Annotated in this window: 41 protein-coding genes, 1 tRNA gene and 3 pseudogenes (1 of these 45 running past the window's edge); 31 read left to right on the top strand and 14 right to left on the bottom strand. The window is 37.5% G+C overall.

Annotated elements, in window-relative coordinates; genetic code table 11:
• The coding region (locus BUC21_RS05605; protein WP_073400091.1) for a GH92 family glycosyl hydrolase at positions 1 to 1,842 on the top strand (1,842 nt) is incomplete at its 5' end.
• Between the two features lie 559 nt (positions 1,843 to 2,401).
• Here BUC21_RS05605 and BUC21_RS05600 read toward each other — a convergent pair.
• Entirely contained in the window at positions 2,402 to 5,473 is a 3,072-nt protein-coding gene (locus BUC21_RS05600; RefSeq protein WP_073400089.1) for a DEAD/DEAH box helicase, read from the bottom strand.
• A 143-nt stretch (positions 5,474 to 5,616) separates the two neighbouring features.
• On the opposite strand from BUC21_RS05600, the gene sucC reads away from it, so the two are divergent.
• Positions 5,617 to 6,759 (top strand): ADP-forming succinate--CoA ligase subunit beta, encoded by a 1,143-nt coding sequence (sucC, locus tag BUC21_RS05595; RefSeq protein ID WP_073400042.1) that lies wholly within the window; start codon positions 5,617 to 5,619, stop codon positions 6,757 to 6,759.
• Between the two features lie 31 nt (positions 6,760 to 6,790).
• The gene (gene sucD, locus BUC21_RS05590; protein WP_073400040.1) at positions 6,791 to 7,675 is read left to right on the top strand and encodes a succinate--CoA ligase subunit alpha; all 885 of its coding nucleotides are present in this window, start codon (positions 6,791 to 6,793) and stop codon (positions 7,673 to 7,675) included.
• Positions 7,676 to 7,844: 169 nt separating this feature from the next.
• Here the strand turns inward: sucD and BUC21_RS05585 are convergent, their stop codons facing one another.
• The 4 genes from BUC21_RS05585 to BUC21_RS05570 form a co-directional block, all read right to left on the bottom strand.
• Complete coding sequence (locus tag BUC21_RS05585) at positions 7,845 to 9,080, bottom strand: PLP-dependent transferase (protein WP_073400038.1); 1,236 nt, start codon at positions 9,078 to 9,080, stop codon at positions 7,845 to 7,847.
• Between the two features lie 822 nt (positions 9,081 to 9,902).
• Positions 9,903 to 11,435, bottom strand: coding sequence for a ribonuclease Y (gene rny / locus BUC21_RS05580; protein WP_073400036.1), 1,533 nt, complete (start codon positions 11,433 to 11,435; stop codon positions 9,903 to 9,905).
• Between the two features lie 119 nt (positions 11,436 to 11,554).
• Positions 11,555 to 11,869: a cell division protein ZapA gene (locus tag BUC21_RS05575; RefSeq protein WP_073400034.1), complete on the bottom strand. Its 315-nt coding sequence runs from the start codon at positions 11,867 to 11,869 to the stop codon at positions 11,555 to 11,557.
• Positions 11,870 to 11,891: 22 nt separating this feature from the next.
• Positions 11,892 to 12,185, bottom strand: coding sequence for a hypothetical protein (locus BUC21_RS05570; protein WP_073400032.1), 294 nt, complete (start codon positions 12,183 to 12,185; stop codon positions 11,892 to 11,894).
• A gap of 280 nt (positions 12,186 to 12,465) precedes the next feature.
• On the opposite strand from BUC21_RS05570, the gene BUC21_RS05565 reads away from it, so the two are divergent.
• The 5 genes from BUC21_RS05565 (at position 12,466) to BUC21_RS05545 (ending at position 17,472) form a co-directional block, all read left to right on the top strand.
• Positions 12,466 to 13,029 carry a phosphorylase family protein gene (locus BUC21_RS05565; protein WP_073400030.1) on the top strand — a complete coding sequence of 188 codons (564 nt, stop codon included), beginning with the start codon at positions 12,466 to 12,468 and terminating at the stop codon, positions 13,027 to 13,029.
• 195 nt (positions 13,030 to 13,224) lie between these two features.
• Positions 13,225 to 14,721, top strand: a complete 1,497-nt coding sequence (locus BUC21_RS05560) for an L-lactate permease (RefSeq protein WP_073400028.1) — start codon at positions 13,225 to 13,227, stop codon at positions 14,719 to 14,721.
• A gap of 48 nt (positions 14,722 to 14,769) precedes the next feature.
• Positions 14,770 to 15,510 (top strand): (Fe-S)-binding protein, encoded by a 741-nt coding sequence (locus BUC21_RS05555; protein WP_073400087.1) that lies wholly within the window; start codon positions 14,770 to 14,772, stop codon positions 15,508 to 15,510.
• Complete coding sequence (locus BUC21_RS05550; RefSeq protein WP_073400026.1) at positions 15,507 to 16,874, top strand: lactate utilization protein B; 1,368 nt, start codon at positions 15,507 to 15,509, stop codon at positions 16,872 to 16,874. Before BUC21_RS05555 ends, BUC21_RS05550 begins: the two co-directional genes overlap by 4 nt.
• A 19-nt stretch (positions 16,875 to 16,893) precedes the next feature.
• Positions 16,894 to 17,472 (top strand): LutC/YkgG family protein, encoded by a 579-nt coding sequence (locus BUC21_RS05545; RefSeq protein ID WP_073400024.1) that lies wholly within the window; start codon positions 16,894 to 16,896, stop codon positions 17,470 to 17,472.
• 17 nt (positions 17,473 to 17,489) lie between these two features.
• On the opposite strand, the gene BUC21_RS05540 is transcribed toward BUC21_RS05545, so the two are convergent.
• From BUC21_RS05540 to BUC21_RS05530, 3 genes are all read right to left on the bottom strand, one after another.
• A tRNA-Trp gene (locus tag BUC21_RS05540) sits at positions 17,490 to 17,562 on the bottom strand.
• Between the two features lie 53 nt (positions 17,563 to 17,615).
• Positions 17,616 to 17,816 carry a hypothetical protein gene (locus BUC21_RS05535; RefSeq protein WP_073400022.1) on the bottom strand — a complete coding sequence of 67 codons (201 nt, stop codon included), beginning with the start codon at positions 17,814 to 17,816 and terminating at the stop codon, positions 17,616 to 17,618.
• Positions 17,817 to 17,900: 84 nt separating this feature from the next.
• On the bottom strand, positions 17,901 to 19,106 hold the full coding sequence (locus tag BUC21_RS05530; protein WP_073400021.1) for a uracil-xanthine permease family protein: 1,206 nt from the start codon (positions 19,104 to 19,106) through the stop codon (positions 17,901 to 17,903).
• Between the two features lie 686 nt (positions 19,107 to 19,792).
• On the opposite strand from BUC21_RS05530, the gene BUC21_RS05525 reads away from it, so the two are divergent.
• The 4 genes from BUC21_RS05525 (at position 19,793) to BUC21_RS05510 (ending at position 23,320) form a co-directional block, all read left to right on the top strand.
• A complete protein-coding gene (locus BUC21_RS05525; protein ID WP_073400019.1) occupies positions 19,793 to 20,497 on the top strand; it encodes a hypothetical protein in 705 nt (234 codons plus the stop codon).
• Positions 20,498 to 20,519: 22 nt separating this feature from the next.
• Positions 20,520 to 20,873, top strand: a complete 354-nt coding sequence (locus tag BUC21_RS05520; protein ID WP_073400017.1) for a P-II family nitrogen regulator — start codon at positions 20,520 to 20,522, stop codon at positions 20,871 to 20,873.
• A 39-nt stretch (positions 20,874 to 20,912) separates the two neighbouring features.
• A complete protein-coding gene (locus BUC21_RS05515; RefSeq protein ID WP_073400015.1) occupies positions 20,913 to 22,337 on the top strand; it encodes an ammonium transporter in 1,425 nt (474 codons plus the stop codon).
• 227 nt (positions 22,338 to 22,564) lie between these two features.
• On the top strand, positions 22,565 to 23,320 hold the full coding sequence (locus tag BUC21_RS05510) for a DUF169 domain-containing protein (RefSeq protein WP_073400013.1): 756 nt from the start codon (positions 22,565 to 22,567) through the stop codon (positions 23,318 to 23,320).
• 656 nt (positions 23,321 to 23,976) lie between these two features.
• On the opposite strand, the gene BUC21_RS05505 is transcribed toward BUC21_RS05510, so the two are convergent.
• Positions 23,977 to 25,845, bottom strand: coding sequence for an alpha-L-fucosidase (locus tag BUC21_RS05505; protein WP_073400011.1), 1,869 nt, complete (start codon positions 25,843 to 25,845; stop codon positions 23,977 to 23,979).
• 268 nt (positions 25,846 to 26,113) lie between these two features.
• Here BUC21_RS05505 and BUC21_RS16420 point away from each other — a divergent pair.
• Together BUC21_RS16420 and BUC21_RS16415 are read left to right on the top strand one after the other, a co-directional pair.
• A pseudogene (locus BUC21_RS16420) lies at positions 26,114 to 26,635 on the top strand (lipocalin family protein); the annotation flags it as partial.
• A 36-nt stretch (positions 26,636 to 26,671) separates the two neighbouring features.
• Positions 26,672 to 27,013 (top strand): annotated as a pseudogene (locus BUC21_RS16415) (methionine-R-sulfoxide reductase); the annotation flags it as partial.
• A gap of 91 nt (positions 27,014 to 27,104) precedes the next feature.
• On the opposite strand, the gene BUC21_RS05490 reads toward BUC21_RS16415, so the two are convergent.
• Complete coding sequence (locus BUC21_RS05490) at positions 27,105 to 28,733, bottom strand: carbohydrate-binding domain-containing protein (protein ID WP_083547612.1); 1,629 nt, start codon at positions 28,731 to 28,733, stop codon at positions 27,105 to 27,107.
• Positions 28,734 to 28,944: 211 nt separating this feature from the next.
• Here BUC21_RS05490 and BUC21_RS05485 point away from each other — a divergent pair, with 211 nt between their 5' ends.
• The 9 genes from BUC21_RS05485 (at position 28,945) to BUC21_RS05445 (ending at position 38,034) form a co-directional block, all read left to right on the top strand.
• Positions 28,945 to 30,207 carry a putative DNA modification/repair radical SAM protein gene (locus tag BUC21_RS05485; protein ID WP_073400009.1) on the top strand — a complete coding sequence of 421 codons (1,263 nt, stop codon included), beginning with the start codon at positions 28,945 to 28,947 and terminating at the stop codon, positions 30,205 to 30,207.
• A 1-nt stretch (position 30,208) separates the two neighbouring features.
• Positions 30,209 to 30,976: a TIGR03915 family putative DNA repair protein gene (locus BUC21_RS05480; protein WP_073400007.1), complete on the top strand. Its 768-nt coding sequence runs from the start codon at positions 30,209 to 30,211 to the stop codon at positions 30,974 to 30,976.
• A 1,071-nt stretch (positions 30,977 to 32,047) separates the two neighbouring features.
• Positions 32,048 to 32,434 (top strand): hypothetical protein, encoded by a 387-nt coding sequence (locus BUC21_RS05475; protein ID WP_073400005.1) that lies wholly within the window; start codon positions 32,048 to 32,050, stop codon positions 32,432 to 32,434.
• Positions 32,435 to 32,506: 72 nt separating this feature from the next.
• Positions 32,507 to 33,889: a hypothetical protein gene (locus BUC21_RS05470; protein ID WP_073400003.1), complete on the top strand. Its 1,383-nt coding sequence runs from the start codon at positions 32,507 to 32,509 to the stop codon at positions 33,887 to 33,889.
• Positions 33,890 to 34,089: 200 nt separating this feature from the next.
• Complete coding sequence (locus BUC21_RS05465) at positions 34,090 to 34,956, top strand: hypothetical protein (protein ID WP_073400001.1); 867 nt, start codon at positions 34,090 to 34,092, stop codon at positions 34,954 to 34,956.
• A 33-nt stretch (positions 34,957 to 34,989) separates the two neighbouring features.
• Positions 34,990 to 35,478 (top strand): CsgE family curli-type amyloid fiber assembly protein, encoded by a 489-nt coding sequence (locus tag BUC21_RS05460; RefSeq protein ID WP_073399999.1) that lies wholly within the window; start codon positions 34,990 to 34,992, stop codon positions 35,476 to 35,478.
• Between the two features lie 48 nt (positions 35,479 to 35,526).
• Positions 35,527 to 35,949 carry a curli production assembly/transport component CsgF gene (locus tag BUC21_RS05455; protein ID WP_073399997.1) on the top strand — a complete coding sequence of 141 codons (423 nt, stop codon included), beginning with the start codon at positions 35,527 to 35,529 and terminating at the stop codon, positions 35,947 to 35,949.
• Between the two features lie 25 nt (positions 35,950 to 35,974).
• Positions 35,975 to 37,366 carry a CsgG/HfaB family protein gene (locus BUC21_RS05450; protein ID WP_083547609.1) on the top strand — a complete coding sequence of 464 codons (1,392 nt, stop codon included), beginning with the start codon at positions 35,975 to 35,977 and terminating at the stop codon, positions 37,364 to 37,366.
• 17 nt (positions 37,367 to 37,383) lie between these two features.
• Positions 37,384 to 38,034: a peptidase associated/transthyretin-like domain-containing protein gene (locus BUC21_RS05445; protein WP_073399993.1), complete on the top strand. Its 651-nt coding sequence runs from the start codon at positions 37,384 to 37,386 to the stop codon at positions 38,032 to 38,034.
• 138 nt (positions 38,035 to 38,172) lie between these two features.
• On the opposite strand, the gene BUC21_RS16595 is transcribed toward BUC21_RS05445, so the two are convergent.
• Positions 38,173 to 38,361, bottom strand: a complete 189-nt coding sequence (locus tag BUC21_RS16595) for an FKBP-type peptidyl-prolyl cis-trans isomerase (RefSeq protein WP_245797067.1) — start codon at positions 38,359 to 38,361, stop codon at positions 38,173 to 38,175.
• 137 nt (positions 38,362 to 38,498) lie between these two features.
• On the opposite strand from BUC21_RS16595, the pseudogene BUC21_RS05435 reads away from it, so the two are divergent.
• The 7 genes and pseudogenes from BUC21_RS05435 to BUC21_RS05405 all read left to right on the top strand — a co-directional run.
• Positions 38,499 to 38,867: pseudogene (locus BUC21_RS05435) on the top strand (TIGR03915 family putative DNA repair protein); the annotation flags it as partial.
• 152 nt (positions 38,868 to 39,019) lie between these two features.
• On the top strand, positions 39,020 to 40,369 hold the full coding sequence (gene lpdA, locus BUC21_RS05430) for a dihydrolipoyl dehydrogenase (protein ID WP_073400081.1): 1,350 nt from the start codon (positions 39,020 to 39,022) through the stop codon (positions 40,367 to 40,369).
• Between the two features lie 27 nt (positions 40,370 to 40,396).
• Complete coding sequence (locus BUC21_RS05425) at positions 40,397 to 41,140, top strand: lipoate--protein ligase family protein (RefSeq protein ID WP_073399991.1); 744 nt, start codon at positions 40,397 to 40,399, stop codon at positions 41,138 to 41,140.
• Between the two features lie 15 nt (positions 41,141 to 41,155).
• Positions 41,156 to 42,529, top strand: a complete 1,374-nt coding sequence (locus BUC21_RS05420; RefSeq protein ID WP_073399989.1) for a dihydrolipoamide acetyltransferase family protein — start codon at positions 41,156 to 41,158, stop codon at positions 42,527 to 42,529.
• A 25-nt stretch (positions 42,530 to 42,554) separates the two neighbouring features.
• Positions 42,555 to 44,588: an alpha-ketoacid dehydrogenase subunit alpha/beta gene (locus BUC21_RS05415; protein ID WP_073399987.1), complete on the top strand. Its 2,034-nt coding sequence runs from the start codon at positions 42,555 to 42,557 to the stop codon at positions 44,586 to 44,588.
• Positions 44,589 to 44,606: 18 nt separating this feature from the next.
• Positions 44,607 to 45,116 carry a flavodoxin gene (locus tag BUC21_RS05410; RefSeq protein WP_073399985.1) on the top strand — a complete coding sequence of 170 codons (510 nt, stop codon included), beginning with the start codon at positions 44,607 to 44,609 and terminating at the stop codon, positions 45,114 to 45,116.
• A gap of 32 nt (positions 45,117 to 45,148) precedes the next feature.
• Positions 45,149 to 45,616 (top strand): VOC family protein, encoded by a 468-nt coding sequence (locus tag BUC21_RS05405; protein WP_073399983.1) that lies wholly within the window; start codon positions 45,149 to 45,151, stop codon positions 45,614 to 45,616.
• Positions 45,617 to 45,629: 13 nt separating this feature from the next.
• On the opposite strand, the gene BUC21_RS05400 is transcribed toward BUC21_RS05405, so the two are convergent.
• On the bottom strand, positions 45,630 to 46,031 hold the full coding sequence (locus BUC21_RS05400; protein ID WP_073399981.1) for a BamJ family beta-barrel-assembly machinery protein: 402 nt from the start codon (positions 46,029 to 46,031) through the stop codon (positions 45,630 to 45,632).
• A gap of 250 nt (positions 46,032 to 46,281) precedes the next feature.
• On the opposite strand from BUC21_RS05400, the gene BUC21_RS05395 reads away from it, so the two are divergent.
• Entirely contained in the window at positions 46,282 to 47,439 is a 1,158-nt protein-coding gene (locus tag BUC21_RS05395) for a DUF4221 family protein (protein ID WP_083547607.1), read from the top strand.
• 221 nt (positions 47,440 to 47,660) lie between these two features.
• On the opposite strand, the gene BUC21_RS05390 is transcribed toward BUC21_RS05395, so the two are convergent.
• Both BUC21_RS05390 and BUC21_RS05385 read right to left on the bottom strand, forming a co-directional pair.
• Entirely contained in the window at positions 47,661 to 49,754 is a 2,094-nt protein-coding gene (locus BUC21_RS05390; protein WP_073399979.1) for a hypothetical protein, read from the bottom strand.
• A gap of 15 nt (positions 49,755 to 49,769) precedes the next feature.
• Positions 49,770 to 51,563, bottom strand: the 3' portion of a protein-coding gene (locus BUC21_RS05385) for a RagB/SusD family nutrient uptake outer membrane protein (RefSeq protein ID WP_073399977.1). It continues 162 nt past the right edge of the window; the window shows 1,794 of its 1,956 coding nt (coding positions 163–1,956); its start codon lies beyond the right edge, outside the window; its stop codon occupies positions 49,770 to 49,772.

The raw sequence follows: 51,563 nt of genomic DNA, 5'->3' as shown, positions 1-51,563 counted from the left end.
CGTGCAGCAATGTTCCGTTTCACCTTTCCTCAGAACGACAGTTCTTTTGTGGTGATCGATGCTTTCGATAAAGGCTCGTACATCCGGATTATCCCAGGAGAGAATAAGGTTATCGGTTATACCACCAAGAACAGTGGGGGAGTGCCCGATAACTTTAAGAACTACTTTGTTATTACATTCGATAAACCGTTTACTTACAAATACACTTTTGCCGATGGTGCTTTAAAAACAGCCCAGGAGCAAACAGCCGACCATGTAGGAGCTGTTATCGGATTTAAAACAACCAAAGGCGAGATTGTTCACGCCAAAGTAGCCTCTTCCTTTATCAGCTTCGAGCAAGCTTCTCTTAATTTAAAGGAACTGGGCAATGACAGCTTTGATCAGGTTACTGCCAAAGGCAAAGCTGCATGGAATAAAGTGCTGAACAAAATAGAAGTAGAAGGCGGTTCACTCGATCAGTACCGCACGTTCTATTCCTGCATGTACCGCTCTCTGCTTTTCCCTCGTAAGTTTTATGAACTTGATGCAACCGGAAAAATAGTCCATTACAGTCCGTTTAATGGTCAGGTGCTTCCCGGATATCTGTATACCGACTCCGGTTTCTGGGATACTTTCCGTTGCCTGTTCCCATTCCTTAATTTAATGTATCCATCAACAAATAAGGAAATTCAGGAAGGACTTATCAATGTATACAAAGAAAGCGGATTCTTCCCCGAATGGGCTAGTCCCGGACATCGCGGATGCATGGTAGGAAACAACTCCGCTTCCATATTGGTAGACGCTTATATGAAAGGCGTTAAGGTAGCCGACCTCGAAACCCTGTACAAAGGACTTATTCATGGAACAGAAAATGTTCATCCAACAGTATCTTCAACCGGTCGTTTGGGATATGAGTATTACAATAAACTGGGCTATGTACCTTACGATGTAAAGATCAAAGAGAATGCAGCACGTACGCTTGAATATGCTTATGACGACTGGTGCATCTATAAACTGGCCAAAGAGTTGAAACGCCCAAAGAAGGAGATAGACTTATTTGCCAAACGTGCTATGAATTATAAAAATCTGTTCGACAAAGAGAGTAAACTGATGCGTGGAAAGAATGCCGATGGTAAGTTTATGGCTCCTTTCTCTCCGCTGAAATGGGGAGATGCTTTCACCGAAGGAAACAGCTGGCATTACACCTGGTCGGTATTCCATGATCCACAAGGCCTGATAGACCTGATGGGTGGTAAGGATGTATTTGTGAATATGCTCGATTCTGTGTTTGCCGTACCACCAGTGTTCGATGCAAGCTACTACGGAGGTGTTATCCATGAAATCCGTGAAATGCAGATTATGAATATGGGTAATTACGCACACGGCAATCAACCCATTCAGCACATGATCTACATGTACAACTATGCCGGTCAGCCATGGAAAGCACAGTACTGGTTGCGCGAAGTTATGAACCGCATGTACACCTGCAATCCCGATGGTTATTGCGGTGACGAGGATAACGGACAAACCTCTGCCTGGTATGTCTTCTCTTCTTTGGGATTCTATCCTGTATGTCCGGGAACAGACGAATACGTGTTAGGTGCTCCGTTATTCAAGAAAGCAACCGTTCATTTCGAAAACGGAAATAAGCTTATTATCAATGCTCCCGAGAATAGTGATAAGAACCGTTATATAGAAGCAATGACACTCAACGGTAAAACCTATACAAAGAATTACCTCAAGCATGCCGATTTACAAAACGGTGGAGAGATCAATATCCGTATGAGTGAAACACCAAATAAGCAACGCGGTACTCAGAAGGAAGATTTTCCTTATTCGTTTTCTGTCAATGAAAAGAAATAATTCTATAATGATTTAGAAAAATTATCGAATAATTTATTAGAATGAATAATGCGGACGGGTGTTGAAGCGATTCACCTTGTCCGCATTATCATTTTATTCAATTGTTTTTTATATAGAAATAACAATCTCTATACAAAAAGAATGTACAAGAAATAATGAAACTGTTATATGTAAATTCCTTATTATAAATCCTTCTCGAGGATTAATAAAATAGATTATATTTTATGCATAATATGGTTTGTTTCAAAAAATATCATTATTAAATGTGCTGTGAACCTGAGTCCTTTATAACCCAAATAAGTAGAATTATTAAACATAAAATAATAAAAATGCCAAATGATATCATTAGAATTCTTTCTAATATCTCATGTTCTTTGTTAATAAAACCGTCTTCATTGCGCTTGTAAAGCCATTTTTTTATTTTATTCATGCCTGGCCGTATTGAAAATTTAAAGTTAGGTTGACGGCAAATCTATATATTAAATATGTTTATTATGTATTTAATTTTGAGGCTTTTATATATTTTCAACTTATTAAGTATAGTTTAGCAATTGTTTCTTTACAAGATATTTAATAGTTCTTTCCACTCTTTGTCGTTGAACGATTTTAATGGATTGTTAGTTGTAATGAAGCTTTTTGCCAGCTTGCTTTTCTTTTCCTGAAGTCTGAGAATCTTTTCTTCTATCGTGTTGCTGGTTATAAACCGGTAAACGATAACTTGTTTGGTTTGTCCGATACGATGTGCGCGACTCACTGCCTGCATCTCTGCAGCCGGATTCCACCAAGGATCTATAATAAATACATAATCAGCTTCGGTTAGGTTAAGACCTACACCACCAGCTTTAAGAGATATAAAGAAGGCAAATATCTCTTTTTCGTTATTAAAACGGTTAATCTCTTTTTCCCTGTCAGTTGTTTGTCCGGTGAGCAGTGCATAACGCCAGCCTTTTCTATTGAAAGCTTCGCCTAGCAAATGGAGGTATTTTACGAACGATGAAAAGATAAGAACTTTGTGTCCTTCACTCATTAGCATTTCATAGGCTTCAAGAATCAGTTCCATCTTCCCTGAGGTAAATGAATATTCGGGCATTAGCATACGTGGGTGGTTGGCCATTAAACGCAGACGGGTCATTCCTTGCAGAGCAATGAAACTGTTCTTCTGCAGATTTTCCTTGTTGCCGATCTCCAGCAGAGCATTTCGTAATATGTTCTTCTCCTTCTTATAATTTTCTTCTTGTTCAGGAGACATTTCACAATAAAGTACCTCTTCTGTAAGCGAAGGAAGTTCTGGTGCAACCTGATTCTTTGTCCTTCGCAGGAAAAATGGTTTTATAAGTTGTTGAAGATTAGCTTCTTTCCTTGTATTACCTTCTTTTGTGATAGGCGTGATGAAATAATTCCTGAAACTCTCAGAACTACCTAGCATTCCTGGATTTATGAAGTTAAATTGCGCCCAAAGATCTTTCAGTGAGTTCTCAATAGGAGTACCTGTCAGTACCAAACGATGCTTTGCCTTTAGTCGGACTACCGAGTGATAGGTTACAGAATCCGGATTTTTGATTGCCTGACTTTCATCGAGTATAACACATTCAAACGGATAGTCCTCGAATAGTTCAATGTCATTTCTGAGTACTCCGTATGTGGTGAGAATAATATTATAGTGATTGAATATGCGTTTAATGCTTTTGCTTCTTAATCTGCCAGTACCAGAATATTCGTAGGTGCTTAAAGAACTGAATTTCTTTATTTCTCTTAACCAATTATGGAGCAGAGATGTTGGCACAACTACCAGTGAAGCAGGACGTTGTTCGGTAACAAGAACTGTTTCGCTTGCAACTTCAGATTCTGTTTCAGGCGCAGATTTTATGTCTGAAATGGATTCTTTAGCTTCGGGTGATTCTGCATTTGAAATATTGGCCAAGCTGTTTTCACAAATAAAATCCTCGGTCTGATCATCTCCAAATAATGAAAGTTGTCCCGACTTATCGGCACTATAAATATTGGCTGATGGAGAAACTTCTTCTTTCGTTTCAGTTTCTGTGGGGTTATACAGATACTGTAACATTGTAATTGTTTGTAAAGTTTTACCTAATCCCATGTCGTCGGCAAGGCAACCTCCGAAGTTATTTTCCCATAAATGTAACATCCACCAGAATCCTTCTTTCTGATATGCGCGAAGAGTAGCTTTAATTCTTGTAGGTATAGGGTATTCTTTTTTGTCTATATATTCTAACTGTAACTTATTCAGTTCTTTACATATTTCTCCTCCTTCTATGCTATCCAGAAGCTTGAAATTAGCTTTTTGTAGCCTGATTCCTTCATCTTGCTTAGTTCCCAAGGTAAGAAGTTCGCTGTATTTTTCAAACCACTCTTCAGGAAGTAAGGCTATATTACCATCTGGAAGAATGAATTCACGAATTCCTTTGATGATATGTTTTTTAAAATGAATGAAAGAAAACTGATAATTCCCGATCTGAACTTTTATCTGTATATCGAACCAGTCGGGCTGAGCACTTATTTCTTGTTTGAGAGAAATCTCTCCCAGATAATAGTTTGAACCTGTTTCCGACTGGCTAAGTTCAAACATCTTCTGAAGTGACTCCTTATGCGCGCCAATCCAACTGATAAGATTTCTTTGTGACGCTTCCTCTGATAATTGAAATTGGGAATTACTAAATTGTTTTAGTCCCAGTTTTTTAAGTTCCTCAACGCATTTTTTCTCCCATTTACTATCACGTGTATAGTAGCGGATGGTGTACTTTCCGTTACATTCATCTATTCTTGCATACTTCTTTAGTATTGAATCCTCTGGAGTGAATAAGTGATCATCATATTCAAAACGGAGTTTTAATAATGGCTGTTGTACTACTGACTTTTCAATTGATAGAACTGCTTTTTGACTGGTTATATCTTTAATAATATCAAATCCGGAAGCTTCAACCTGAAAGCGCTCTACTGCTGGAATAACTATTTGTTCCATGTACTTACCAGTCATTAAAGCCGGCACATCTACCGAATTCTTATTAAAGAAAGGCAGTAGGCGTGAAGCTTCAATATCTCTGAATGTAAGCAACTCATCCTTAGCTAAAATACATGCAGGCTGATATGTAACAATAATAACAGGTTTCTTATCTGTTAAGATTAAAGGATTCCCATCTGTTTTGCAGGTAATTGAATAACTAAAGAGCTGATCTGTTGATCTGAAATTAAAAAAGACTTCAGCATCTTTATCTATCAGTTTAATTTTACTGTGGTTGTATAGAACCTTTTTGCCCAACTCTTTGTAATACAATGGAATTTTATTCAGCCTGATTAACTGAATAATTTCCATCTGTTTTTTATCAATATAAGGCCGTATATTATCTCTGAGTCTCTCGTCTGTTAGTTTACGTAGAAATGCTGAAACCGTTTTTTCTTTTGAATAAACTTCCATTAAGTTTTTCTCTGAATAGCATAAAGAGAGTGCGATTATTTCTTTTTCAGCCTTGGTAAGAGATTTATCATGCAGAGAGGAAGATGTTGCTTGTTCCTCCACCTGGATAATCTCTTCTGATTCTGCTTTAACAATATAAGGAATCAAAAGTGTACCTAAATTCAGATGGCGGGTAATGCCTACTATCAATTTAAACATGGAAAGTTTATTTCTTAATTCACCACAAAGATAACTCCTTTGTTTTATATAAAAAATGCAAGGATAGAATTTAAACAATACGAACAAAATAATTGTTTTAATATAACCATCAATAGTATCTGTTACTTTAATATTTCTAAGAGATGAAAATACACGAATATCAGGCAAAAAAACTGTTCTCATCATACGGTATACCAGTAGAGCAGCATGTTCTTTGTTGTAATGCAGATGAAGCATTGGTTGCTTATGAGAATCTCAATAGAGAGAAAGCTATGCTTAAAGCACAAGTACTTACCGGTGGTAGAGGAAAGGCTGGCGGAGTTAAACTGGTAAATAATACAAATGATGTAATAAACTATGCAGCTTCAATGTTTCAGATGAAGATCAATGGTTTGCCGGTTAATAAATTGTTGGTTTGCGAAGCTATAAATATTGAATCGGAATTTTATTTGAGTTATAGTATTGACAGAAAGAACAGATCTGTTATTATGATGCTTAGCTCTGAAGGTGGTGTAGATATAGAAGAGGTGGCTAAATATACTCCTGAAAATATTTATCGGATAAACATTGATCCTTTCGTTGGAATGCCAGACTATCTGGCTCGAAGAATTTCTTTCTTTTTGTTTGAGGATATGGAACTGGTAGGCCAAATAGTGCAAATCCTGCAAAATATGTACCAGTTGTTTATTGATACCGATGCTTCACTTATTGAGATTAATCCGTTGGTTTTAACCGAAGAGGGCAATCTGCTAGCGCTTGATGCAAAAATGACTTTTGATGATAATGCATTATATCGGCAGGAAGATATTTGTTTCTTCTCAGAACCAACAGAAGAAGAAGCGCTAGAGTTACATGCAAAGGCTAAAGGATTCAGTTATGTTCATCTTACAGGAGATATTGGATGTATGGTCAATGGGGCAGGGCTTGCTATGACCACAATGGATATGATAAGACTCTATGAAGGTCATCCCGCTAATTTCCTGGATATAGGAGGCAGCTCAAATCCTGCAAAAATAACCGAAGCAATGAAGATCTTGTTGCAAGACAGTAGGTTAAAAGTTATTCTGGTTAATATATTTGGAGGCATTACCCGTTGTGATGATGTAGCAAATGGATTGTTAAAAGCTTATGAGGACTTACATGCTGAGATTCCCGTAGTGGTGCGTCTTACTGGTACTAACGAGGAAAAGGGTAGAGCATTACTAAGCTCTTCAGACTTTCTTGTAGCAGAAACGATGAGTGAGGCTGTTCGTATGGCTGTAAACCAATCAATAAAGGCTGGTTAGAGAAGTATTAACATTCAAAAAATCATTCAATATGAGTATTCTTATAAATGAATCAACCCGTTTGGTTGTGCAAGGTATTACTGGTAGAGATGGATACTTTCATGCAATGAAGATGAAAGCCTATGGAACAAATGTTGTAGCCGGAACATCTCCGGGTAAAGGGGGAACAAATGTTGATAACATACCGGTGTTCAATACAATGTATGAAGCTGTAGACCAAACCGGAGCAAATACTTCTGCTATATTTGTGCCTGCAGCATTTGCTGCTGATGCAATAATGGAGGCTGCAGATGCAGGTATTGGATTAATAATTTGTATAACAGAAGGTATACCTACACTTGATGTTATTGAAGCATATCAATTTGCACAACAAAAAGGATCTATATTAGTTGGGCCCAATTGTCCCGGAGTTATATCTCCCGGTAAAAGTATGGTTGGTATTATGCCTTCGCATGTTTTCACGAAAGGAGGAGTGGGGATTATTAGCAGAAGCGGTACATTAACTTATGAAGTGGTATCTCATCTTACGGCAAAAGGCATGGGACAATCAACCGCTATAGGGATTGGAGGTGATAAGATTGCCGGACTTTATTATCGTGAATTGCTTGAACTCTTCGAAAAAGATAAAGAAACACAGTCTATTGTAATTATTGGAGAAATAGGTGGTAATGCAGAGGAACGTGCCGCCGAATTTATTCGTTGGGAAATTACTAAACCGGTTGTTGCTTTCATTGCAGGTCAATTTGCTCCTCCAGATAAACAGATGGGACATGCCGGAGCTATTATTTCAAGTGGAGCGGGTACTGCTGAAGAAAAAATAGCAGCTTTCGAAGCTGCAGGAGTGTTGGTTGCAAGAGAACCTTCTTTAATTCCTAAAATTATTGTAGAAAGTCAGTTAAAGAGAATTAAAGTATAAAAGTCTGAAATAGTCGGCCTATTGGGGTCGAGTTCACTCGGTAATCAGATTGTGCGTAAAAGAGAGCCTCTAAAATAATCTTCTCAATCTTTTCGATTTGAAGTTATTTTAGAGGCTCTTTTTTATATATTAAGCTTATTGAACTTTTACTGTGTTTAAGTAGCAAATATTATTTTTCTAAAGCTTGTTTAATATCATTGTATAAATCATCAACACTTTCCAGACCTACTGATAAACGAATTGTTTTCGAATCTACATCCATACTTTGGCGCTGCTCTTCAGTAAAAGTGCCGTATATGGTGCTTGCCGGATGAATAGCCAATGTTTTATTATCAAACAGGTTGGTTGCGCGACGAATCAGCTTTAATTTGTTCATAAAATTAAAACAGACTTCTTTTGATGATAGATTAAAAGTAAACATAGCTCCCGGATAAGGTCCGAACTGGGCATTACTAAGTTCGTTGAACTTATTCTCTTTTAACCCGGTGTAGTTTACGGATTCAATTCCCTTTAGAGACTGCAATTGCTTTGACAGTTCGAGACATGTTTGTGCCTGACGTTCGTATCTAACTTTCATTGTGTCCAATCCAAGTGTTTGCATATAAGCTACTTGCGGAGTCATGTAGGCACCCAGGTTACGATGAATCTCTTTTCTTAATTTAGCAGTGAATGTTCCATTACCAAATTGATCAACCATTTCGGATAGTTTTGAAGAATTATTCCAGTCGAATGTTCCATAGTCAAGTATAAGTCCACCAATACCGGTGGCTCCACCTGAAATATATTTAGTACTGGACACAATTTCAATATCCACTCCGAAATCTTTGGCTTTGAATATATTAAAAGGTACAACAGTGGTATCAGCAATTAAAGGAACACCCATTTCTTTGCCTATTACAGAAAGTTTTTTCAGATCGGCAACTTCCAGTTGTGGGTTGGTTATTACTTCCAGAAAGATAGCGCAGGTGTTTTCATCAACTTGTGAACGAACTTCTTCCGGATTTGTAAGATCACAGAACCGTGCTTCTACTCCAAAAGCACCGAGGGTGTTCTTAATGAAAGAATAAGTGTTTCCAAAAAGATGAGATGAGGTGATTATATTAGCACCTGCATGGGCCACAGTTATTAACGTATTGCTGATTGCAGCCATACCAGAATTAAGAGCTGTAACACTTAAAGCACCTGTTACATTGCATACCTTTTTTTCAAAATACTGTACTGTTGGATTTGTAATACGTGAATATGCATGGTCGGATGTTCGTCCGCAAAAAGCTGCTTCCATTGCTTCCGCAGAATCAAATTCATAAGCAGCAGTGTTATAAACCGGCATAGACAGAGAATGGTAAGCATCTTCTTTCTCAAATGGTGTGTGAAGCACTTGAGACTCAAAACTAATTTCTTTCATTTTACCTATTGTTTCAAATATCGTCTTATAGATTACAAAAGTAAATTAGATTTGTTTAGCAAAAAAATAAAAGAAGCTTTTTCTATAGATCTAATAGTATATTGTTTTTTAGCAGTTTAGAAATATACCATAAGTGTGGTATTTGATTATTTAAAAATAATATATGTTGATAAGGATTTGATGAATTCTGGAAAATCGCGATCTTTTTTATACTATGCGCAAGGAGGGCTTTTGATAATTATCACGCCGGAGTATAACAAAACTCCGGTTTACTTTTTTTAAAATTATTCGGGATATTTATTTTTCCTTGTACAAAAGAATGCATTCTTCTGTACAAAACAATTATATCTTCTGTACAAAAGAATGAATTGTTTTGTACAAGATTACATAAAACTACGGAATGAAAAATAAAAAAGCAAACCGGAGATGAGATAACATCTCGCTGGATCTTTATGAAAAGCTACCCTCACTTTTCACTCCATCCCTCACTATTTCAAACTAAAAAGAGCGAAATCTATAAATGTATGCAGATACAATAAGAATAAAAGTACTATTTATTGCATCGAAAAAGTGAGGGATGCGACTTTTGGTGATGGTTTGGTGATGGATAAAATACAACCATCACCTTTTTATATGATTAATATTGAGCGCGTTAGATGCTGTTGGTGATGGAGTGAGGGATCAAAATACTTTTTTAATATATTGAGATCTATTGTGTCCGACATATAAACCAGACTAATGTATCAAAGCATAAAAGGATCTACAAAAAAAGACCGTTTACAATTACGTAAACGGTCTCTCAATATAAATGTGTTTTATACTCTATTTTGCAAAACTGATTGCGCGAGTTTCACGGATAACTGTAATCTTAACCTGACCTGGATAAGTCATTTCATCCTGAATCTTCTTAGCAATTTCTGATGATAAGTTTTCAGTTGCTTTATCGTCAATCTTATCGGCACCAACAATAACTCGAAGCTCACGACCTGCTTGAATTGCATAAGTTTTAGTTACTCCCGGGTAAGACATAGCCAATTGTTCCAAGTCATTCAGACGTTTGATGTAAGCTTCAACAATTTCACGGCGAGCTCCTGGACGTGCACCAGAAATAGCATCACAAACCTGAACAATAGGAGCAAACAAACTAGTCATCTCTGTTTCGTCATGGTGAGCACCAATAGCATTACAGATATCTGGTTTTTCTTTGAACTTCTCTGCTAGTTTCATACCTAATAATGCGTGTGGTAATTCTGGTTCTTCATCAGGCACCTTACCAATATCGTGCAATAATCCGGCACGTTTTGCTTTCTTTGGATTCAATCCTAGTTCAGAAGCCATTACAGCACAAAGATTAGCTGTTTCGCGAGCGTGCTGCAGTAAGTTCTGGCCATAAGAAGAACGGTATTTCATTTTACCGATAATACGAATAAGTTCAGGATGCAATCCATGGATACCCAAGTCGATAGTTGTTCGTTTACCTGTTTCAATAATTTCTTCTTCCACTTGCTTTTTAACTTTAGCAACCACTTCCTCGATACGGGCAGGGTGAATACGGCCATCAGTAACCAATTGGTGAAGAGCTAGGCGGGCAATTTCACGACGAACCGGGTCAAACGCAGACAGTACAATAGCTTCAGGGGTATCGTCTACTACAATTTCTACACCAGTTGCTGCTTCAAGAGCACGGATGTTTCTACCTTCACGTCCAATGATGCGGCCTTTTATTTCATCACTTTCAATATGGAATACAGTTACAGAGTTTTCTATAGCAGTTTCAGTAGCTACTCTTTGAATAGACTGGATAACGATTCTCTTAGCCTCTTTGTTTGCTGTAAGTTTCGCATCATCCATGATATCATTGATATAAGAAGAAGCTTCAGTTTTTGCTTCTTCCTTCAAAGACTCAATTAAACGGTTTTTTGCATCTTCAGCAGAAAGACCTGAAAGAGTTTCCAGTTTTTCTCTTTCCTGGTGTTGCAACTTATCCAGTTCCTCTTTTTTCTTATCGATAATGCCAAGTTGCACTTCAAGATTCTCCTTTACAGCTTCTGCTTCCGCTTTCTTCCTCTGAATCTCTTCTTGTTTTTGATTTAAAACAAGTTCGCGTTGTTTTAACTTGTTTTCTGACTGTTGAATCTTTTGATTGCGCAAAGCAACTTCTTTTTCAAGATCGGCCTTTTTATTCAGGAACTTTTCCTTAACCTCGAGAAGCTTGTTCTTTTTAATAACTTCTGCTTCTACCTGTGCTTCCTTAATGGTGCTTTCGTATTTTGTTTTCAGAACATATCTAAACAAAACGTAAGAAAGAGAGCCTCCCAAAATAAAGCATAAAATCGATGCTATTATTACGTTCATTACAATTAATTTATTTATAAATAAAAACGCACTACTTACACACGGAAAAACTTTAAATTCCGGGTATCAGTAGTGCGGGGTTAATATTCTCAAAAAACAGATAGAGTGTTTCTTGGCTTTTACTCGTTTCTGAAGTGTTCTTCCAATTCTTGCGTCAGTTCTTCAATTTTATTAGTAAAAGGTGATGTATCATTCTTTTCTTCCAACTTTAAATTGTTGCAAGCAAAATCAAAAGCAACCATTGCCAGAAAGTCTTTTGGACCATACACTTTGGCTCCCGGAATTCCGGATGGTTTATACATCGAACGATACACGTTCATTCTATCGTTTACCTGCTTGGCAGCTTTCCTGAACAACTCTTCCTCATCACGATTAATGGTCATTGTAAAGGACTCATCTGCTATCTGCAGGTTTATTTTTATCTTATCGTTCATACATCTTCTTATTTCATGTTAATTACTCATTTAATAAAGCGATGCATTTGTCGACTTCCCGCACTAATTTAGACAATCTTTGTTTGGTATCTTTTACCTCATTGCTTGTTAAGCTAATTGTCTTTGCTATTTTCAAATTGGCATATACGACTTCCAGCTCATTATAGTCACTTCGCAATTTTGCGACCTCTTCTTGTTTTGCTTCCAGAAGTTGCTTGATTTCTGTATTTTCACGCTTTAATTCGTCATGTAAATACATTAAATGCCTAAGCCTTGCCTCAAAAGTACTTAATAACTTTTTATCTTCCTCTGTCATTTCTATGCCCAAATTGTACACAAAAATACAATTAAGTCTGAAATTACAAAAATTTTTCTACGAAAAATGCATATAATTGCTAAAAATAGTTTCAATTAGCTTAATTCTCCTGCATATCTGAGGACTGTTTTATACTTAAGTGAAAAAAAAAATAAATATTGCATATAATGTTTTTCAATAAAATATCTGTTTATGATAATCGGTTAAATTCTTTTGGGACTTCAAAAGAATTATTCCTGATTGTTTTATTTATCTTTGTTGTACTATAAACAAATGAAATATGCTTAAAGTTTTGATAACTCATGCTGTAACTGATGAGATGATTGCAGTGAACTTTCCTGATTGCGATATAAAATATGTCCGTACCGGTATTGGTAAAGTAAAAGCTACCATTCGATTAATGGATGCTTTGGTACAGGATAATCCTGATATTGTGATAAATATTGGAACCGCAGGTACGTTGGATCACAGCGTGGGAGATGTATTTGTATGTCGACACTTTATTGACCGCGATCTTCAGAAGGTGGAATGTCTGGGTCTGGAGCATGAAATAGATTCTTCAGCCTTGCTTACTGATAAAGGCTATTGCTGCGACTGGAAACCAGAAGGTGTATGTAATACAGGAGATAGTTTCCTGACCGAGACAGCCGATTCGCATGGAGATGTTTTCGATATGGAAGCTTTTGCTCAGGCACAAGTGTGCCAAATGAAGAACATTCCTTTTATTTCCGTAAAATATGTAACTGATAAGATTGGTGAAAACTCCATTAAACACTGGGAAGACAAACTGGCTGATGCTCGTGAAGGATTGAGTAGTTTTCTGAATAACCTTTCTTTGGTCTGATTTTGTTTTTTAATAATCTAAATGAAGAATATATGCTCTTGCCTTTGGCAATAATGAGAAGTCTTTTTTAGCTGAACATTCTTTCTTTCGTATTGTTTTTTATAAGATACGGAGGAGATTATTCTCTGATAAAAATCCGGCAATTCTATTCCGTAGTTAGTAACATTGATTGTTTTATCTTTTAATCAATATTATATGGAACTATTTTGGGCTGTTATTCCCGTTTTACTCCTCATCGTTTTAATGGCATTCTTAAAAATGCCGGGAGATAAAAGTAGTGTAATCTCACTTGTTGTGACTATTCTGATTGCATTTCTGGCATTTCATGCTAAGGCAGATACAATTTTCTTTTCATTTCTGTACGGAGCATTAAAAGCAATTTCTCCTATTTTGATTATTATATTGATGGCAATATTCAGTTACAATATATTGTTGCATACTCAAAAGATGGAGATTATCAAACAACAGTTTACTTCTATCTCATCAGATAAAAGCGTTCAGGTATTATTGCTCACCTGGGGATTTGGAGGATTGTTGGAAGCAATGGCCGGATTTGGCACAGCTGTGGCCATTCCTGCTGCAATCCTTATAAGCCTGGGATTTAAACCTATATTTTCTGCCGTGGTCAGTCTGATTGCAAACAGTGTGGCTACCGCTTTTGGTGCTATTGGTACTCCGGTGTTGGTACTTGCCAAAGAAACCAATCTTAATGTTTTGCATTTAAGTGCCAATGTGGTGCTGCAACTCTCCGTACTGATGTTTCTGATTCCCCTTGTCTTGCTGTTTCTTACCGATCCGAAAATTAAATCCTTGCCACGGAATCTTTTCCTGGCTTTACTGGTAGGAGGAGTTTCTTTTGTGGGACAGTTTGTCGCTGCCCGTTACATGGGAGCTGAATCACCGGCTATTATTGGAAGCATACTTTCTATTATTGTGATTGTGACTTATGGTAAACTGACTGCAAAGAAAGATCAGGAGGTTACAAAGAGCCCAAAGCTAAAGGATGTGGTTAATGCGTGGAGTATTTATCTACTCATTCTGTTCCTCATTATTCTGAGCAGTCCGCTGTTTCCTTCGCTCCGCCATGTATTAAGTACTCATCTGGTTACAAATATAGTGTTACCTATTAATGGTCATGATACTGCTTATTCTATTTTCTGGCTTACACATGCCGGAGTTTTATTATTTATCGGTACATTTGTGGGTGGACTTATTCAAGGAGCAAAAGTAAAGAATATATTTGCTGTGTTATGGCGCACCTTTACTTTACTGAGAAAAACCTTCGTGACGGTCATTTGTCTGGTTGCTTTATCCACTATAATGGACAAAGCGGGGATGATTGGCGTTATTGCAATAGCTTTGGCTACAGCTACCGGAGCTCTTTATCCGCTCTTTGCACCGTTCATTGGATGTCTTGGAACCTTTATAACGGGTAGTGATACCTCTTCCAATATCCTTTTCGGTAAGCTTCAATCCACAGTGGCCGGACATATTTCTGTGGATCCGGAATGGCTTGCTGCAGCTAATACAGTGGGGGCAACAGGAGGTAAAATTATTTCTCCACAAAGTATTGCAATTGCCACTTCCGCTTGCGGGCAACAAGGAAAAGAAGGCGAAATTCTGAAAGCAGCTATTCCTTATGCTCTGATGTACGTGGTTATTACCGGGCTGCTTGTGTATATTTTTAGTTAGAATCTAATACGTGATAAAGTATAAACATAAAAAGAATTTAAACGAATGATGAAAATTGGTTTGTTTATCCCTTGCTACATTAATGCAATCTATCCTCAGGTGGGTGTGGCATCTTACAGATTGCTGAAGAGTTTGGGCCTTGAAGTAGACTATCCGCTGGACCAGACCTGTTGCGGACAGCCAATGGCGAATGGAGGATTTGAGGGAGAGGCGCTTCAATTGGCAAAGCGCTTTGATAATTTGTTTAAAGATTACGACTATATTGTAGGACCATCTGCCAGTTGTGTGGCCTTTGTGAAGGAGAATCACGCGGGTATACTGGCAAAAGAACATCATGAATGTACCAGTTCAGGCAAAATATACGATATCTGTGAGTTTATTCACGATGTGGTGAAACCTACGAAGCTAAATGCTAAGTTTCCTCACAAAGTCAGCATTCATAATAGTTGCCACGGGGTGCGCGAACTTTACCTCTCTTCATCAAGTGAGATGAATGTTCCTTATTATTCTAAACTGCGTGATTTACTTTCATTGGTGGAAGGTGTGGAGATATTTGAACCAAGTCATGTGGATGAGTGCTGCGGTTTTGGGGGAATGTTTGCCATTGAAGAACCCGAAATCTCCGTTTGCATGGGGCAGGATAAAGTAAAAGACCATATTGAAACTGGAGCGGAATACATTACAGGAGCAGACAGCTCTTGTTTGATGCATATGGAAGGAGTCATAAAACGAGAGAAACTCCCTATTAAAACAATTCACATTGTAGAAATTTTAGCTTCACAATTATGAGTACCAAACATTCCATAGCGGCAGCTAAGTTTGTCGCAAACAAGAAACAGGCAGCCTGGCACAATGAAACCCTTTGGATGGTGCGAGCCAAGCGCGATAAAATGAGTAAGGATATTCCGGAATGGGAACAACTCAGAGATTTGGCTTGTAACATAAAGCTATACTCAAACAGTCATCTGGAAGAATTGTTGCAGGAGTTCGAGAAAAATGCAACGGCCAATGGTGCAATTGTTCACTGGGCAAAAGATGCGAAAGAGCATAACGAAATAGTTCTCGGTATTCTTCGTGATCATGATGTGAAGCATTTTGTGAAAAGTAAATCAATGCTGGCAGAAGAGTGCGAATTAAATCCTTTCCTGATAGAAAAAGGCATTGAAGTTGTGGAAACAGATTTAGGTGAACGCATTCTTCAATTGATGGATGTTCCTCCTAGTCACATCGTTCTTCCGGCTATTCATATCAAGCGTGAGCAGGTAGGTGAGCTTTTTGAAGAGAAATTAGGAACCGAGAAAGGAAATTCTGATCCCACTTATCTAACTCGTGCCGCACGTAAACATCTGCGTGATAAGTTCCTGAATGCTGAGGCTTCAATGACCGGGGCCAATTTTGCTGTGGCATCCACGGGAGATATTGTGGTTTGTACAAATGAAGGGAATGCGGATATGGGTACTTCCTGTCCTAAAATTCATATTGCAATCATGGGAATGGAGAAGATTGTACCGGATCAGGAATCGTTGGGTGTGTTTACCCGTCTACTGGCTCGTTCGGCTACCGGCCAACCCGTAACTTCCTATACTTCACATTACCGCAAACCTCGTGAAGGAGGTGAATTCCATATCATTATAGTAGATAACGGAAGAAGTAAGATTCTTGGTCAACCGGATCATATCAAAACCCTGAACTGCATCCGTTGTGGTGCTTGTATGAATACTTGCCCTGTTTATCGTCGTAGTGGCGGTTACTCATATACTTACTTTATTCCCGGTCCTATCGGTATAAATCTGGGAATGCTTTATTCGGCTACAGAATATTTTGATAATCTGTCCGCCTGCTCTCTTTGTCTTTCCTGTTCACACGTCTGTCCGGTTAAGGTAGATTTGGGAGAACAAATCTATCGTTGGAGGCAAGAAATGGATAAGATAGGGAAAGCCAGCAAAGAGAAAAAGGTAATGTCTGCTGGCATGAAGTTTCTAATGGAACGCCCCATACTATTTAATTCAGCACTTTGGATGTCTCCTGTAGTGAATGTATTGCCTCGTTTCATTAAATATAACTTTTTGAACGAATGGGGAAAAGGACGTGAGCTTCCTGAGTTTGCAAAAGAGTCTTTCAATGAGATGTGGAAAAAGAATAAAGTAAAATAACGCAAAGAAAAAGATAATTATGAATAGTAAAGAGTTGATATTGGAAAGTATTCGTAAACATACTCAAACAAAATATGAAAAACCGGAATTGTCTGTTGATGCGATTACTTATCCCGACAAGCAGGCTAAATTCTGTGAAATGTTGCAGTTTGTAGGGGGAGAGTTTCTGATTTTAAAAGAAGGCGAAAATCTAAATGAAATGATTATGAGACTTAATCCTGAAGCGAAGAGGATTGGTTCTACTCTTTCATATATTACCTGCAACACGTTTAATCCCGATGAACTGGAGAATTCCACGGAGCTGAACGGAACAGATCTTGCCATTGTGGAAGGTTTGTTTGGTGTGGCTGAAAACGGAGCGGTATGGATGGATCAGAATGTGAAGCATAAAGCACTTTACTTTATTTCCGAGAAGCTGATTATTGTGCTAGATAAAAATAAACTAGTGAATAACATGCATGAAGCTTACCGGCAAATGGAAATAGGACAATATGGCTTCGGTGTATTTATTTCCGGTCCTTCAAAAACGGCAGATATAGAACAAGCTTTGGTGATTGGGGCGCATGGCCCTAAAGGATTAATGGTTATATTGAAATAACTCTTTGTGCTTAAAAGCACGGAAGGAGAGGCTCGAACTCCCGACACCCGGTTTTGGAGACCGGTGCTCTACCAACTGAGCTACTTCCGTGTTTGCGGGTGCAAAGGTAATGTAATATTTTAGATATGCAACACTTGCCTCGATTAATTCTTGTGTCTTGTAGCTCTTTTCCTTCTGTACTCAGCTTTCATCTTTGCTGAACCAGAGCCATGAGTCCCTTTAATATAGGTTGTTTTTTTGGCTTTAGTTTTGACTCTTGGTTCCTCTTTTTTTCCTGATGAAGAATCTTTGCCTTTTTTAAAAGCGATGCCTTCGGTTATTGCTTTCTGTATCTCTTCGTTCATTTTCAGATAGTTAAGTTTTATATTAAAAAAATGTAGCCCACATAATTGCGGGCTACAAAGATACGATTATTTCCTTAGGAAAGGTTATTCTGCTGATGCTTGTTTTCTTTCTTTAGGAAGTATAAGGTTTAGTATTACTCCTAGTACGGCTGCCAATCCAATGCCTGTCATTGAAAAATCTCCAAATTGGAATACGGCTCCACCTATGCCAAAGGTTAATATCAAAGATACTATAATAATGTTACGTGGATCGCTTAAGTTTGTTCTGGATTGAATGAGGTTGTTAATACCTACAGAAGCAATCATACCAAACAAAAGCATCATTATTCCACCTAATACAGCATTCGGAATTGTTTTCAATAAAGCGCTGATCTTTCCAACCATGGAGAAAACAATACCAGTAACTGCTGCAATTCGTATAACTGAAGGGCTTGTGATTTTAGTAAGAGACATTGCACCAATTACTTCTGAGTAAGTTGTTACGGGAGGTCCGCCTAATGTGCCTGCAACCATACAAGCAAGTCCGTCTCCAAGCATTGTTCTGTGTAATCCCGGATCTTTAACAAAATCTTTTCCGGCTACATCATTTACAGCATAGACATTGCCAACATGTTCAATGATAGGTGCAATAGCTACAGGTGCCATAAAGAATATCGCTCCCCAGGAAAATTCGGGTGTTATAAATTTAGGAAGTTCAAACCATGGAGCATTGACAACCTGAGTAAAATCTATCGCACCTAAGATAAATGCTAATACAAATCCTACTACTATTCCACAGAAAATAGGAATTAATTTTAGTAATCCTTTACCTAGTAATGTAACCAGAACAGCTGTAGCTAAAGAAGCAATTGCCAGTATCCAGTTTTCTTTTGCCATGTTTACTCCGGAACTGCATAATGATATACCAATCAGGATAATAACCGGCCCTATAACCACAGGAGGAAAGAGGGTGCGGATAAAACTTGTACCTCTCCAGGCAATAATTGCACTCATTAATCCATATACTAAACCTACGGCAACAAGCCCGGAAAGTGTTCCGGCCAAACCATACAGCTCAGTTGCTTTAATTATTGGTGCTATAAATGCGAAACTACTGCCCAAAAAAATAGGTACTTTACCTTTCGTAACTAAATGAAAGATTAAAGTACCTATTCCTGCTGTACAAAGAGCTGTTGAAGGATCGAGCCCTACTAACAGTGGAACTAAAACGGTTGCCCCGAATGCCACAAAAAGAAATTGAACGCCAACTATTGTTTTTTGAAATGCGCCCAGTTGTTTGTTATTGTCCATAAGTAAAAATGAGGGTTTATATTAAAATCGGCCAAAGGTCGTTTTTTATTTTCATACTACAAAATAGGAATCAAGTTTTTGTCTTTTTCTAAATAGTTTTTCTGAGTGTAATAACTCGATTTTTAAAAATATACTGGTGCATTAGTCTTTTCATGAATTTAATAACAATACTCCGTTTAGTAAGTAAATCTGTTTTTCTGCTTTCTTTTTGATATTATCTACTATCCTCATCTTCTCTGTATGAGCTTGCAAATCAATATCATTTTTTAAATAATTAGTTTGATTAATATGTTGTTTGTCTAGTGATATTTTGATTATGCTTTCATATTGTTTTAATAAAGGTATTTAAAGTAACAAATTGCATGTAATTATAGCTTGTGATATTTCAATTTATCACAAGCCTAATATTTTATTATTAAATGTAAGCTGATTTGTTTATTCTGATTTCATAATATCATATATTTGCAGAAAATAAAATCAAAAAGAAATCTAAATATAAATATATATATCAAAGTGATAAATAGAGAGTTGTAAAGTAATGTAATAAGTAATAAGCCATTATTTTAATTTGGCGGAAAAGAAATCATCATAAAGTATCAGTGATTGAAAAGAATGGTGAAAAAGACGGAATAGTTTAAGTGCGCAATTAGACTTCCACAATTATTCAAACTAAAATCGAAAAGAACATGAGAAGAACAGAAAAAAAACGTTTATGCTTGCTTGCTGTTGCAACAGCTTTGCTTTTATCTGCAAATGTAAAAGCTCAGGATAAAGTCGTCGTTTCAACAGGAGCTGATTTGGTGAGTGGTTATTATTGGCGTGGACAGAATTTAGGCGGTGTAAGTATTCAGCCCACAATATCAGTCGTAAAATCCGGACTTTCTTTAACTGCTTGGGGTTCAGTTGGATTTGATAAAGAAGATACCCGGGAACTGGATTTTACAGTGGGATATACAACCGGTAATTTAAATTTCGCAGTTACTGATTATTATTTTTCACCGATAAAATATTTCAATTATGCTTCTCATTCAACTTCACATGTGTATGAAGCTACTGTTGGGTATAATTTTGGTCCTTTTGCATTAAGCTGGAATACCAACTTTGCAGGAAATGATTATTATAAGAAAGATGGTGAGAGAGCATATTCTACCTATGTTGAGGCTAGTGTTCCTTTTAAACTGGGTAGTACTGATTTGAAAGCAGAAGTAGGTTGTACTCCCTGGGATGGAGCTTATACAACCCGAACAGATAAGTTTGCAGTAAATAACATAGCTGTTTCTGCTTCTAAAGAAATAAAGGTTACTGATTCCTTCTCTATTCCGGCCTTTGCCAAAGTAGCAGTAAATCCTGAAACTGAAGGAGCTTATTTTGTTTTTGGTGTAAAATTCTAACATATATAACAAATTTACAAGTATGAAAAAGATTGAAGCAATTATTCGGAAGTCAAAGTTCAACGACGTGCGTAAAGCATTGCATGAAGCTGATATCGAATTCTTATCATGGTGGGATGTAAAAGGTCAGGGTACAGCCCGACAGGGTTTGATTTTTAGAGGAATAGCGTATGATATTAATGCGATAGAGCGCATTTACATCTCGTTTGTAGTTAGAAACGTGAATATGGACAAATCAATCGATGCGATATTAAAAGCTGCATACACAGGAGAAAGTGGCGATGGAAGAATTTTTGTTTCCAGCATTGAAGAGTCAATACGCATACGAACCGGAGATAGAGGTGACGAATCTTTGTATGATAAAGATAAGAAATAAGATATAATTAGGTAGGTATTAATAAATATTGAAAAGATTATGAGTCGAAAATATATAAAATATATAGCGTTTTTTCTTTTGCTGTTTTTAGGTGTTCATTCTGATATTATAGCTCAGGATTCAGTAAGTACAGCAGTGGCTGATACAACAATTGCGGTACAGGCAGCTGCCGCCACTACGCCGGCGGTAGCTGCTCAGGAGGTGGCAACTTTAGATTCAGGAAATACTGCGTGGATTATAGTTGCAACTATTTTGGTCTTAATGATGACAATTCCCGGATTGGCACTATTTTACGGTGGTTTGGTCCGTAAAAAGAATATTCTCAGTATTCTGATGCAGTGCCTTATTCTTACTGGCGTAATAAGCATAATCTGGATTGCTTTTGGATATAGCTGGGTGTTCGATACCAGTTTTAAGGCATCGGGCAATCCTTTGAGTTTTATTATTGGAGGATTTGATAAAATCTTTCTGCATGGAATTTCTACCAAAGCATTAACTGCAGGTAATATTCCCGAATTGATATTTGCATTGTATCAATGTATGTTTGCAGTAATTACTCCTGCGCTTATTATTGGTGCATTTGCCGAAAGAATTAAATTCTCGGGTTTCTTAGTATTTTCAATTCTTTGGTCTATCATCGTTTATAACCCAATGGCTCACTGGGTTTGGGGAGGCGGATGGCTTCAACAGATGGGAGCACTCGACTTTGCCGGTGGAACTGTAGTTCATATCAATGCTGGTATTTCTGCTCTTGTAATGGCTGTTATGCTTGGTTGCAGAAAAGGGTATAAAGCTAACGAGCATACTCTTACTCCAAATAGTACTCCTTTCGTTTTCATTGGAACTGCTCTTTTATGGTTAGGTTGGATGGGCTTCAACGCCGGAAGCGGATTGGCTGCCGATGGTTTAGCAGCCAATGCTTTCTTAGTTACTCATATGGCTGCATGTGTTTCGGCAGTAACATGGATGGCTTTAGAATGGTTCTTGTATAAGAAACCTACAACAATAGGATTTTGTACAGGTGCAGTTGCCGGTTTAGTAGCAATAACTCCTGCTGCCGGAACTGTTGATGTTGCAGGATCTATTTTTATTGGTTTGGCAACAGCAGTTATTTGCTTTTGCATGGTTGCATATGCTAAGCCTAAATTGAAATATGACGATACACTAGATGCCTTTGGTGTACATGGTATTGGTGGTATAATAGGATCTATACTTACCGGTGTATTCGCAACTCGCGTAATTACTGGTGAAAGCGGTGCACAAGGTGCTTTGTATGGCGACTGGCACCAACTATGGGTACAGATTGTAGCAACACTGGCTGCAATTATATATAGTGCGGTGCTTACAATAATCTTGTTTTATATTGTAAATAAGACAATAGGACTGAGAGTAAGTAAACAAGCCGAATCAGATGGTCTTGATATTTCACAACATGGTGAAATTGCTTATAGTGAAAATGAATAACACAAATAGGTAATAGTTTTTCTTAAGAAAAAGTTGTTGTTTGTTGTAAAGGGATGCCTCTGTGAAGAGGTGTCCTTTTTGCGTATATTTATATTAATGGGATTGCTGTTTTAACATATAGTTGATTGATAATCTAAAAATAAGAGTTATTTTTAGATCATAAAATATTAATTGAGTAGTTTAAAATAAGTGTAGGTGTTTTTTTAATCATTAGCCTTAAAAGTATTATGAATAAAGAACTGAAGGATAAATTTGTGTTGTTGTGGAAGAAATATTTCCCGAATGCTGAATTACCTATAACATTCCAATATTCGGATGGTACAATGGGAGTTGAGAAAGAAAAAACCGTTGAAGGACATCGGTGTGTTATTGCTCAATTGCTAAAGGTAAGAAGAGGAGAGTCTGTTTATATGCAGGAAGAATGTGTAAATTGCCGTGGTGGTAAGCGTTATCTGGGATTTTCTCAGTCAATGTTTCCAGGTTTTGAATGTTTTCTTTCTCATGATGAAAAAGGTGAAGGCGAGCGATATAAACGTACACCGGAACTTGTAACCGAATGTATGAAACAGCTTCCCTTTATTCCGGTTAAAAAGAATATTATTTTCAAGCGCTGGGATAGGATATCGGAGGAGGATACTCCCCAGGGAGTTATATTCTTTGCTACTCCCGATGTGATCTCCGGCCTGTTTACGCTGGCCAATTTTAACAGCGCTGCTCCCGATGCTGTAATAGCTCCTTTTGGTGCAGGTTGTGCTTCAATTGTTTACTATCCTTACAGAGAAGAATTGAACGGAACAAAGCGATCTGTACTTGGGCTTTTTGATCCTTCGGCCCGTAAATTTGTAAAAGGTGATATACTGACCTTCTCTATTCCTTTTTCAAAGTTTGCAGAGATGATTGATGAAATGGAAGAAAGCTTCCTAATTACAGATAGTTGGTCGAAAATTACAGGAAGAATGGGTATTAAAAATCAAATAGAATAGTTTTAATGCTGAAAATTATTCACCAATAAATTTTATGCATTGGCGAATGGATTTTAATTATTGGTGAATAATTATGGGGATATAAATAAAGTGTTACTCTGCTTATTCTTTCTGCAAATTCATTATAAAATAGAGGCTGTTCAAAAAGTAAGATAGCCTTTTTTATAAGTATGAAAAGCTACTAAAATATAGCGATTTATTATAGTATTGTCAGGCCTTTTATGTGTAATCTATTCTTGATTTGAGTTTAAATGTTTTACATAATTGATTTATTGCCCTAAATAGTTGTATATGAAGTGTATACTTTTAATGGATCAACTGTGTAAATAGCTTTTTCCACTTTGTGAGAGCGCTTTATTGGTATTATTTGTAATATTATTGAAAAATGCTCGAAATTTAGTTCTTTTTTATCCCCATATATAGTGCTTAAAATCAATCATGAAACACTTTTTAACTCGCTCTTTCTATTTTTCAGAGAAACTATAAAGGAAGTTTTCTGACAATCTGTTTTACTTTTTAAGCTAATTGGTTGATTATAAGCCGCGGGCTTTTTTATTTCACCCCGTATATATACAGAAAAAAGAAGAAAAATTCCGCGCATATAAAAGAGGGCACCCTTTTGAGATACCCTCTTACTTATTAAGAATAAGAATTTTCTATTTTGTCAATATTCCCAGTTCTGAAACAGTAATAAATTGCTTGTTTCCTATTTCGCTTACAGGAACAAGTTTCAGGTAACGGGCATCATACTCTTTTCCGAAATGTACAAATTGAGGTATCGGGTTGTGCATAATGTTACTGAATTCTCCGCTGCATTCACATCTGGTCCAATTCTCTCCGTCAGTACTAACAAAGAATCTATAAGTGTAGATCGTCCCCGATTTATCTTCACTACTAACAGGTGCATAGCTAAATCCCTTGATCTTGATTGTTTCTCCCATATCAATTACAAGAGGAGAAAGGGATTTGCTTTTCCAGAAAGTTTTCTGATTGTTGTCAATAGCTGCAGAAGCACCTTCTGTTAATGCTTTCCAGTTCTTTTGTGAAACATCGCTTAGCCTCATATTCTCAGTTTCTTTTGAAAGAGGTTTAGCATAATAGGCGCCAACATTACTCACGTTGGCTGTGAGACGACTTTCTTTGACAGTAACTCTAATCTTACTGGTTGTGCAAGCCGGAAAGCGAGCCAGTTGTTTGTAGCCTACCGTTTTTCCGCTGGCAACTTCTCTCCATTTATTATTGTTAAACACTTCAACAACAAACGACTCTATTCGCTGACCTTTGGTTATATCTTCCTGCAACAATACAGTGTTTATTTTCGACCCGGGTTTTAGCGTATACACTTTAGATGTTCCTTCAGCAGCTTTCCATAGTTTATTTCCATTGTTCACTCTATTATCAGAGAATGTTTCTTTAATATATGCAGCAAATTCTTTCAGACGCTTTACATCGTTTTCGTGAATCAAGCCTCTTCTGTCGGGTGGAATATTAAGCAATAAAACAGAGTTGTAACCAACCGACTGGAAATAAATATTTGTCAGTTTCTCCAGTGATTTTACCTGATTATCCTCTTCAGAATGATAGAACCATCCCGGACGGATTGAAACATCCACTTCGGAAGGATACCAGAAAAGCTCTTTTGCTTTGGCTAAAATCTCACAACTGCCCAGATCTTTTGATTGAGCATCAATACCTAATGCTTTGTTAACTTCGGTAGAACGTTCGTAAATGCCGGGTACAAGTACTGTTGAACTCCATTCCGCAGCTCGGCCCATACCGCTCTCATTGCCAACCCATCGCACATCATCACCCATGATTGCCATAACAGCATTTGGTTGCAGACGTTTGATTGTTTTGTAAAATGCATCCCAGTCATATACCTGTTTCTTCCCGTTAGGGCCTTCGCCGCATGCTCCGTCAAACCATACTTCATTCACTTCGCCGTAATTAGTAAGCAATTCGGTAAGTTGTGCAATAAAGAATTTATTGTATGCGGGAGAATCGCCATAGCAAGATGCATTCCTATCCCATGGAGAAAGATAAAGTCCTATTTTCATTCCATATTTGTCGCATGCCTTTTTTAAATCGCCAACCACATCACCTTTGCCATTCTTCCAGTTAGAAGAAGCTACGGAATGTTTGGTCGTTTTAGTTGGCCACAAGCAGAAACCATCGTGATGCTTGGCGGTAAGAATTACCATTTTAAATCCGCATTCTTTCAAGTTGCGCACCCATTGTTCGGCATCCAGTTCTGTAGGATTAAATACCGTTTCTTTTTCAGTTCCGTCACCCCATTCTCGTCCGGTAAAAGTATTCACACCAAAATGGAGAAAAGCTGTTAATTCAGTCTTTTGCCATGCAAGTTGCTCTTTCGACGGAACAAGCCTTGCAGCCATCTCTACTTTTTGTTGCAATGATGCATTTTCTGGGAAATCAAGGTGTTTTGTATAGTACTTTTCTGTTTGCGCCTGTGCGGTAAACAGAGTGAGCAATGCACCTACAATAGTAAAATTTAGTCTTTTCATTATAAAGTCATTAAAGTAATTTCAATAGATAATATGGAATGGATAAGAGGTTATTGGTAAAACATAACTTATTAGATTATTTAATTAATAAAGATTATATATTAATTTTTAGCAGCTACAAAAATAATATTTTTTAAAATATAAAGTTGAAATTAATCTGGTAATTAATATTTTTAGTTTTGTTAAATTGGAAATTTAATTCTATCTTTCTCTTCTTAAAACATTAAATGCTGATATTCTGTTTATATAAACAAAAAAAGGAAAAGATATGAAAGCTATATTATCACTAATTTTATCTATGAGTGTGCCACTCTTTGCAGCTTGTGCACAGAGTTCTGATAAACAAATAAATACAGAAACAGTTAAATCATTGGATCTTCAGCGATATATGGGTAAATGGTATGAAATTGCCCGGTTCGACCATCGTTTTGAAAGAGGCTTGGTAGGTTGTACGGCAGAATATACTTTATTGCCCGATGGAAAGATTCAAGTGCTGAATAGTGGATATAAGAATGATTTCTCCGGAGAATATAAAATAGCCAAAGGAAAGGCTAAACTTCCCAATCCTGCCGAACCCGGTAAGCTGAAAGTCTCTTTCTTTCTGTGGTTTTACGGAGATTATTTTGTGATGGAACTTGATAAAGATTACAATTATGTGTTAATTGGTAGTAGCTCGGATAAATATCTGTGGATTCTTAGCCGTACCCCGCAACTTCCAGAGCAAACACTGAATCTGCTTCTTGAAAAGGCAAAGCAGCGAGGATATGATACCTCAAAGTTAATCTGGGTTAAACAAAAAGATGCAATAAATCAAAAATCAACAGTTATGAAAACATTAACTCCCGAAGAGAAAGCTGTTATTCTTAATAAAGCAACAGAAAGACCGTTTACCGGTATCTATTATAATCACCACGAGAAAGGAATCTACAGATGTAAGCAATGTGGTGCTCCGCTTTACCGTTCAGAAGATAAATTTGATTCAGGATGTGGATGGCCTAGTTTTGATGATGAGATTCCTGGTGCCATAAAAAGAATTCCCGATGCCGATGGAAAACGTACTGAAATAGTCTGTGCCAAATGTGGAGGTCATCTGGGACATGTGTTTAAGGGTGAAGGTTTTACTCCTAAAAATGTGCGACATTGTGTAAACTCTGTTTCGCTTGATTTTGAATCTTCGAAATAGATAAAAAGAGAGATCCCCCAACACAGCAACACGTACTGTGACGAGGGGGATTCATGAAGAGATGGATAGGTATAAGTTAGTGCCAGCCGCCACCTCCACCGGGTGTTCCACTGGATATGCTGCCTATTGTTGTCACAATGGAGCTAGTGGTGAAAGTGGCAGATTGTGTGCCGGCATTATATGTTGTGTTTGTGTATAATCCATGGAAGTCGGTTCCTCCTGATACGCTGCCGCCGGTATAAATTACGTAGCTTGTATTAGCTTTCAGGTTAGGACTACTGAATAGTAAAGTAGTATAAGCTCTTGGATTCTTGAAGGTAACTACTTCATCACCTGTTGACGATTGAATACGTACCAGTTGATTCAGGGTACCAACATTTCCAATGATGGCAGAATATTGAGTACACACACTCGATGTTGGAGTGCTTGTTGCGCCACCCATGCCTATAATGGTTCCGCCTGTTATTTTAAACGTATTATTATCGCAATCCAGACCTTCTTCAGGAGCGGCTGCTCCGGCTGATATAATGGTTCCGCCTGTAATAGTCATTGTTCCGTTTGAGTCTATTCCGTCATTGGTAGTGCTATAGCAGTAGATTGTTCCGCCATTAATAACCAACGTTTTTTTAGCGTTGATACAATCATCGTAAGCATTGACTTCAATTGTTCCATCGTTGATAATCAGATTCGTTTTGCTTTCAATACCTTCAGCTTCACTTTTACTAGTAGTTATAGTTATTTTTCCCTTATTAATAGTGAGATCACCCATGCTTTTGATTGCTTTGCCACTTGCACCGGAAGTAGTAATAGTAATCGTTCCGCCATTAATTATTGTATAAGGAGTTATTGATGTATCAGTGCCTTCGTATGACGTTATGATTCCATCATCCACTGTACTAACTGTTATAGTTCCATCGTTGATTATAATAAATCCTTCATCACATTGAATACCATCGCCGGATGCGTTAATGTTTATTGTTCCGCCATCGATAATAATTGCATCATTTGTATGGATACCGTCTGTTACCGCAGAAGTAACATTAATTACGCCGCTTCGAATGCGAATATAATCGTCACAACTGAGTGCGTGTTTGTATTTTCCGGCAACAGTTAGTGTTCCATTACCACTGAATATAAGCTGTCCTTCACTAAAGAAAGCCCCTTTCTGGTCTTCGCTGCTTGTTGCATACGAACTGCCATCGGTCAGTGTATTAGTTGTATTATCTGCCAGAACTACAAAAATGCGTTTCTTGGATTGAATATTGATAGCCGGTCCGTCAGAGTTGGTAATGGTAACTCCGTTCAGCGTTAATTTAAGTTTATAATCACTATAGATTTTTACTCCACCGGTTAAAGTTCCGGATAACGTATAAGCTACGTTTTCAGCTGTTGATTTTATTATAACGTCTCCGTTATCCTGAGTCACCGTAACTCCGCTTCCGGCTAATGGATTGGTTACTGATAAAGTGCTGCCTAAAGTTATGGCAATAGTATTGGTGAATTCAGAGTTTTCAACCAAGTCGTCAGAGTCATCCGGAGTACTTGGAGTTTCGTTGCTGGAACTCTCTTCTTCCTCTGTTAATTCATCACCCGAGGAGCAAGCCTGAAATGAAAGCAAGATGCAGAAAACAGCAAGAAGAATGCTTGTTTTTTGTATTATGTTTCTTTCCAGAAATGAATAAGCAGTTTTATCGTTTGTATGCATTTGCATAATTTAAAAGTATAATGGTTATACAGATTTAATATTCTCCATATTCTTACGAAACAAAAGTAATTTATATCATGATTACAAAAAAATATATTCAGCGAAGCTGGGATTCTTAATGTTGTATTTCCATTTTTATTCAGTAAACTCGTTTTTGCAATTCTTATGCAGAATATTCTTATCTTTGTGAAACAAACTCCGACTTAATTGTATGAATGAGAATGTTCTCGAAAAGCTAAAAGTACTGGCAGAATCGGCCAAGTATGATGTTTCCTGCTCGTCCAGCGGAACTACCCGTACCAACAAGAGTGGCGGGATAGGAAGTGCTGCAGGGTGGGGGATTTGCCACAGCTTTGCTGAAGACGGACGATGCATTTCTCTCTTAAAGATAATGCTTACCAATTATTGCATTTACGATTGTGCTTATTGCATCAATCGCCGGAGTAATGATATCAGACGAGCAACCTTTTCTGTATCCGAGTTAGTTGATCTTACCATTGAGTTTTATCGTAGAAATTATATAGAAGGGCTGTTTCTTAGTTCGGGGGTTGTCCGTAATCCTGATTATACCATGGAACGACTGGTGCGGGTGGCAAAAGACTTGCGACTAGTACACAAATTTAATGGATATATACACCTTAAAAGTATTCCGGGTGCAAGTCAGGACCTTGTAAATGAAGCAGGATTATATGCAGATCGTTTAAGCGTAAATATTGAAATCCCTAATGAACAGAGCTTGCAGCGACTAGCTCCTGAAAAGGATTTTCAGAGTGTATTTAAACCAATGCAATACATTCAGCAGGGAGTCCTGGAAAACATTGAAGAACGGAAAAAATATCGTTACGCCCCCCGGTTTGCTCCAGCCGGACAAAGCACACAGATGATTGTGGGTGCTACTGCCGATACTGATAAAGATATTCTTAATCTATCCTCTTCTCTTTATGATCGTCCTAGTATGAAGCGAGTCTATTATTCAGGCTATATTTCGGTGAATGAATACGACAAACGCTTGCCCGCCTTAAAACAACCTCCATTGGTGCGCGAGAATCGTTTGTATCAGGCCGATTGGCTGCTTCGGTTTTATCAGTTTAAGGTAGACGAGATTGTGAACGATGCATATCCCGATCTTGATCTTGAGATAGATCCCAAGTTATCATGGGCATTGCGTCATCCCGAATCATTTCCTGTTGATATCAATCGGGCCGATTATGAAATGATCCTCCGGGTACCCGGCATTGGCGTAAAATCCGCAAAATTGATTGTGGCTTCCCGCCGCTTTTCCCGTTTGGGTGCTTATCAACTCAAGAAAATAGGAGTTGTGATGAAGAAAGCGCAGTACTTTATTACCTGCAATGAACTATCCATGCGCTCTGTAAATGAACTGCATCCGGATGCAGTTCGACGTCTGCTCACGGTTAAACCTGGTAAAAAAGTAGACGACAGACAGTTGATTTTACCTTTTAAAGAAGAATAGAATGATAACTTTCATCTATGATAAAACCTTTGAAGGATTGCTGACTGCTGTTTTCGATGCTTATTTCCGAAAAACATTTCCAGAGGCATTGGTGACAGAAGGAGAACCGTTGCCGCTTTTTTGTGATGAAACATATACAGTTATCTCAGATAGCGAAAAGTCAGAGCGTGTTTGGAAAGGGTTGCAAAAAAAACTTTCCCGTACTGCCTTGTCAGCCCTTACAGCTTGCTGGCTATCAGAACTTCCGGAAATTGATATGCTTCTTTTTCGTTATATGCGTAAAAATATAGATTCTCCCAAGTCGGTAGAAATGAATTTTGGAGATCCGGATGTGCTCGAAATAGCAAAGATCTATAAAAAAGTAGGTTGTGAGAGAGAGCGGGTTCTTCAGTTTCTCCGTTTCCAGAAAGCGGTTGATGGAACTTACTTTGCCGCTATAGAACCAATGTACAATGTCCTGTCATTGGTAGTGAGCCATTTTCAGGATCGTTTTGCCGACCAGAAATGGTTGATCTATGATTTAAAACGTGAATACGGCTACTATTACGATCTTTCCACTGTTACCGAAGTCCGTTTTGAAGAAAAAGAATCCCATTTGTTGACCGGTGTGCTGAGCGAAGATCTTATGATGCATGATGAAAAGCTCTTTCAGCAGATGTGGAAAGAGTACTTTAAGTCAATAGCTATTAAAGAGCGTATTAACCCACGGCTTCATCGCCAACACTTGCCTGTCCGTTTTTGGAAGTATCTCACAGAAAAGCAAAAATAAATGTTCATTCAGATTTCATCTTGATTCCTTTATATGTTACTTACTTATATTTTGTACTTATCCCTTGTTTTTACTGCAATTCTTTTTGTAATTATATTAGAATTTAATCAAACTATTCTTTTATTATTAATTAATTAAAATATTTAAAATAAGTGTTTTCTGTATTTATTCAGAAATATGATATATGAATGGATAAATTATATTACAAAAATTAAAATTTTAAAGACTATTATAGAAAAAATATTTTTCAATTTATTATTACTTTAAAATTTTTAGAATGTTTTGCTGTTTTATGAAATATTACAAAGTTTAATATTTGTGTTGCTAAAAAATACTTGTATAAAATTGGGGATTTTATGTATTGGTTTAACTTCTTTCCTTAAATCGAATTGTAACTGTATTTGTGCTTAATCATGAATATTGTACTGTTATTTATTTGAATAACATATTTGTTCTTGTGCTTAGAATACTATTAATGAGGAAAAGAGATTTTTATGTTTATAAATATGAATATTGTACCTATTCTTTTATACATAGTTAATTAAGTTAATATTGGGTTTGTAATGTGAAATATTAAGTTTTCGTGTGTTTGAATATGTAATGATAATAAAATAGGAGAATGTCTGGTTTAGTTAAGGCGTGTATTGATAACTTTTTCTTTTAGTGCTATCGGTGCTTGTTTTTTAAGGTACTTCTAAATTCTCTGTTTTTTATATTCTCAGCCTTATATCTCATATTGGGGCATTTTGTGTTTGTATTATACTGCGCTGTCGAAAGAAGTATGATGTTGTATTTTTAAAATTTCATTATATTAATCAATTTTATCTTTTTTTGCACATCTAAAACTGAAATTGATTTGTTGTTCAAATGCATTGTCGAAAATTTAATAAATAATATCCGAGATGTGAAAATTATGAAATAAAATGTATTTACATTGATGTTAAATATGTTAATTCCAATTTATTTAATTTAAAATGTTTTATTTAATTATAGTATAATTCTCGATGTTGTTGTGATTGTTAAAAATTAAATATGTGCAAACTTGTTTTATTCTAATTCTTAATACTGATTATGAAAAATCGATATGTTAGTTTACCGTTAATTGTTCTCAGTTTATATACAATAACTGTTTGCGAGGCATGTAAAAGTCAGCCTCAACAGAAAGTTGTAAATTCTTTAACTGAGAATGATCCATTGAACAGATCGCCCGATGATTCTATTCAATCCGATTCTATTCAATATTCAATTCAGATTAAAGGTCGGTCAAATCTCGTTAAGGTTAACGGGAAGGTAATGAAAACAACTTTGGATTCAACATACACGAAAAATAAAATCAGCATTCGTGTCAGTGGAGAAGGGAACACAGTTTTGATTAATCGGACTGACAAGAAATCTAAAGTGACTGTTTTGCAGAAAGGGAGGAATAATCAAATTAAAATCTCACAAAGAGACAAATAAGATATAAGAAAAACGCGTTTTCTATATATTTTTAAATTTTCTTAAATTATTGTTAATTTAATAAATTGAATTATGAAAAAGTTAATTTTTTTATTTGCAGCATTGTTTACAGCAGGTTTTGCTATGGGTCAGAATATAGTATATCTTACTCAAACCGGATTGGCAAATGATGCTTCAGTATCACAAACTGGTTCAAATACTGCAACAGTATTACAAGAGACACTTCTCAATGCTAAAAATAATGATGCAACAATACTCCAGAATGGATTTGGTAATACTTCATATTCAAAACAACATCAACAAGCTGGAATTACTGCTGCACAAGATGTCTTTGTAACCCAAATTGGGAATGGGAATGCTGCTACTCAAATACAAGGAATTGGATATACAGGCTATAATTATGCTTCTATAGGTCAATATACTAGCAATAATACGGGTTACCAGTACCAAGATGGTTATAATTTAAGTGCAAAAATTAATCAAAGTGGGAATAATGCAAATCAAGGAAGTCAAGTTCAACAAGGTAGTCACCAATATGCAGTTTTAACACAAGTGGGATATTCAAATATTGGGAACCAGAACCAAAATGGTCTAAATCATTATGCAGAAATTACTTCAACAGGTGATCGCAATCAAGCATCACAAAGCCAAAATGGGGGAAACTGGAATAGTCCTCCTGCATCTTTAGGTGGTCATTCTGCAATTATTAAGCAATTTAATGGGAATGATAATACTGCAATACAATCTCAGACTGGGCTTCAGAATAATCATAGTACTATTACACAAGATGGTTACTCGAATTATTCTAATCAAAGCTTGACTGGTTCGTCAAATAATGCAGAAATATATCAATATGGTATCAATAATATTGCATATCAAACTATTGATGGTGACAATAATAATCAAAAACTTTTCCAAACAGGTGGTGGTACAGCTTATATCACTCAGAAAGGAATGCAAAATGTTGTTAAAGGGCTATCGACTAATGCATATGGATTTGATGCCACTTGGGCAAAGTTTACAGGTTCTTGGCTTAGTGTTAATCAAAATGGTGACAAAAATAGTTTGGCTTTAGAGGCTGATGGTATTGTAACAGTTACGCAAGATAATTCGGCATTAATCAGCAAAGTTGGCAACACTATTGAATTTTCTCAAGCTGGTGGTGGTACTTCTACTCTGACACAGGTTGGTGATGAGAATCTGATTAAATTAACTAAAACTGGTGGTGGCACTGCTTATCTTGATCAAGAAGGTAATGTAAACAAAGTTGCTATGTTTGACGATGTTTTTGGAGCTACTCCAGTCGTGAACTCTGCTGCATTATTCAACGGTTCTTCTTTGACTGTTACACAAACAGGCGATGCTAACCTCTTGAATTTAGATTCTACATCTGCAGGTGCAATTGTAAATGTTAGTCAAGTTGGTACTAATAGAGCAAGTGTAATTCAACACTAAAAACTCTTTCCACCATGTGAATAGAAGTTATAGGTTCATCCCGTGATTTTTAATGTGATGGCTAAATCCCCGGCTTTTGCAAGCCGGGGTAATTTACGAATTTGTAAAGAATAATTCCCATTTGATAAAAATTGGGAATATAATTAATTAAATTGAACAAATCGGTAGTTTTAATTGTTTGGTAATTAATTAATAAGAATATGAAAAAGGCTACTTTCTATTTAATCTTACTTTTGATTAATTACTTTCCTTGTAATTCACAGGAGATAATTAATAATTCTGGATTAGACCCGAATGAAGTGATCCGGCAGATTCAAACATCAGGTATAGATAATATTATGAACTTCCAGGCTTTGAACCAGGGATACAGTAATTATGCATTAATCCAGCAAACAGGCAACGAGAACAAGTCTAGTATCAGTCAGCAAAACGATGTGGCTTCAGCGATGAACAATCAGTCGTATGCTGTACAAACGGGCACATCAAACGAATTAACCGTTGGACAGGTGGGAACCGGTAATTTACTACTCAGTTTTCAGTTAGGTTATCTTGCTTCACTGGCAGAAAGTCAGCAGGAAAACCAAATTGGAGTTGATTACAGTAATATTTCTGCTCTGCTTCAAAATGCAGAGAACGGGAGTCAGATTGAAGGAAAGGGCAATAAGCTAAGTATCTCGCAGGAGGGTAATAACAACAACGCTAAGGTTGTTCAACAGGGTTTCTACAATACCATAACCGCCGAACAAAAAGGGAAAAATAATTATTTATCGGCTTTGCAAAACGGAACGAAAAATTCAGTGACCGACTATAAACAGGGAAATGAATCTGAACAAATTTTGTTTGATACGATCATTCAAATTGGCGATAATTTAAGTCTGACAACTGATGGAGTTGCCAACTCTACCCCTGCTGTAAACAAGTTTACACAAACAGGAACAAATTTGTCTCTTCAACTTAGCACTAGTTTATTAAACACCGGAGCAGGAGTAGAGATAAATCAGACAGGTCATGATATGAAAGTTTTTGTTGATCAATCTTATTTCTCATTCCCATTAAGAAAACAATAAATCCTCTATATCAATATATAAATCATTTAAAAGATGGTACTATTTGCGAGTGTTATTTTATCAGCATTTTTAATTAATCCTTCAAACGTACCGGGTGATTCTTTAAAAAAGAAGCCGGCACCGGCAGCGTTAATGAAAATTGTTGAGCAGGTTACTCAACAGCCATTCAAGTCAAATGGTAATGAAATTGAACTTGAAATTGACGGATTACTGGTTGATGATACGAAAACGAAAGCAGGAAAGGATTTTTACGATTTATTTTATAGTAGTTGGGAAGCTCCTCCTGAAGCAAAGAACTATACCATTACTGTTTCTGAAAAACCATTTCGTCTAAGCAATACTATTATTGCTGTTTCAATTAACGAAAACCTTGTATATCAGGCTATTCTTCAGCCAAGGCAAGATATTCTTGAAGCCATGACAAGTCAAGCGATATCAACAACACAAGAGTATCTGGTAAATTATCAAGAAATAATGAGACAAATTAATGGAGATGACATGTCAGGATCAGGAATCTATTAGTCATTGATTAATATAAATTACTACATATTAACCCTTAAGAAAATCGCAATGAAACTAATTTATAAAACACTATTTCTGGTTTTGTTTTTCGTAACAGGAAAAACTTACGCGCAGGATTTTGTTTATACTCCCAAGAATCCCGCATTTGGAGGAAGTCCATACAATTACAGTTGGTTGCTTAGTTCTGCGCAAGCTCAGAACAACACTAAAGAAGCCACTACTACCAGTTCTACCAGCAGTTACAGCACCGATCCGCTAAAGAATTTTACGCAAAGTTTGAACCAACAAATATTAAGTCAACTTTCCCGCCAAATTGTTTCCAAACAGTTTGGCGAAGGTGGATTGACAGCTGGAACTTATGTATTGGGCGATTATCAAATTCAGATTGCTGACCAAACTAATGGGTTAAATATTACCATAATTGATAATAAAACCGGTAGTCAGACCTCGGTAGTGGTTCCTTATTTTTAGTTCTTGCTAACCAAAATCTAATATTATGTTAAAAAGAAAAATACTACTAAGTCCCCTTTCCGTGTTGATTGTGATGGTTCTGGTGTCGGCCTGTGGTACATTTATGCGTCAACCCTTACAACCTCGAAGAGCTGTTCTTGGTCCTGAGTCACCTGCCAAAAAGATGCTCTTGAGTCTTCCCAAACCTCAGGAGAAAATAGTTACAGCCGTCTATAAATTCCGGGATCAAACAGGGCAATACAAGCCATCGGATACTGGTAACAACTGGTCTACCGCAGTAACTCAAGGTGCAACAACAATTTTAATTCGTGCATTGGAGGAATCCGGTTGGTTTATCCCAATTGAGCGTGAAAATATGGCCAATTTACTGAATGAAAGAAAAATTATCAGATCCAGTCGCGCTCAGTACGAAAAAACAGATCAGAACAGCGAATCACTTTTACCGCCACTTCTGTTTGCAGGCGTTATCCTTGAAGGAGGAATTATCTCCTATGAAACAAATGTTCTGACCGGAGGGCCCGGTATACGTTATGCCGGAATTGATATATCAGGACAATATCGCGAAGACCGCATAAGCATCTATATTCGTGCTGTGTCAACTGCCAATGGCAAGGTCTTAAAGACTGTATACACCACAAAATCAATTCTCTCTCAGGAAGTTTCGACCGGAGTGTTTAAGTATATTACACCCAAACGCATACTCGAAGCAGAAGCAGGTTATACCTACAATGAGCCTACAGAAATTTGTGTTACAGAAGCAATTGAAAAAGCTGTTGAAAGTCTTATTATTGAAGGTGTTAATGATAAACTGTGGGGACTTCAGAATCCAAAGGATACGGCATCTGTTGCATTTAAAAATTATTGGGATGAAAAACAGTTAAATTACGAATTAGACCCAATGGGGAGAAAATTGGATAAAAAAAATCGTGGCCGTCTTTCTATCGGAGTTCAGGTTGGTTCTAATTCCTATTCGGGAGACTATTCAAAAAGTGATCTGAGATTCAAATCTTCATTTCTTATGGGTGCAGCCATTAGTCATCATTTTTATATTGATGCAGAAATTGGATGCCGTGGCTTGATGGTTCAGGATAAGGTTGATGACACTTCATTATATGGTGACCTTTCTTTACGCTATATGTTTTTGCCATACGAAAAATTAACGCCGTATTGTAGTGTTGGTGCAGGATATGATTATAAGAATAAAGGAGTAGGTTTATCCCGTGAGAAATATCTACCCAAAGTAAACGGAACATTCGGACTGGAATATTTGGTCGGTAGAAGCTTGGGATTTACTGTTTCATCTGGAGTAAATTATTACTTATATGACAGTTTTGACGGAGCCAACGCTGGAAAGCATAACGATTTTAGCTGGGGAGTTTCTTTGGGATTGAAATGGTATCTTTTTAAAATGAAATAAAAATAAAACCTTATATTATGAAAAAATATTTATATATCATCGGCCTGATATTTCTCATAGTATTCACTTCCTGTGAATCAGATAAACTGAATGTCACTAATTTTGGTATGATTTCCGGAAAAGTGATGGACGGAGATACTTATCTTCCAGTTTCCGGAGTTATGATCAGCACTACACCTGCAAGCTTGGTCTTACTATCAGATGCAGAAGGTAAATTTACAATTCCGAAAATCAAAGAAGGAGATATTGCCGTGAATCTGACAAAGAAAAACTACCTGAGTAATTCTTTGATCGTTGAAACTTATGGTGAGGAGACTACTCAGATGGATCTTTTAATGTATAGAGATACTGCTAATATTGGAACCATTACCTTCTCCGATCCTGTTCCTGCAAACGGGGCAGTACAAGTGGCAGATTCGAGTGCTACTTTTTCTTGGAAAGTAAACGGTTTAAAGTCAAATTTAGAATTAACTTATAATATTTACTTTTTCGAGTCCAATTCAACAGTTCAGAATCTGTTAGGAGAAGATGTTGTATTGAAACAAGTAATAACAGGCATATTAAAACCTAAAACAACCTATTATTGGTATGTTTTAGCCAAACTTAATGGAAAAGTTGTAGCATTCAGTCCTACCTGGTCATTTACAACAGGAGATGATGATAAGTAGGCTTATTAAAACCCTAAATTCAAGTGTTAAATGCAACTGATGGAATTTTAGATTGAATATTTTTTCAGAGAAGGGGAAGATGTTTATCTTCCACCTTTCTCTGATGGGGTAAAATAATTATCTTGTTCCCTCAATCTCCTACAAAATCAGGGTAGAGTAGGGCTTTATTTTTCCTACCGTCCTGGTTTCGTATCCCAGTTCGTAAGGGGTGTAAATCATCCAGCGAGAACCCAGAGGCATCATCTTCAGAGCCTCCTGACAGCCATCAATCACTTCATTTACTTTGAAAGATTCCGGTCTTTCTCTACTGAAAAAATAGTCAAACACAGTTCAGTCAATCAGTGTTCATTTATAGTTAACTTTTACCATGCTTTTTGTCGTAGGTACAGGCCTTTTACCCGGTAGTATCACTTTATATTGCACTCTGCATGGTACATCCATCATTCCTCCTCGTTCTGTTTTTCTTCCAGAAAACGATTGATGGTACTTACTTTGCCGCTATAGAACCAATGTACAATGTCCTTTCTCTTGTAGTGAGCCATTTTCAGGATCGTTTTGCCGACCAGAAATGGTTGATCTATGATCTGAAGCGGGAATATGGCTACTATTACGATCTTTCCACTGTTACCGAAGTTCGTTTTGAAGAAAAAGAATCCCATTTGTTGACCGGTATGCTGAGCGAAGATCTTATGATGCATGATGAAAAGCTCTTTCAGCAGATGTGGAAAGAGTACTTTAAGTCAATAGCTATTAAAGAGCGTATTAACCCACGGCTTCATCGCCAACACTTGCCTGTCCGTTTTTGGAAGTATCTCACAGAAAAGCAAAAATGAAACTTTTTGGTTGTTATAAGTTTTAATATATCATTATACTTGCAATTTTGCCTCATTTAAATTACTTTTAAAATCTTTTATATCATAAATCATTGTTTTAGAACTAATTGATGTTTTTTTTGTTTATACTTGATATAAATAAGGAATATATTATGGCATATGATTTAGCAATTATAGGTGGCGGACCGGCAGGATATAATGCTGCTGAAAGAGCCGCTTCAGGAGGACTTAAAACAGTTCTTTTTGAAAAGAATGCAATAGGGGGAGTTTGTCTCAATGAAGGTTGTATTCCAACCAAAACTCTACTCTATTCTGCAAAAATATTGGATAATATTAAAAGTGCTTCTAAATACGGTATACTTACCGATACTAATCCCGGATTCGATTTTCAAAAGATAATGAGCCGTAAGGATAAGGTGGTTAAGAAACTCACTTCCGGTGTTGCTATGAAATTAAAAGCTTATGGTGTTCATTTTGTTGAAGGTGTGGCAACTGTTCAGGGCGATAAAGATGGAATGATCAATATCTCCTGTAATGACGAACTATATTCTGTTAAGTTCCTGTTACTCTGCACAGGCTCCGAAACGGTAATTCCTCCTATCAAGGGACTGGCTGATACTGAATACTGGACTTCCAAAGAAGCGCTTGAACTAAAAGAGCTTCCTAAATCTCTTGCTATCATTGGTGGCGGGGTTATCGGGATGGAGTTTGCTTCTTTCTTCAATAGCATGGGTGTTAAAGTTACTGTTATCGAAATGCTACCGGAGATATTGGGAGCTATGGATAAGGAAACCTCTGCAATGCTCAGAGCGGATTATACTAAGAAGGGAATACGATTTCTGCTGGGAACCAAAGTATCAGAAGTAGCAACAGGAAAAGTTTTTATTGAAAAGGATGGTAAACAGGAGACCGTTGAAACTGAAAAGATTCTGGTTAGTGTAGGGCGCAGAGCAGTAACTACTAATCTTGGTCTTGAAAATCTGCATGTTGAATTACAGAAAGGTGGAGTGAAGGTCAACGAATATATGCAGACCAGTCACCCCGGAGTCTATGCTTGTGGAGATATAACAGGATTCTCACTACTGGCACATACAGCTATTCGTGAAGGAGAGGTTGCAGTTAATCACATTCTGGGAATCGAGGATAAGATGAATTATGATTCCGTTCCGGGAGTGGTGTATACCAATCCAGAACTTGCCGGAGCCGGAAAAACAGAGGAAGAACTCAAAGCAAGCGGTACAGATTATCATGTTCTGAAATTACCGATGGCTTATTCCGGACGGTTTGTTGCCGAAAATGAATTAGGAAACGGCCTCTGCAAACTGATCACAGACAACGAGGAGCATATTATTGGTTGCCACTTGTATGGCAATCCTGCATCCGAGTTGATTTTAAGCATGAGCATGGCTATCGACAGGAAACTGACGGTAGAAGAACTGAAAAAACAGATATTCCCGCACCCTACAGTGAGCGAGATAATTCGTGAAAGTTTTTTTGTCTGATCAATAAACAATCAAAACATTCTCGAGATGCTTTGCATAAACAATCCATATACAGATGCCTGGTTCAATCTGGCGGCAGAAGAATATTTCCTGCATTCTTTTCAGGAGAATGTATTCATGCTGTGGCAGAATGAACCATCAGTCATTATTGGCAAACATCAGAATGTATGGGCAGAAGTTAATATGGATTTTGTGAGAGATCACCGCATTAAAGTAGTAAGAAGATATTCCGGTGGCGGTGCTGTGTATCATGATGCCGGCAATCTGAATTTTACCTTTATTGAAAATAGTGATAATGCTGATTTTAATAAATACCTTATTCAGATTCAGAAATTTCTTAGGGAAATAGGAATAAATGCTGAGGCTGACGAACGGCGGGGACTAAATATTGATGGGCTGAAAATATCGGGAAGTGCACAGTGCATCCATAAAAAAAGAGTGATGTATCATGCTACGCTACTCTATTCAACGGATTTATTGAGTCTCAATGCAGCATTAACTTCTTTACCAACTCAACAGAATGATGTTACATCGCCACGTTTGCTTTATGTAAAGTCGGTGAGAAGTCCGGTTACCAATATTAAGGAATACGTACCAGATAATATGCAAATCAGTAATCTGAAAGAACTGATTATGAATTACTTTCTAAAGAATGAAACCAATAATAAAATATATATATTCAGTGAAAAAGACCTGTCGGCTATCAAACAATTAAGTAGGAATAAATATTCCACATCCGACTGGAATTTTAATGCATCATATTTAAAATAACCAAATACATTAACTATGGCTACATTTGAAATAAAAATGCCCAAATTGGGTGAAAGCATAACAGAAGGAACCATAATGACATGGTCGGTTAAAGCAGGCGATGTTATTAATGAAGACGATATATTGTTTGAAGTAAGTACTGCCAAAGTTAGCGCAGAAATACCTTCTCCTGTGGCAGGGAAAATACTTCAGATACTTTTCAAAGAAGGCGATACTGTTTCTGTAGGTACGGTGGTGGCAATCGTGCAACTCGAAGGAGATTCGGAAGAAGAAACACCTGAAGTTGGTGAAAGTACAACCGCAAAAGAAGAAGCTCCGGCATCTTCCGCTGAACCGGTTAAGAACGTAAAAAGTGAGGAAGCCAGGTGGTATTCTCCCATTGTACTTCAGATAGCCCAGGAAGCTCAACTTTCTAAAGAAGAACTTGACAGTATTCCCGGAACCGGCTACGAAGGACGTTTAAGTAAAAAAGATATAAAGACTTATGTAGAGCAGAGAAAGAAGGGTGCTCAACCGGCTGCTCTTGCTGCCCCGCAGAAAACTGTTTCAGCAGAACCAGCTCTTGTTTTTCCGCAGAAAGTTGCTTCCGCAGAACCGGCATTTGTTGCACCATCTAAGCCTGTAACCGTTTCTCAGCCAGTTGCTGCAGAATCCAAACCGGCACCAACAACACCTGTTATACCTGTTTCTGATGGTGACGAAGTGGTTGAAATGGACTTTGTCCGCCGTATCATTGCCGATCACATGGTTATGTCAAAACAAGTATCGCCACATGTCACAACGGTGGTCGAGGTTGATGTTACTAAACTGGTACGCTGGCGTGAGCGCAACAAAGAATCATTCCAACGGCGTGAAGGTATCTCTCTCACATACATGCCTGCTATTGTTGAGGCTGTTACAAAAGCCCTTGCAGAATATCCATACGTCAATGCATCAGTTGATGGCTACCGTATGATACTGAAAAAGAAAATAAATGTAGGTGTGGCGGTGTCACTTAATGATGGCAACCTGATTGTTCCGGTAATACACAATGCCGATAAACTTAGTCTTAGCGGACTGGCTGGAAGTATCGATACATTGGCGGCAAAAGCACGTGCCAATAAATTATCACCGGATGATATTCAGGGTGGAACCTTTACCATCACAAACTTTGGTACTTTCAAGAACATTATAGGCACACCAATTATCAACCAGCCGCAGGTTGCTATTCTGGGTGTTGGATACATAGAGAAAAAGCCGGCGGTAGTCGAAACTCCCGAAGGCGATACCATTGCCATCCGTCATAAAATGTATCTCTCTCTTTCTTATGACCATCGTATAGTAAACGGTGCAATGGGAGGTGCTTTCCTCAGACGTATAGCCGATTACCTGGAGAACTGGAACGGATAGTTCAAAACACTTAAAAAGACGAAGTATGAAAAAGTACGATATAAAATCAACAGATAAAGAGACACTGAGAAAGTGGTATTACCTTATGACACTTGGTCGCATGATTGACGAGAAAGCACCAGCTTATTTACTTCAATCATTAGGCTGGTCGTTTCATGCCCCTTATGCGGGGCATGATGGTATACAACTTGCAATGGGACAAGTCTTTACCAGAGGAGAAGATTTTTTCTTCCCCTATTACCGTGACTTGCTTGCCGCCCTTTCTGCCGGAATGACTGCCGAGGAAATTATCCTTAACGGGTTATCCAAAGCAACCGATTTAACAAGTGGCGGACGTCACATGTCCAATCATTTTGCCAAGATGGAATGGAATATTCAGAATATATCATCGGCAACTGCAACTCAGGATCTTCATGCAGTAGGAGTAGCTCGCGCCATGGCCTACTATGGACATAAAGGAGTAGTTATAGCCTCTCACGGTGAATCTTCTGTATCCGAAGGATTTGTTTACGAAGCAATCAATGGAGCAAGCACAGAACAACTGCCTGTTATCTTTGTCATTGAAGACAACGGATTTGGGATTTCCGTTCCTAAAAAAGACCAGACATCCAATCCAAAGGTTGCCGCTAATTTTTCAGGATTCAAGAACCTTAAGATAATCTACTGCAATGGCAAAGATGTGTTCGATTCCATGAATGCTATGGCCGAAGCCCGCGAACATGCAATTACAAAGCATAATCCGGTTATTGTTCATGCCAACTGTGTGCGTATTGGTTCGCACTCTAATTCAGATAAGCACACCCTTTATCGTGATGAAGATGAACTTGCATACGTTAAGGCTGCCGATCCACTACAGAAATTCAGGAGAATGCTGTTGCGATACGAACGATTTACTGAAGACGAACTAAAGAAAATTGAAGAAGAAGCAAAGAAAGAACTGAGTACTGCCAATAAGAAAGCCATTGCAGCACCCGATCCTGACGCTTCTACGGTACTCGATTATGTTCTTCCTGAACCTTATAAACCACAGGTTTATGTCGACGGAACTCATAACCTGGATGGAGAGAAGAAGACTATGGTTACAGCTATCAATGAAACATTGAAGGCTGAGTTCAGACACAATCCCGATACCTTCCTTTGGGGACAGGATGTGGCTAATAAAGATAAGGGCGGTGTGTTTAATGTAACCAAAGGTATGCAGCAGGAGTTTGGTGTTAAAAGAGTATTCAATGCACCCATAGCAGAAGATTATATCGTGGGTACTGCCAATGGCATGAGCCGCTTCGATCCTAAAATACGAATTGTAATTGAGGGAGCCGAGTTTGCCGACTATTTCTGGCCGGCGGTAGAGCAATATGTAGAGTGTACACATGAATACTGGCGAAACAACGGAAAGTTTGTGCCAAACGTAACAGTGCGTCTTGCTTCCGGAGGATATATTGGCGGAGGACTTTACCATTCACAAACCATTGAAGGAGCACTAAGTACCTTGCCTGGTGCACGCATTGTCTATCCTTCTTTCGCCGATGATGCCGCGGGATTGTTACGTACCAGCATGCGTTCAAAAGGATTCACCCTCTATCTGGAACCCAAGGCTCAATATAATGCTGTTGAGGCAGCAACTGTGGTGCCCGATGACTTTGAAGTACCGTTCGGAAAGGCGCGTATTCGTCGAGAAGGAACCGATCTCAGTATTATCACCTATGGTAACACTACCCATTTCTGCCTTACCGTGGCCGATCGCCTGGCAAAAGAATCCGGTTGGAATGTTGAAGTGATTGATCTTCGTTCACTTATTCCGCTCGATAAAGAAGCCATTTTTGAATCAGTGAAGAAAACCAGTAAAGCACTGATAGTGCATGAAGACAAAGTCTTTTCAGGATTTGGTGCCGAGATTGCAGCAATGATAGGCGAGGAGATGTTCCGTTATCTCGATGCCCCTGTTCAGCGGGTTGGTTCAATTTTCACCCCTGTAGGTTTTCATCCTAATTTTGAAAAAGCGATTCTTCCCGGTGAGGAACGCATTTACAAGGCAGCCAAAAGTTTACTGGAATACTAACAATTAAAGATATTTGCAATGAAAAAGATTGGATTATTTTATGGAACAAGCACTAAGAAAACAGCCGCTATAGCGCAGCAGATACAAGCCGCATTTGGTGAAGCCAATCTGGAGATTGTTCCTATTGAGAGCGCATGGAAAGAAGAGTTTCTCACTTATAATTATCTGATAGTAGGTACATCAACCTGGTTCGATGGTGAATTACCCACCTATTGGGACGAGATAATACCCGAGCTTACATCTCTTGAACTTCAAGATAAGAAAGTAGCCATATTCGGACTTGGGGATCAGGTAAACTATCCCGATAATTTTGTTGATGGAATAGGGCTCCTGGCTGAGGCTTTTGAAACTGCAGGAGCTCAACTCGTGGGATTCACTTCTGCCGAGGGATATTCATTTAATCACTCTCAGGCACTAAAAGAAGACAAATTTCTTGGTTTGGCGCTAGATGTTGAAAATCAGCCCGAACAAATCGAAAAACGAATTCACGACTGGGTAGATCAACTCAGGAAAGAATTCTTTTTATGAACACTTTTTTTATATCAAAAAAACAATGAAGTATGGAAACAAAGAAAAAAATAACTCCTCAGGGATATAATACATTAACGCCATATCTGAATATAAAAGGCGCAGATAAAGCCATTGAATTTTATGAGAAAGCATTTGGTGCAAAAGAAATCAGGAGGCTTTCCATGCCCGATGGAACTGTTGCACATGCCGAAATAGAAATTGGAGATTCAAAATTTATGCTGGCAGAAGAAAACCCACATTGGGGCAATTTAAGTCCCCTGTCGTTAGGAGGTTCACCTGTAACGCTCTGCTTGTATGTAGAAGATGTTGATACTGTTTTTGCAAAAGCCCTTAAAGAAGGAGCAACAGTAACAGACGGAATGGAAGTCAAGGATCAGTTTTACGGTGAACGCGCCGGAAGTCTTACCGATCCTTTTGGTCATAAATGGTCTATTATGACACATATTGAAGACGTTTCAACAGAAGAAATGCAAAGACGAATGAACGCTATGTTCTAATAAACGCCAGGGGTTATTTAACCCCTAGCAGTTCCACTTCAAAAATCAGGGTAGAGTAGGGTTTAATTTTCCCTGCCGCCCTGGTTCCGTATCCCAGTTCGTAAGGGATGTAAATCATCCAGCGGGAACCCAGAGGCATCACCTTCAGAGCCTCCTGCCAACCGTCAATAACCTCATTCACTCTGAAAGATTCCGGTCTTTTTCTGCTGAAAGAATCATCAAATACCGTTCCGTCAATCAGCGTACCTTTATAGTGAACTTTCACCATACTTTTAGCTGTAGGCACAGGTCCTTTACCTTGTAATATCACTTTGTACTGCACACCGCAAGGCAATTCCATTACTCCCTCTTCGTTCAGGTTCTCTTCCAGGAAGCGGATATTTGCTTCTTTATAATCTTTATGTTTCAGGCTCATATTTGTTCTATTTTATTATTTAATAATATATGCTCAGGTCTGTTTTCTGTGCAAATGTAATATATTTCCATCTATTTTTGCCAGCTTATTTATGCCGGGTAGTTAAATAGCATGACTTTCAGCATTAATAATACTTTCTCCAATCAGAAAGCTAATAATATTCGTTTACGGATTTGTTGCTCTATTATTTTTTCTATAACTTGCCATCATTTATCACGTCAAAACAAATTTATAATATATAATTCAAAAAATGATTAGAATTTCTACCTGGGCATCCTTAATTGGGGTGTTTTTTAGCTTGGGATGCCAGTCGGAACATGGTAAATGTGTTCTGCAGCCCGCCAATGAATATAAAGAATATGTGATAGATGCCGAATCTGAACTTTCAACTTTAAATCTCTACACTTTCGAAGATCATGGACACGAGTATCTTACCTTTCCTGTTCACAAAAAAAGAGCTATACTTATTTACGATTTGTTATCTGATAAATTAGTTCAAAATTTCTTTTTCAATGTTGAAAAACCTCGGGGAATAGGGACGGAGCTTTATGGTTATTATGCAAAAGATATGGGACATATTTATGTTCCCGATTTTAATGAAAAGGCAATTTATGAAACAGACACAACCGGTGTTTTCAAAAAAACAATTAATTTCAATGTTACTGATGACGGACTGATACCGATGCCTGCATATTATAATAATCTGCATAATGTTCAGCTAACCTTTATAGGCAATAAGCTTTATATACCTCAACAATTAAATGCCAGTCTCGGTAGCTCATGGGTAGAAAAGAGCCCGATAGGTATAACTGTAGATACAGTGAGTGGAAATGTTCGTAAACTGCCCATGAATTTTCCGCCTCTCATTCCTTCGAAAGAACTAAAGAACAGTATAGAAGGAAGTCTGCCTTATAGTGAAGTATTCGATGGTAAACGATTTGTTTACTCATTCAGTATGGACGAAAATTTGTATGTGGTTTCTCCCGATCACCATAATATACAAAAGATAAAAGCCAAAAGTAAATATATACCAGAATTAAAATTCAGAAAGATTCCATCCGATTTTTCTAAAACATTGAAAACAACTTGCGAAGCGGCTACTTACGGAAACATTATCTATGATAAATATCGTCAGGTATATTATCGCTTTGCCTATCCGGAATCTGAATTGGATGACAATGAAGACTTCTTAAGAATTTTAAACTCAGGCAAGAAAGAGTTTTCAATTATTATTTTGGATAAAAACCTTAAGATTTTAGGTGAAACAAAATTTCCTCCATTCACCTATTTGCCTCATATATTCTTTATTAGTAAGGATGGTCTTTATTTGAGTGTAAATCATTTCAAACGAGACGATTTCTGTGACTGGAAACTTCGCTTTCAGAAAATAGAATTGATAAAGCAATAATCTGATTTGGAAAATAAATAAAAACGTTTTTGAATAAATAGTCAATCCTTAAAAAGTCAATAGTATAAATAGAAAGAGCTAAACCTCAGTGTTTGGCTCTTTCTATTTTTTGCTATTTGAAATAATGCATTCTCATTTTCTTTTTCTGATAATCTATATAAAAAAAGCCGCGCCAAAAGATATAACTTTTGGCGCGGCCTATAACTTTTATTTCCTCAAATCTAGTTTGGAGTTACAAATTTTCTCCATCTAGGGTCACCGATACCCAGTTTATAAATCTCATGATTTCTTACAGCATCAGTATTTTTGTAATAAAGACCGTTGAGGTCGTACTCGTGCATATTAATATCGCCGTTTTTGCCAAGTGCGTTTGGACTTACCATCAGATCAGTAGGAGAGATACCTACCACACCCAATTTAACTTCCGTTTCATCTTTACCGTAAACATTTGATTTACCGGCACCTTGACTCGTAGAGCTAAATCCATTGGAAGAGAATATACTACCCTTGTTCAAGTTTGTATTTGTAGAGTAGTTATTCCTAACGTAGAAGTTAACCCCGTTGAAGTTACGGATATCCATACCTTGTAGATACATAGATCTGGTGTCTCCATCAGCCTTATGCTGAATGAACAGATTCTTCTCTACAGTAAATGAACTGTTCGAAGGATTGTAACGCATACTGAACAATAAACGACCATTAGAACGAGTACTGAAATTGAAGAATGTATTGTTTGATACATTAATATTCCATTTTACATCCGTTCCCCAAGCCCTGTTCTTTGCTTCAGACAAGAAGTTATCACGCGGACTGTCAATGAATGAACAGTTAGTAATATTCATGTCATTGTAAATCGTTGTGTTATCATTAGCAGCATCTTCCTGAACCCAGGCATATCCACGTCCATTGCTATCATATACACCACAGTTGTAGAACAAGCAATTATCTGTTATCCAGTGACGGACAATTCGGTATGAATTTCCCTGGAATCGAACCCATCCACGAACCATGTGCTGGAACTCACAATTACGAACTTCAAACGATTCAAGTATAAAAGGCATAGCCTGTGAATACTGATTGATAAAGTAATTACCAAGTCCTATGGTGGTAGTAGCTGGTTTATTTAGATAGTTGTAGGCCTCGGGACAATCAAATTTGATGTTGTCAAATACAATAGATTCTACATTAATACCACCCATTTCACCATTCATTGCATTACGTCCAAATGAGAAATTGCAGCTATAAGGGTTTCCATTTGCATCTTTACCAACACCCATCAGCACGGTTGCTTTTTCTGTACCGGTAGTTTTCAGCGTGAATCCTTTTGACATGGTAATTGTATTCTGCATATAATAAGTCTTTCCACTTTCTAGTAAGAACACGGTACCTTCAGCCAACGAATTGTCCGACATGTATTTCTGTAATACTGTATCTATTCTACATGCCTTATAAGTATGTGCACCTTGAATAGTATCATTCGGATCATAGTTGTATTTTATGGTAATAGGAGCTCCTATTTTACCTTTCATACGCACCATAACAGTGTTATACAGTCTGTCCCAGTAACGTTTCACTCTGTTATTCAAACCATTTACAACATAAACAGCATTCGATGACAAATTTTGCACATCAATATAACCCCTCTGAATATCTTCTTGAGTTAGCTTTATGCTTTGTGATGGTAGATCTTTATTATCATAAGAAGGTGCAATGGTAATCTGGTCCAACGGGAATTTTCCGTCTACCACTTCCAGGTTTACATCGTTAGTCTTCGCTGTCAAATCAAAATTTACACGCATAGTAGTTTCTGTAACATTACTTACAGTTATTACTTTAGGAATATTGCTACCACGTGTCAACGTTGTATAACCTATATAGTCGGCAGGGTGTGCTCCATCTCCATATCCAAACCATTTAGAATTGTATGCTTCACCTCTTTTTGACAAAGTCTGGATAGCAAATCTAAATGCTACTTCATATTGCAGATCCGGAATAGTCATACTGAGAACATCTGGGCCAACAATTGTATCGATAAGACAGTCTGTGTCAAACGAGGTTCCCTGAATGACCATTTTAATACGATATCCGGCTGCTCCGTCAATACCAAACCAATTCAAGTATATATCATTTTTTGTACCCTGTTTTATACCGCTTGAATAAATATCGTTGCTAATCCCGGTAGTCTTATAGTCTCTGAACATCGTCATGAATTCTCTTTCAGATTCCTTTGGGCCTACCAAATCTTCATCCTTACAGGAATAAATGGATATTGCCATTAGAATGGCAGTAAAAAAATATAATAATTTATGTTTCATAACGTCTTTATTTTATTAGTTATATCCGTAGTAATTCTTGTAAACACCATTACTTTTCTGAATAGCACTATTAGGTATAGGAAGAATATAACGTACGGGAGGTAAGTTATTCCGATCCATCTGTGGAGTAAATACGCCATATTCGTCTGCTTGAATAAAACCACGGAATGAGAATCTACATTGGTTGTTCGGACATGACAGGCCTTCGTTATACCATTTGTAGAAATCGGCAACAGAATAATCTGATCCTGGCGAATAAGAAAACGCATACGGATTGTAGAAATCAATAATTTTTAGAGTTGTATTAGGATAGATATCCGGATTATTAGGGTTAGCTACAATCTTATAGAACATCTGGAAAGGGAAATTATCAAATTCTTCTGTACCCTCAACACTGTTGTCACCACCAGATGCACATCCCATAGCATAGTATCTCATGAAGCATTTGTAAACAACTTCCGAGTAAAGATTCCAGCGTACAAGATCTTTCCAGCGCATATTTTCACCACCAAATTCAAACTTACGCTCATCACAAATAGCTTTAAAGAAGCTCTCTTTCGAAGCAGATGCAGTTGCAATATAGTTATCTACTTTTGCTGCACGATCTTCAGCCTTAAATGCACGGTTTCGTACCTCTTTTAAAGCAGCTATAGCTTTAGTACCATTGGCACCCGACACACCATCTTCAAGTTCGTTAACAGCTTCAGCATACATCAGCAACACATCGGCATAACGCATATAAGGATAGTTTATCCCAGTATTTCCATTACTGGAAGCTCCAAGTGAATTACCCGGTGATGTCCAGAACTTAGACCATTTGTTGGCATGAACGCTATAATCATTACGCACAACAGGTGTTCCGTCATAGTTATAATACCACATACCTACCGTTTGGTTCAAGCGAAGATCACTACGATCGAAGTCATATCGGTAAAAAGCGTTCAGGCGGATACCACCGGCACTTCCTCCCCATACATTTATATCAGTACTAATACCATCCAAAGTGCTTCCGCTAGGACCATGTTGATATCCTACAGAACCACTTCCATTCTTTAAGAAAGGAATTTCAAATATAGGATCATCATCATTATCAACAATATAGTTACATTCATCAACAAATACATCTCTGAATGATTTATTTAAGTGATGCGTAGAAGAACTGATTACAGAATCGGCATAGACTTTTGCAATTTCGTAATAGTCTTTATAATCATCTGGTCTCTTCATAGTACCCTGGCTTAGCGGATTGGTGTCATCAGGATAAAGTGAGTAACCACCTCTGGTCAAAGCCATGCGGGAAATCATTGCATAACAAAACTCGCGAGAAACACGTTCAATACCATCAGTATTCTCTCTTGCATAATTCAATAGAGGAGCTGCACTTTTCAAATCATTAATAAGTGTGGTAAGTATCTCATTTCTGTCAGTTATTGGAATAACCAGTTTATCTCCCAAGTCATAAGAAGGAGTAAAACTAAAAGGAATATCACCGCAAAGAACAACTAAATCGTGATAAAACATAGCTCTCAATACTTTGGCTTCTGCCAATTGAGCACGAATTATAGTATCACCTTGCAAATACAAATTACTTTTTTCCACACCCTTAATAAAGATGTTTGCCCGTTCTATCCCAGTGTAGGCAGCAGTCCACGCCTTTGAAATGGCAGAACCATTTTGAGTTCCATCAAAACATTTAAAGTCAGCACCACCCACATTTCTGATTTCCGAGCTGAAAGGAGTAAATTCCACATCACTATTAAGCGCAAACGCATTCATGTAAGCATCCCCATAAGTATCACTAGACATTAG

The sequence above is a fragment of the Bacteroides luti genome (genome assembly GCF_900128905.1).
Taxonomy (GTDB): Bacteria; Bacteroidota; Bacteroidia; order Bacteroidales; family Bacteroidaceae; genus Bacteroides; species Bacteroides luti.
This window is presented reverse-complemented; position numbering and strand designations above follow the sequence as displayed.

Bases quoted from the DNA above. Each gene is read 5' to 3' on its own strand.
- BUC21_RS05600 (WP_073400089.1), bottom strand. From the start codon at position 5,473: ATGTTTAAATTGATAGTAGGCATTACCCGCCATCTGAATTTAGGTACA.
- sucC (WP_073400042.1), top strand. From the start codon at position 5,617: ATGAAAATACACGAATATCAGGCAAAAAAACTGTTCTCATCATACGGT.
- sucD (WP_073400040.1), top strand. From the start codon at position 6,791: ATGAGTATTCTTATAAATGAATCAACCCGTTTGGTTGTGCAAGGTATT.
- BUC21_RS05585 (WP_073400038.1), bottom strand. From the start codon at position 9,080: ATGAAAGAAATTAGTTTTGAGTCTCAAGTGCTTCACACACCATTTGAG.
- rny (WP_073400036.1), bottom strand. From the start codon at position 11,435: ATGAACGTAATAATAGCATCGATTTTATGCTTTATTTTGGGAGGCTCT.
- BUC21_RS05575 (WP_073400034.1), bottom strand. From the start codon at position 11,869: ATGAACGATAAGATAAAAATAAACCTGCAGATAGCAGATGAGTCCTTT.
- BUC21_RS05570 (WP_073400032.1), bottom strand. From the start codon at position 12,185: ATGACAGAGGAAGATAAAAAGTTATTAAGTACTTTTGAGGCAAGGCTT.
- BUC21_RS05565 (WP_073400030.1), top strand. From the start codon at position 12,466: ATGCTTAAAGTTTTGATAACTCATGCTGTAACTGATGAGATGATTGCA.
- BUC21_RS05560 (WP_073400028.1), top strand. From the start codon at position 13,225: ATGGAACTATTTTGGGCTGTTATTCCCGTTTTACTCCTCATCGTTTTA.
- BUC21_RS05555 (WP_073400087.1), top strand. From the start codon at position 14,770: ATGAAAATTGGTTTGTTTATCCCTTGCTACATTAATGCAATCTATCCT.
- BUC21_RS05550 (WP_073400026.1), top strand. From the start codon at position 15,507: ATGAGTACCAAACATTCCATAGCGGCAGCTAAGTTTGTCGCAAACAAG.
- BUC21_RS05545 (WP_073400024.1), top strand. From the start codon at position 16,894: ATGAATAGTAAAGAGTTGATATTGGAAAGTATTCGTAAACATACTCAA.
- BUC21_RS05535 (WP_073400022.1), bottom strand. From the start codon at position 17,816: ATGAACGAAGAGATACAGAAAGCAATAACCGAAGGCATCGCTTTTAAA.
- BUC21_RS05530 (WP_073400021.1), bottom strand. From the start codon at position 19,106: ATGGACAATAACAAACAACTGGGCGCATTTCAAAAAACAATAGTTGGC.
- BUC21_RS05525 (WP_073400019.1), top strand. From the start codon at position 19,793: ATGAGAAGAACAGAAAAAAAACGTTTATGCTTGCTTGCTGTTGCAACA.
- BUC21_RS05520 (WP_073400017.1), top strand. From the start codon at position 20,520: ATGAAAAAGATTGAAGCAATTATTCGGAAGTCAAAGTTCAACGACGTG.
- BUC21_RS05515 (WP_073400015.1), top strand. From the start codon at position 20,913: ATGAGTCGAAAATATATAAAATATATAGCGTTTTTTCTTTTGCTGTTT.
- BUC21_RS05510 (WP_073400013.1), top strand. From the start codon at position 22,565: ATGAATAAAGAACTGAAGGATAAATTTGTGTTGTTGTGGAAGAAATAT.
- BUC21_RS05505 (WP_073400011.1), bottom strand. From the start codon at position 25,845: ATGAAAAGACTAAATTTTACTATTGTAGGTGCATTGCTCACTCTGTTT.
- BUC21_RS05490 (WP_083547612.1), bottom strand. From the start codon at position 28,733: ATGCATACAAACGATAAAACTGCTTATTCATTTCTGGAAAGAAACATA.
- BUC21_RS05485 (WP_073400009.1), top strand. From the start codon at position 28,945: ATGAATGAGAATGTTCTCGAAAAGCTAAAAGTACTGGCAGAATCGGCC.
- BUC21_RS05480 (WP_073400007.1), top strand. From the start codon at position 30,209: ATGATAACTTTCATCTATGATAAAACCTTTGAAGGATTGCTGACTGCT.
- BUC21_RS05475 (WP_073400005.1), top strand. From the start codon at position 32,048: ATGAAAAATCGATATGTTAGTTTACCGTTAATTGTTCTCAGTTTATAT.
- BUC21_RS05470 (WP_073400003.1), top strand. From the start codon at position 32,507: ATGAAAAAGTTAATTTTTTTATTTGCAGCATTGTTTACAGCAGGTTTT.
- BUC21_RS05465 (WP_073400001.1), top strand. From the start codon at position 34,090: ATGAAAAAGGCTACTTTCTATTTAATCTTACTTTTGATTAATTACTTT.
- BUC21_RS05460 (WP_073399999.1), top strand. From the start codon at position 34,990: ATGGTACTATTTGCGAGTGTTATTTTATCAGCATTTTTAATTAATCCT.
- BUC21_RS05455 (WP_073399997.1), top strand. From the start codon at position 35,527: ATGAAACTAATTTATAAAACACTATTTCTGGTTTTGTTTTTCGTAACA.
- BUC21_RS05450 (WP_083547609.1), top strand. From the start codon at position 35,975: ATGTTAAAAAGAAAAATACTACTAAGTCCCCTTTCCGTGTTGATTGTG.
- BUC21_RS05445 (WP_073399993.1), top strand. From the start codon at position 37,384: ATGAAAAAATATTTATATATCATCGGCCTGATATTTCTCATAGTATTC.
- lpdA (WP_073400081.1), top strand. From the start codon at position 39,020: ATGGCATATGATTTAGCAATTATAGGTGGCGGACCGGCAGGATATAAT.
- BUC21_RS05425 (WP_073399991.1), top strand. From the start codon at position 40,397: ATGCTTTGCATAAACAATCCATATACAGATGCCTGGTTCAATCTGGCG.
- BUC21_RS05420 (WP_073399989.1), top strand. From the start codon at position 41,156: ATGGCTACATTTGAAATAAAAATGCCCAAATTGGGTGAAAGCATAACA.
- BUC21_RS05415 (WP_073399987.1), top strand. From the start codon at position 42,555: ATGAAAAAGTACGATATAAAATCAACAGATAAAGAGACACTGAGAAAG.
- BUC21_RS05410 (WP_073399985.1), top strand. From the start codon at position 44,607: ATGAAAAAGATTGGATTATTTTATGGAACAAGCACTAAGAAAACAGCC.
- BUC21_RS05405 (WP_073399983.1), top strand. From the start codon at position 45,149: ATGGAAACAAAGAAAAAAATAACTCCTCAGGGATATAATACATTAACG.
- BUC21_RS05400 (WP_073399981.1), bottom strand. From the start codon at position 46,031: ATGAGCCTGAAACATAAAGATTATAAAGAAGCAAATATCCGCTTCCTG.
- BUC21_RS05395 (WP_083547607.1), top strand. From the start codon at position 46,282: ATGATTAGAATTTCTACCTGGGCATCCTTAATTGGGGTGTTTTTTAGC.
- BUC21_RS05390 (WP_073399979.1), bottom strand. From the start codon at position 49,754: ATGAAACATAAATTATTATATTTTTTTACTGCCATTCTAATGGCAATA.